At 57.6% G+C, this 56597-nt stretch carries 55 protein-coding genes and 7 tRNA genes (2 of these 62 cut by a window edge); 32 read left to right on the forward strand and 30 right to left on the reverse strand.

What is annotated here, in order from left to right:
* Together AUK77_RS08875 and AUK77_RS08880 are read left to right on the forward strand one after the other, a co-directional pair.
* A protein-coding gene (locus AUK77_RS08875) for a hypothetical protein (RefSeq protein WP_296128442.1) crosses the window boundary here: on the forward strand, positions 1-369 show its 3' portion. The gene continues 33 nt to the left of window position 1, outside the view; the window shows 369 of its 402 coding nt (coding positions 34-402); the start codon falls outside the window, past its left edge; it ends in the stop codon at positions 367-369.
* A 144-nt stretch (positions 370-513) separates the two neighbouring features.
* A complete protein-coding gene (locus AUK77_RS08880) occupies positions 514-834 on the forward strand; it encodes a hypothetical protein (protein WP_296128445.1) in 321 nt (106 codons plus the stop codon).
* Positions 835-975: 141 nt separating this feature from the next.
* On the opposite strand, the gene AUK77_RS08885 is transcribed toward AUK77_RS08880, so the two are convergent.
* The 3 genes from AUK77_RS08885 to AUK77_RS08895 form a co-directional block, all read right to left on the reverse strand.
* Positions 976-2895, reverse strand: coding sequence for a DEAD/DEAH box helicase (locus AUK77_RS08885; protein ID WP_296128448.1), 1920 nt, complete (start codon positions 2893-2895; stop codon positions 976-978).
* Between the two features lie 116 nt (positions 2896-3011).
* A complete protein-coding gene (locus AUK77_RS08890) occupies positions 3012-3614 on the reverse strand; it encodes a glutathione S-transferase family protein (protein ID WP_296128449.1) in 603 nt (200 codons plus the stop codon).
* Positions 3615-3647: 33 nt separating this feature from the next.
* Complete coding sequence (locus AUK77_RS08895) at positions 3648-4805, reverse strand: PLP-dependent aminotransferase family protein (protein ID WP_296128451.1); 1158 nt, start codon at positions 4803-4805, stop codon at positions 3648-3650.
* 111 nt (positions 4806-4916) lie between these two features.
* On the opposite strand from AUK77_RS08895, the gene AUK77_RS08900 reads away from it, so the two are divergent.
* The 3 genes from AUK77_RS08900 (at position 4917) to AUK77_RS08910 (ending at position 7347) form a co-directional block, all read left to right on the forward strand.
* Complete coding sequence (locus AUK77_RS08900) at positions 4917-5348, forward strand: MarR family transcriptional regulator (RefSeq protein ID WP_296128454.1); 432 nt, start codon at positions 4917-4919, stop codon at positions 5346-5348.
* Positions 5349-5539: 191 nt separating this feature from the next.
* Positions 5540-6151, forward strand: a complete 612-nt coding sequence (locus AUK77_RS08905; RefSeq protein WP_296128456.1) for a LysE family translocator — start codon at positions 5540-5542, stop codon at positions 6149-6151.
* Positions 6151-7347 carry a benzoate/H(+) symporter BenE family transporter gene (locus tag AUK77_RS08910; RefSeq protein WP_296128458.1) on the forward strand — a complete coding sequence of 399 codons (1197 nt, stop codon included), beginning with the start codon at positions 6151-6153 and terminating at the stop codon, positions 7345-7347. The genes AUK77_RS08905 and AUK77_RS08910 overlap by 1 nt, the downstream gene beginning before the upstream one ends.
* 114 nt (positions 7348-7461) lie before the next feature.
* On the opposite strand, the gene AUK77_RS08915 is transcribed toward AUK77_RS08910, so the two are convergent.
* Entirely contained in the window at positions 7462-8538 is a 1077-nt protein-coding gene (locus AUK77_RS08915; RefSeq protein WP_296128579.1) for a 3-deoxy-7-phosphoheptulonate synthase, read from the reverse strand.
* Between the two features lie 150 nt (positions 8539-8688).
* Positions 8689-9108: a PilZ domain-containing protein gene (locus tag AUK77_RS08920; RefSeq protein ID WP_296128460.1), complete on the reverse strand. Its 420-nt coding sequence runs from the start codon at positions 9106-9108 to the stop codon at positions 8689-8691.
* Between the two features lie 49 nt (positions 9109-9157).
* Between AUK77_RS08920 and AUK77_RS08925 the strand changes: the two genes are divergently transcribed.
* The 5 genes from AUK77_RS08925 (at position 9158) to cysB (ending at position 13060) form a co-directional block, all read left to right on the forward strand.
* Positions 9158-9493, forward strand: coding sequence for a thioredoxin (locus tag AUK77_RS08925; RefSeq protein ID WP_296128463.1), 336 nt, complete (start codon positions 9158-9160; stop codon positions 9491-9493).
* Positions 9493-10440 carry a putative 2-dehydropantoate 2-reductase gene (locus AUK77_RS08930; RefSeq protein ID WP_296128465.1) on the forward strand — a complete coding sequence of 316 codons (948 nt, stop codon included), beginning with the start codon at positions 9493-9495 and terminating at the stop codon, positions 10438-10440. The genes AUK77_RS08925 and AUK77_RS08930 overlap by 1 nt, the downstream gene beginning before the upstream one ends.
* 9 nt (positions 10441-10449) lie before the next feature.
* On the forward strand, positions 10450-11355 hold the full coding sequence (locus AUK77_RS08935) for a 5'-nucleotidase (RefSeq protein ID WP_296128468.1): 906 nt from the start codon (positions 10450-10452) through the stop codon (positions 11353-11355).
* A 119-nt stretch (positions 11356-11474) separates the two neighbouring features.
* Positions 11475-11975: a universal stress protein gene (locus AUK77_RS08940; protein WP_296128471.1), complete on the forward strand. Its 501-nt coding sequence runs from the start codon at positions 11475-11477 to the stop codon at positions 11973-11975.
* A gap of 110 nt (positions 11976-12085) precedes the next feature.
* The gene (gene cysB / locus AUK77_RS08945; RefSeq protein ID WP_296128474.1) at positions 12086-13060 is read left to right on the forward strand and encodes an HTH-type transcriptional regulator CysB; all 975 of its coding nucleotides are present in this window, start codon (positions 12086-12088) and stop codon (positions 13058-13060) included.
* 65 nt (positions 13061-13125) lie between these two features.
* On the opposite strand, the gene AUK77_RS08950 is transcribed toward cysB, so the two are convergent.
* Positions 13126-14010, reverse strand: coding sequence for a bile acid:sodium symporter family protein (locus tag AUK77_RS08950; RefSeq protein WP_296128478.1), 885 nt, complete (start codon positions 14008-14010; stop codon positions 13126-13128).
* A 184-nt stretch (positions 14011-14194) separates the two neighbouring features.
* Positions 14195-14956 (reverse strand): SDR family oxidoreductase, encoded by a 762-nt coding sequence (locus AUK77_RS08955; RefSeq protein WP_296128479.1) that lies wholly within the window; start codon positions 14954-14956, stop codon positions 14195-14197.
* 221 nt (positions 14957-15177) lie between these two features.
* Here AUK77_RS08955 and AUK77_RS08960 point away from each other — a divergent pair, with 221 nt between their 5' ends.
* A complete protein-coding gene (locus tag AUK77_RS08960) occupies positions 15178-16185 on the forward strand; it encodes an NADP-dependent oxidoreductase (RefSeq protein ID WP_296128481.1) in 1008 nt (335 codons plus the stop codon).
* Positions 16186-16261: 76 nt separating this feature from the next.
* On the opposite strand, the gene AUK77_RS08965 is transcribed toward AUK77_RS08960, so the two are convergent.
* Positions 16262-16948, reverse strand: a complete 687-nt coding sequence (locus tag AUK77_RS08965) for a hypothetical protein (RefSeq protein WP_296128483.1) — start codon at positions 16946-16948, stop codon at positions 16262-16264.
* Positions 16949-17091: 143 nt separating this feature from the next.
* On the opposite strand from AUK77_RS08965, the gene AUK77_RS08970 reads away from it, so the two are divergent.
* The 3 genes from AUK77_RS08970 to AUK77_RS08980 are packed head-to-tail and all read left to right on the forward strand — an operon-like array spanning position 17092 to position 20214.
* Positions 17092-18348 (forward strand): ATP-binding protein, encoded by a 1257-nt coding sequence (locus tag AUK77_RS08970; RefSeq protein ID WP_296128485.1) that lies wholly within the window; start codon positions 17092-17094, stop codon positions 18346-18348.
* On the forward strand, positions 18345-19682 hold the full coding sequence (locus AUK77_RS08975) for an HD domain-containing phosphohydrolase (protein WP_296128488.1): 1338 nt from the start codon (positions 18345-18347) through the stop codon (positions 19680-19682). The genes AUK77_RS08970 and AUK77_RS08975 overlap by 4 nt, the downstream gene beginning before the upstream one ends.
* 4 nt (positions 19683-19686) lie before the next feature.
* Positions 19687-20214 (forward strand): response regulator, encoded by a 528-nt coding sequence (locus tag AUK77_RS08980; protein ID WP_296128490.1) that lies wholly within the window; start codon positions 19687-19689, stop codon positions 20212-20214.
* 31 nt (positions 20215-20245) lie between these two features.
* Here the strand turns inward: AUK77_RS08980 and AUK77_RS08985 are convergent, their stop codons facing one another.
* The 5 genes from AUK77_RS08985 to AUK77_RS09005 form a co-directional block, all read right to left on the reverse strand.
* Positions 20246-23305 carry an efflux RND transporter permease subunit gene (locus AUK77_RS08985; protein ID WP_296128492.1) on the reverse strand — a complete coding sequence of 1020 codons (3060 nt, stop codon included), beginning with the start codon at positions 23303-23305 and terminating at the stop codon, positions 20246-20248.
* Positions 23302-24297 (reverse strand): efflux RND transporter periplasmic adaptor subunit, encoded by a 996-nt coding sequence (locus AUK77_RS08990; protein WP_296128493.1) that lies wholly within the window; start codon positions 24295-24297, stop codon positions 23302-23304. Before AUK77_RS08990 ends, AUK77_RS08985 begins: the two co-directional genes overlap by 4 nt.
* Positions 24298-24470: 173 nt before the next feature.
* The gene (locus tag AUK77_RS08995; RefSeq protein ID WP_296128581.1) at positions 24471-25250 is read right to left on the reverse strand and encodes an ABC transporter permease; all 780 of its coding nucleotides are present in this window, start codon (positions 25248-25250) and stop codon (positions 24471-24473) included.
* 11 nt (positions 25251-25261) lie between these two features.
* Positions 25262-26194: an ABC transporter ATP-binding protein gene (locus tag AUK77_RS09000; protein ID WP_296128495.1), complete on the reverse strand. Its 933-nt coding sequence runs from the start codon at positions 26192-26194 to the stop codon at positions 25262-25264.
* A 205-nt stretch (positions 26195-26399) separates the two neighbouring features.
* Positions 26400-27056: a transglutaminase family protein gene (locus AUK77_RS09005; protein WP_296128497.1), complete on the reverse strand. Its 657-nt coding sequence runs from the start codon at positions 27054-27056 to the stop codon at positions 26400-26402.
* Positions 27057-27208: 152 nt separating this feature from the next.
* Between AUK77_RS09005 and AUK77_RS09010 the strand changes: the two genes are divergently transcribed.
* Positions 27209-29656 carry an acyl-CoA dehydrogenase gene (locus AUK77_RS09010; protein ID WP_296128498.1) on the forward strand — a complete coding sequence of 816 codons (2448 nt, stop codon included), beginning with the start codon at positions 27209-27211 and terminating at the stop codon, positions 29654-29656.
* 115 nt (positions 29657-29771) lie between these two features.
* Positions 29772-30182: a PA2817 family protein gene (locus AUK77_RS09015; RefSeq protein WP_296128501.1), complete on the forward strand. Its 411-nt coding sequence runs from the start codon at positions 29772-29774 to the stop codon at positions 30180-30182.
* 125 nt (positions 30183-30307) lie between these two features.
* Here AUK77_RS09015 and AUK77_RS09020 read toward each other — a convergent pair.
* The 4 genes from AUK77_RS09020 to AUK77_RS09035 all read right to left on the reverse strand — a co-directional run bounded on the left by AUK77_RS09020 (position 30308) and on the right by AUK77_RS09035 (position 30703).
* Positions 30308-30383: transfer RNA gene (locus AUK77_RS09020), tRNA-Gly, on the reverse strand.
* Positions 30384-30403: 20 nt separating this feature from the next.
* Positions 30404-30479 (reverse strand) — tRNA-Glu (locus AUK77_RS09025).
* A 44-nt stretch (positions 30480-30523) separates the two neighbouring features.
* A tRNA-Gly gene (locus AUK77_RS09030) sits at positions 30524-30599 on the reverse strand.
* A gap of 28 nt (positions 30600-30627) precedes the next feature.
* A tRNA-Glu gene (locus AUK77_RS09035) sits at positions 30628-30703 on the reverse strand.
* 222 nt (positions 30704-30925) lie between these two features.
* Between AUK77_RS09035 and AUK77_RS09040 the strand changes: the two genes are divergently transcribed.
* The gene (locus tag AUK77_RS09040; protein WP_296128503.1) at positions 30926-31696 is read left to right on the forward strand and encodes a hypothetical protein; all 771 of its coding nucleotides are present in this window, start codon (positions 30926-30928) and stop codon (positions 31694-31696) included.
* 49 nt (positions 31697-31745) lie between these two features.
* On the forward strand, positions 31746-32408 hold the full coding sequence (locus tag AUK77_RS09045) for a glutathione S-transferase family protein (RefSeq protein WP_296128506.1): 663 nt from the start codon (positions 31746-31748) through the stop codon (positions 32406-32408).
* 40 nt (positions 32409-32448) lie between these two features.
* On the opposite strand, the gene AUK77_RS09050 is transcribed toward AUK77_RS09045, so the two are convergent.
* Complete coding sequence (locus AUK77_RS09050; protein ID WP_296128508.1) at positions 32449-32931, reverse strand: GAF domain-containing protein; 483 nt, start codon at positions 32929-32931, stop codon at positions 32449-32451.
* Positions 32924-33817 carry an ATP-binding protein gene (locus tag AUK77_RS09055; RefSeq protein WP_296128511.1) on the reverse strand — a complete coding sequence of 298 codons (894 nt, stop codon included), beginning with the start codon at positions 33815-33817 and terminating at the stop codon, positions 32924-32926. The genes AUK77_RS09050 and AUK77_RS09055 overlap by 8 nt, the downstream gene beginning before the upstream one ends.
* 99 nt (positions 33818-33916) lie before the next feature.
* Here AUK77_RS09055 and AUK77_RS09060 point away from each other — a divergent pair, with 99 nt between their 5' ends.
* A complete protein-coding gene (locus AUK77_RS09060) occupies positions 33917-36229 on the forward strand; it encodes a response regulator (protein WP_296128514.1) in 2313 nt (770 codons plus the stop codon).
* On the opposite strand, the gene AUK77_RS09065 is transcribed toward AUK77_RS09060, so the two are convergent.
* The 3 genes from AUK77_RS09065 to msrB all read right to left on the reverse strand — a co-directional run bounded on the left by AUK77_RS09065 (position 36205) and on the right by msrB (position 37670).
* Positions 36205-36681, reverse strand: coding sequence for a MarR family transcriptional regulator (locus AUK77_RS09065; protein ID WP_296128518.1), 477 nt, complete (start codon positions 36679-36681; stop codon positions 36205-36207). The genes AUK77_RS09060 and AUK77_RS09065 overlap by 25 nt on opposite strands.
* Entirely contained in the window at positions 36678-37163 is a 486-nt protein-coding gene (locus AUK77_RS09070; protein WP_296128521.1) for a glutathione peroxidase, read from the reverse strand. The genes AUK77_RS09065 and AUK77_RS09070 overlap by 4 nt, the downstream gene beginning before the upstream one ends.
* Before the next feature lie 111 nt (positions 37164-37274).
* Positions 37275-37670, reverse strand: coding sequence for a peptide-methionine (R)-S-oxide reductase MsrB (gene msrB / locus AUK77_RS09075; RefSeq protein WP_296128524.1), 396 nt, complete (start codon positions 37668-37670; stop codon positions 37275-37277).
* 168 nt (positions 37671-37838) lie between these two features.
* Between msrB and AUK77_RS09080 the strand changes: the two genes are divergently transcribed.
* The 4 genes from AUK77_RS09080 (at position 37839) to htpX (ending at position 41276) form a co-directional block, all read left to right on the forward strand.
* Entirely contained in the window at positions 37839-39050 is a 1212-nt protein-coding gene (locus tag AUK77_RS09080; RefSeq protein ID WP_296128525.1) for a pyridoxal phosphate-dependent aminotransferase, read from the forward strand.
* Between the two features lie 12 nt (positions 39051-39062).
* On the forward strand, positions 39063-39806 hold the full coding sequence (locus AUK77_RS09085; protein ID WP_296128528.1) for an SDR family NAD(P)-dependent oxidoreductase: 744 nt from the start codon (positions 39063-39065) through the stop codon (positions 39804-39806).
* Positions 39806-40258 (forward strand): hypothetical protein, encoded by a 453-nt coding sequence (locus AUK77_RS09090; protein WP_296128530.1) that lies wholly within the window; start codon positions 39806-39808, stop codon positions 40256-40258. Before AUK77_RS09085 ends, AUK77_RS09090 begins: the two co-directional genes overlap by 1 nt.
* A gap of 145 nt (positions 40259-40403) precedes the next feature.
* Positions 40404-41276: a protease HtpX gene (htpX, locus tag AUK77_RS09095; RefSeq protein WP_296128533.1), complete on the forward strand. Its 873-nt coding sequence runs from the start codon at positions 40404-40406 to the stop codon at positions 41274-41276.
* A 54-nt stretch (positions 41277-41330) separates the two neighbouring features.
* On the opposite strand, the gene AUK77_RS09100 is transcribed toward htpX, so the two are convergent.
* On the reverse strand, positions 41331-41987 hold the full coding sequence (locus AUK77_RS09100; RefSeq protein WP_296128536.1) for a thiopurine S-methyltransferase: 657 nt from the start codon (positions 41985-41987) through the stop codon (positions 41331-41333).
* Between the two features lie 169 nt (positions 41988-42156).
* On the opposite strand from AUK77_RS09100, the gene AUK77_RS09105 reads away from it, so the two are divergent.
* Positions 42157-42924 carry a class III extradiol ring-cleavage dioxygenase gene (locus AUK77_RS09105; protein ID WP_296128585.1) on the forward strand — a complete coding sequence of 256 codons (768 nt, stop codon included), beginning with the start codon at positions 42157-42159 and terminating at the stop codon, positions 42922-42924.
* Between the two features lie 148 nt (positions 42925-43072).
* Here AUK77_RS09105 and AUK77_RS09110 read toward each other — a convergent pair whose 3' ends face one another.
* The 4 genes from AUK77_RS09110 to AUK77_RS09125 all read right to left on the reverse strand — a co-directional run bounded on the left by AUK77_RS09110 (position 43073) and on the right by AUK77_RS09125 (position 47271).
* Positions 43073-43837 carry an amino acid ABC transporter ATP-binding protein gene (locus tag AUK77_RS09110; RefSeq protein ID WP_296128540.1) on the reverse strand — a complete coding sequence of 255 codons (765 nt, stop codon included), beginning with the start codon at positions 43835-43837 and terminating at the stop codon, positions 43073-43075.
* A gap of 12 nt (positions 43838-43849) precedes the next feature.
* A complete protein-coding gene (locus AUK77_RS09115; protein WP_296128542.1) occupies positions 43850-44947 on the reverse strand; it encodes an amino acid ABC transporter permease in 1098 nt (365 codons plus the stop codon).
* Between the two features lie 9 nt (positions 44948-44956).
* Entirely contained in the window at positions 44957-46141 is a 1185-nt protein-coding gene (locus AUK77_RS09120; protein WP_296128545.1) for an amino acid ABC transporter permease, read from the reverse strand.
* Positions 46142-46242: 101 nt separating this feature from the next.
* Positions 46243-47271, reverse strand: coding sequence for an amino acid ABC transporter substrate-binding protein (locus tag AUK77_RS09125; protein WP_296128547.1), 1029 nt, complete (start codon positions 47269-47271; stop codon positions 46243-46245).
* 474 nt (positions 47272-47745) lie between these two features.
* On the opposite strand from AUK77_RS09125, the gene AUK77_RS09130 reads away from it, so the two are divergent.
* The 3 genes from AUK77_RS09130 to rhlB all read left to right on the forward strand — a co-directional run bounded on the left by AUK77_RS09130 (position 47746) and on the right by rhlB (position 51411).
* Positions 47746-48402 carry an alpha/beta hydrolase gene (locus tag AUK77_RS09130; protein WP_296128551.1) on the forward strand — a complete coding sequence of 219 codons (657 nt, stop codon included), beginning with the start codon at positions 47746-47748 and terminating at the stop codon, positions 48400-48402.
* A gap of 510 nt (positions 48403-48912) precedes the next feature.
* Positions 48913-49851 carry a GGDEF domain-containing protein gene (locus AUK77_RS09135; RefSeq protein ID WP_296128554.1) on the forward strand — a complete coding sequence of 313 codons (939 nt, stop codon included), beginning with the start codon at positions 48913-48915 and terminating at the stop codon, positions 49849-49851.
* Between the two features lie 138 nt (positions 49852-49989).
* On the forward strand, positions 49990-51411 hold the full coding sequence (gene rhlB, locus AUK77_RS09140) for an ATP-dependent RNA helicase RhlB (protein ID WP_296128557.1): 1422 nt from the start codon (positions 49990-49992) through the stop codon (positions 51409-51411).
* A 74-nt stretch (positions 51412-51485) separates the two neighbouring features.
* Here rhlB and dinB read toward each other — a convergent pair whose 3' ends face one another.
* Both dinB and AUK77_RS09150 read right to left on the reverse strand, forming a co-directional pair.
* Positions 51486-52547, reverse strand: a complete 1062-nt coding sequence (dinB, locus tag AUK77_RS09145) for a DNA polymerase IV (protein WP_296128560.1) — start codon at positions 52545-52547, stop codon at positions 51486-51488.
* 23 nt (positions 52548-52570) lie between these two features.
* Complete coding sequence (locus AUK77_RS09150) at positions 52571-52786, reverse strand: zinc-ribbon domain-containing protein (protein WP_296128563.1); 216 nt, start codon at positions 52784-52786, stop codon at positions 52571-52573.
* 167 nt (positions 52787-52953) lie between these two features.
* Here AUK77_RS09150 and AUK77_RS09155 point away from each other — a divergent pair.
* From AUK77_RS09155 to rimO, 4 genes are all read left to right on the forward strand, one after another.
* Positions 52954-53030, forward strand: a tRNA-Met gene (locus AUK77_RS09155).
* Between the two features lie 80 nt (positions 53031-53110).
* Positions 53111-53187 (forward strand) — tRNA-Met (locus tag AUK77_RS09160).
* 124 nt (positions 53188-53311) lie between these two features.
* Positions 53312-53388, forward strand: a tRNA-Met gene (locus tag AUK77_RS09165).
* Positions 53389-53609: 221 nt separating this feature from the next.
* Positions 53610-54935, forward strand: a complete 1326-nt coding sequence (gene rimO, locus AUK77_RS09170) for a 30S ribosomal protein S12 methylthiotransferase RimO (protein WP_296128565.1) — start codon at positions 53610-53612, stop codon at positions 54933-54935.
* A gap of 83 nt (positions 54936-55018) precedes the next feature.
* Here the strand turns inward: rimO and AUK77_RS09175 are convergent, their stop codons facing one another.
* Positions 55019-55984 (reverse strand): integron integrase, encoded by a 966-nt coding sequence (locus AUK77_RS09175; protein ID WP_296128567.1) that lies wholly within the window; start codon positions 55982-55984, stop codon positions 55019-55021.
* A 157-nt stretch (positions 55985-56141) separates the two neighbouring features.
* Here AUK77_RS09175 and AUK77_RS09180 point away from each other — a divergent pair, with 157 nt between their 5' ends.
* Positions 56142-56597 carry the 5' portion of a DUF4145 domain-containing protein gene (locus AUK77_RS09180; protein WP_296128569.1) on the forward strand. The gene runs 303 nt beyond the window's last position, so the window shows 456 of its 759 coding nt (coding positions 1-456); the start codon lies at positions 56142-56144; its stop codon lies off the right edge, out of view.

Below are 56597 nucleotides of genomic sequence, written 5' to 3' on the forward strand. Positions count from 1 at the left end.
CCTCCTGGTGCCTGCGATTGCGGGCGTGAACAGTTGCTGGAACAAGCCGGTAGCGATGCGCGCATCCTGCTGCTGACGCGCAACGAGGAAAAACGCCTGCTCGAGCGCCTGGAAAATCTGCAAAGCCTGAGTGATCTGGAAAAACTCCAGCAACGCATCCATGCACAACTTGGTATTCGCGTTCATGTTGCGCCCGGCCATAACGAAGTGCGCAGCATGCGTGGCATCAAGATCGAGATCGATGAGCACCCAGGCCTGTGCCGCAAAACCCGCCAGGCCATCCCCAGCGCCATCCGCCGTGGCCTGGAGAACAACCCGCAGATCGCCTACGACCTGCTCAACGCCAACGACTTGTTCCGCGACCTCTGACCGCCAATCGGCAACCCCGCGCCGCACGCGCACAGACCATGCAGCCAAACACTGCGCCTGCCCTTGTCCTGATTTTCGCCAAGCCGCTTGCGACACGCTCACGGCTGTGTAGAATCCCGCGCCCCAAAATCAGGAGACAACACGTTGGCTATTCATTACTCCGCGACACACGAACAGATTGCTTGTGGGCGCACTGGCTCGAACCTGAGCAGCACCCAAGACCGGGCTCAGGTTTCATGCAAACTCTGCCAGCGCAGCTTGGAAAAGGGCGTTGCAGAACCCGTGCGTAAAACCCCCAGCCTCGCTGAGCTCCGGGCCGCCGCCAAAGCGGCCAAGGCAGCCTTGGTCGCGACTGAAACAGCCAAACCGACCCTCAGCCCACGTGCCGTATGGCAACAACACCTCGAGCAGCTGCCGGGTAAAAATCGCCTGCCGCGCGGCGTTGCACGGCAGGTGTTTATCTAAGCGTTGCTGACACTGACGGGCACACACGCGTGCCCGTTTCAGCTCGATGAGCAATGCTGTTTCAGCCACTGGGCAGACGCAGGCAAATCTTCGGCACGGCGCTATCAACTTGATAAGCAAGGGGTTAAGCCTTGCGTTCGCCTAACGCCCCCGCCTTGCCAACACCCGCGTTGCGCCTTGGGTTTTCTGGCAGTACCAAAACACCCGGCTAACGCCACGGGTCACCGCTACGTAAGCCAGGCGCAGGCTTTCGTCCTGCATGGCTTGGTCGTAGCTGCCGGCGAAGAAGCCCGAATAAGCATACAGCGCATTACGCAGCGGGTGCGGTTCCGGCGGTTGGCAGTCGTCGAGGATGATCGCCACTTCAGCCTGCAAACCTTTGGCGCGGTGGATGGTGCAGGCTTTGACCGGCAGCTTTTTATCCAACTGTGCAGTGATGGCCTGCAACGGTTCGTTGCGCCGACTGAGCAGCAGCACTGCGTTGCGCTCACGGCTGATGTGCTCGGCCGCGTAGGCGCACTGCTGGTTGATGTGCGCGAGCAACTCCGGCAAACGCGCTTTGCTGTCGAAGCGCTGAATCAAGCGCACGCCATGCTCGCCGGGTTGGGTGGTTTTGATCGCCTGGCTGGCTTTTGCTTGCTTGTGCTGCACGCCGCCCAACAACGCTTCGCCGTCGCGGATAATCGGCTCAATCGAGCGGTAGTTGTTGGCCAGAGTCAGAACGGCGCTACTCTTGGCCCGGCCTTTACCCGGAAAGTGCCGGTCGAAATCGATAAACAACTCAGGCGAGCTGCCACGCCAACCGTAGATCGATTGCCAGTCATCACCAATCGCCATCAGGCTGACGCTTGTACCCTGCCCGGCCAGACGACGCTGAACGGCCTGCAACCAGAGGACAATCTGCGGCGAGATGTCTTGAAACTCGTCGATCAACAGGTGACTAAAAGGTGCCAGCTGCTCAACGGGGAACGCCTCTTCGTGGTTGTTCAAACGCGCCGTCAGGTGGGCAAACGCGTCATTGAAGGTGAGCAGCCCCTGAGTTTGCAGATCACGCTCAAAATACGGCCAGAACAACGCCAGCGCCTGGGCAAATGCGCGCACCTGCGCCGACCCAGCCAACGCCTGAGCCTTTAAAGCCGCTGGCGCAATGCCGATGCTCTGGGCAAAACCGGCCTGGTTGTAAAACACCTCGTACAAGGGCGCAGCGTGAAACTCACCCGGCAACTTGTAGGGTTCCAGAGGGGCTTTGGGCACAGGCTTGTCGTCGTTGGGCAAGGGCAGTTGCAACAGCGTATGCACCGCCTGGCGAAAGCCCACTTGTTCGGCATAGCACTGCTGATACGCCTGTTTTAGACAGCGCTGCTGGGCCGGACGCAAACGCCCGCTGCCAAGCGGATTGTCCAGCTCACGCGCGGCCGCTTGTTTATCGCCCAGTTGCTCAAACCAGCCAGGATTGCCCAGCAGCGGCTTAGCCAAGGTGGCCATGGCCGAATGAAAGGTGCGCACACAGTCACGCGCTTGCTCGGCATCGAATGGGTAAGCAAACAGCGGCAAGACTGTGCATAGCTGTTCGCGCAGCTCGGCGCAGGAGGCGTTGGTGAAAGAAATCACCGTGAGCTGTTCTGGCTTGATGCCCAGGTGGCAAAACATAAACACCACCCGCAGCACCAGCGTGGTGGATTTGCCGGAACCGGCCCCGGCAAAAATCCGTGTGAGCGGATGTGGGCTGAGAATCATCGCCCACTGCTCATCTGAAGGGACGCTGAGTAAACCAGCCGTCACGCCCCGCGCCACCTGATCACGCATGGCCTGACAACGCGCGGCATCCACCGCCAGCAACGCCGGTCCGTAAATACCTGGAGTGAGGGCTTTAGCGCTTGTGCGGCGCGCTTTAGCCGCACCAGGCGACTTTTGCCGGGCGACTTTTTTAACTGCGAGCGCAGGCTTTTTCAGCGATGCAGCCGCTTCACGTTCGGCGCGCAGGTAGGCGGTGGTGTGCGGGAAATAACGCGCCAGGGCAGCGGAGATGAGCCGCTTATAGCGCTGAACAGCAGATGGCATCCGCGACCCAGTCAAATAGATAGATCGTTGAATGATAAGTGCTTTTTACAGGGAGCTGGAAACTGAGCGGCGAGAAAGCTCAGAGCCTCTCAACGCTCATTTCACCCGACCGGCTGTCAGTCGAGCATGCCCACATAACGCGGATGGCTGGCAACCCGCGCCAACCAAGCGCCAATGGCTGGGTATGGCGACAGGTCGAAACCACCTTCATCCGCCACATGGCTGTAGGCATACAGCGCGATATCGGCAATCGAAAGCTTGTCGCCCACCAGATAAGGCGTGCGCTGCAACTGCTGCTCCATCACCTTAAATGCCTTGTGCCCACGAACGTGACATTCCTTGTACTCGACAAGACGCTCCTCAGGCATGCCCTGATACAGCTGAATAAAGCGCGCGACCGCCACATAGGGCTCATGGCTGTATTGCTCAAAAAACTGCCATTGCAGCACCTGGGTGCGCAAACGCGGTTCACTCGGCAAATATTCCGTGCCATCGGCCAGGAAGTTAAGGATGGCATTGGACTCCCACAGGCAAGTGCCGTCTTCCAACTCCAGCACCGGGATCTTGCCGTTGGGGTTCTTGGCCAGAAAATCATCGCACTGGGTTTCGCCCTTTAGCACGTCAATCGCCACCCACTCATAAGGCAGCGCCAGCAGGTGCAGCATCAGCTTGACCTTAAAGCAGTTGCCGGAACGGCAGTCGCCGTAGACCTTAAGCATGTTGTCCTCCTCGCCAAACGTTGTGTGGCTGATCTAGTTCGCTTGCGCCTGACGGATCACCTCGGCCAAGCGTTTGAGCCCCTCACCCAGGCGCTCCGGTGCGACATGGCTGAAATTCAGGCGCAGGTGACCAGGATGAGCGTCCGGATCAATAAAGAACGGCTCACCCGGCATAAACGCCACGTTCTGCGCCAGGGCCGGAGCCAGCAGCGTACGGGTGTCCAAAGGCTGCTTGAGGGTCAGCCAGAAGAACAACCCACCCTGAGGAATTTGCCAGTCGGCCAAATCACTGAAGTGTTCTTCCAGCACGGCCTGCATGGCATCACGGCGCAGGCGATAGAAGTCACGCAACTCGGCCAAATGGCCACGGTATTTCTCGCTACCCAACCACTGCAACGCCTGCCATTGGCCAATGCGGTTGGTGTGCAGGTCGGCCGATTGCTTCAAACGCAGCAAGTGCGGGTACAGATCCGGGGTGGCGATCAGGTAGCCGACGCGCAGGCCCGGCAACAGGGTTTTCGACACGGTGCCGGTGTAGATCCAGCTGGCTTTCTGCAGGCGGCTGACAATCGGCGTGGCGCTGCCACCGTCAAACACCAGTTCGCGGTAAGGCTCGTCTTCGATCAGGGTCACGCCGAACTCATCGAGCAAGGCTGCGACGGCATCGCGCTTGGCTTCGCTGTAGCGCACCGCCGAAGGGTTCTGGAAGGTCGGAATCAAATAGGCGAAGGCCGGTTTATGGTTTTCCAGACGCTGACGCAGGGCATCGAGTTGCGGGCCATCGGCCTCCTGCGGCACGGCGATGCAATCGGCCCCAAAAAATTGAAACGCCTGCAGCGCGGCCAAATAGGTGGGCGCTTCGAGCAGCACCTCGGTGCCCGGATCAATGAACAACTTGCTGGTCAAATCGAGGGTTTGCTGCGAGCCGCTGACAATCATCACCTGACTCGCGTCGCAAGGCACGCCCACGGCGCGGGCTTCGGCGGCGATTGCTTCACGCAGGGCAGGCTCGCCTTCACTCATGCCGTATTGGCCCATGCTCGCCGGCATATCGGTCCAGTCGACCTTGGGCAGCATGGGCTCGGCAGGCAGCCCACCGGCAAACGACATGACTTCCGGACGCTGCGCCGCAGCCAGGATTTCACGGATAAGGGAGCTTTTAAGGCGGGCAACACGTGCAGAAAAGGCCATGGATCTCACCGGTAGCATGGGCAAATAAAAATAGGTCAAACTGTTTGACCGAAATGGGTATGTCCGGAAACTACGACGACCCACCCAGATACGTCAATAGGCTTGACCTTAATGTTGGATCTCAAGAGCACATCTTCACAACAGATTGCCATGGAAGCGTTCTTCTTTGGCTATCAGGCGTTCACCGCCAAAGCCGATGAAATCCTGGCGCGCCGGGGCCTGTCGCGGGTGCATCACCGCATTTTGTTTTTTATCGCCAAGTACCCGGGCCTTAGCATGAAAGAGTTGCTCGCTTACCTGGGCGTGAGCAAACAGGCGCTCAACACTCCGCTGCGCCAGTTGCAGGAAATGCACTTGGTGCAAAGCCTGACCGCCGAAGACGACAAACGTAAACGCCTGCTCGGCTTTACCGCCGAAGGGGCCAAGCTGGAACAAGCGCTGCGCCGCGAGCAGGCCAAACTGCTGCAACGCGCCTTCGCTGAAGTGGATGACGCTGCCGTGCAAGGCTGGCTAAAGGTCAACCAAGCGCTGGCGGGGCGCTAGCCCCGTGCCTAGGTAACCCGGATGCAATCCGGGAGCAAGGGGTCGGGTTACATCCGGGCTCCCCATTCAACTGTACCGGCCTTTTACCTAAACACTTTTTAACTGTTACGCCCAATGCCCGCCCTGCTGTACCGCGACGCACTGCCCTGTGCACCTTAGGCTGAACAGCACTGCCAATGAGTGCCGCTGCCATGACCGCCGACCTGTTGCTCGCCTTTATCGCTTTTGCCTTTGTCACCTCCGTGACGCCGGGGCCGAACAATATGATGTTGCTCGCCAGCGGGGTTAACTTCGGCCTGCGCCGCAGCCTGCCGCACATGTTTGGTATCAGCCTGGGCTTTATGCTGCTGGTGGCGTCGGTCGGCCTTGGCCTGGGCCAGATGTTTGAACAAGTGCCGATGCTCTACAACGTTTTGCGCTACGCAGGCGCGGCCTACCTGCTGTACCTGGCCTGGAAAATCGCCAACGCCGGCGCACCGGACAGCCAAGGCGATGCCAGCGCCAAACCGTTCAGTTTTCTCCAGGCGGCGGCCTTTCAGTGGGTCAATCCAAAGGCTTGGATCATGGCCATCGGTGCTATCACCACCTACACGCCGCAAGATAATTTTGTGGTCAATGTGCTGCTGATTGCCGCGCTGTTCGCCCTGGTCAACTGCCCCAGCGTCGGCCTCTGGACGGTAGCTGGCAGCTTGCTGCGCAACTGGTTGAGCAACGTGCGCGCCTTGCGCATTTTCAATATCGGCATGGCCCTGCTGCTGGTAGCCTCGCTGTACCCCATTTTCGCTGACAGCGGATTGCTCTGATGCACGACCTGCCACACACCCGCTTGCGGCCACTGGCTGACACTTCAACCTCGGCGGTGGTCGCCGGTTTTATCGCCATGCTGACCGGCTATACCAGCTCCTTGGTGCTGATGTTTCAGGCAGGCCAGGCGGCGGGCCTGACTAACGGACAGATTTCCTCGTGGATATGGGCGCTGTCGATTGGCATGGCGATTTGCTGCATCGGCCTGTCGCTGCGCTACCGCGCGCCGATCATGATTGCCTGGTCCACGCCCGGTGCGGCGCTGCTGATTACCAGCCTGCCCGGTGTGTCTTACAGCGAAGCGATTGGGGCTTACATCCTCGCCTCCGGGCTGATTGTGCTGATTGGCCTGACTGGCAGCTTTGACCGCCTGATGCGGCGCATCCCCGCCTCCATCGCCGCCGCCCTGCTCGCCGGCGTGCTATTCAAGATCGGCCTGGAGATTTGTGTGGCTGCCGAACAACAGCCGCTGCTGGTGGTGGTCATGCTGCTCGCTTACCTGCTTGGAAAACGTCTGCTGCCACGCTATGCGGTACTCGCTGCGCTGATCGTCGGCAGCGTACTGGCCGGAATGTTTGGCCTGCTCAACTTTGATCAGTTCGAGTTGCAGATGGCTGTGCCGGAATGGACGACGCCAAGCTTCTCCGTGGCAGCGGCCGTCAGTATTGGCATTCCGCTATTTATCGTCGCCATGGCCTCGCAGAACCTGCCCGGCATGGCTGTGCTGCGCGCCAACGGCTATGACGTGCCGGCCAGCCCCCTGCTGACCACCACCGGCATAACATCAATGCTGCTTGCACCCTTCGGCAGCCATGGCATCCATATGGCGGCCATCAGCGCGGCGATCTGCGCCGGCCCGGAAGCCCACGAAGACCCGAAAAAACGCTACACCGCCGCTATCTGGTGCGGTGTGTTCTACGGCATCGCCGGCATCTTCGGCGCGACCTTGGCCGCGCTGTTTGCCGCGTTGCCGAAAGCGCTGATCTTATCCATCGCGGCTCTCGCCCTATTCGCCTCGATCATCGGCGGCCTGACGCAAGCCATGAGCGAGCCGAAAGAACGCGAAGCGGCGCTGATCACCTTTCTCGTCACCGCTTCAGGCATGACCCTTTTCTCGGTGGGCTCGGCGTTCTGGGGAATTGTTGCGGGGCTGCTGACTCTGGCGATTCTTAATTGGGGCAAGCGGGAGGTTTGAGTGATGGACAGTGCTGTGTTTGAAGCCCCTCCCACACAGCGTCCCTTTCAATCGCTCAATAAAAAACGGGCTTATGCATCACGCATAAGCCCGTTCTTATTGCAGCCGCTGAACTTAGCCGCGCTGACGCTTAGGCAGCACATCCTTAAGCTTGGCGTGCATACCGCGCAGGGTTTTCTCGGTGGTGTCCCAATCGATGCAGGCATCGGTGATCGACACACCGTATTTGAGCTGCGCCAGGTCTTTAGGGATCGACTGGGCGCCCCAACCCAAATGACTTTCCACCATCAGACCGACGATGGACTGGTTGCCTTCGAGAATCTGGTTGGCGACGTTGTCCATCACCAGCGGCTGCAGGGCTGGATCCTTGTTGGAGTTGGCGTGGCTGCAGTCGACCATGATGTTCGGGCGAATGCCGGCCTTGGTCAGCTCCTGCTCGCACACAGCGACGCTGACCGAGTCGTAGTTCGGCTTGCCGTTACCACCGCGCAGCACCACGTGACCGTAGGCGTTGCCTTTGGTGGTGACGATGGACACACCACCTTCCTGGTTGATGCCGAGGAAACGGTGCGGGCTGGAGACCGATTGCAGGGCGTTGATCGCCACAGTCAGGCCGCCGTCGGTGCCATTCTTGAAACCAACAGACGAAGACAGACCCGAGGCCATTTCGCGGTGGGTTTGCGATTCGGTGGTGCGCGCGCCGATGGCCGACCAGCTGATCAAGTCCTGCAGGTACTGCGGGGAGATCGGGTCGAGGGCTTCGGTAGCAGTCGGCAGGCCAATTTCGGCCAAATCGCGCAGCAACTGACGACCGATATGCAGGCCATCCTGGATCTTGAACGAGTCGTCCATGAACGGGTCGTTGATCAAGCCCTTCCAGCCCACGGTGGTACGCGGCTTCTCGAAATACACCCGCATGACCAGATACAGGCTATCGGATAGCTCAGCAGCCAGCGCTTTGAGGCGCGCGGCATACTCATGAGCGGCCTTGATATCATGGATCGAGCACGGCCCGACCACCACGAAGAGGCGATGATCCTTGCCATCAAGGATATTGCGGATCACCTCACGACCACTGGCAACCGTACGCAGTGCAGCATCGGTCAGCGGAATTTCACGCTTGAGCTGTGCGGGGGTGATCAGGGTCTCGTTGGAGGCAACGTTCAGGTCATCAATCGGTAAATCAGCCATCGTGCTATTCATCAGTCAGAGTCATCAGGTCACGGGTGCCGGCCGCCAGCGATCCCCGTGTGGCGGAGCACAGCAATATGAGCACAGCGGGGAAGCTGAACCTTAGCGCGTAAAGGCCCGCCTCGACAATGGTTTAGCCACGAGGCGAGGCTAATTCAGGCTGGCGCGCGAGAACTCGGCAGCATGTTGGGTTATCCACTCTTGCGCCACGGTTTCGATGGGCAGGCTGCAGCCCAATACCCGTTCACGCTGCTGGCGGTAATGCTCGATCTGGCAGACCTGCTCGACCATGCGCGCGCGAAACAGGGTGTCTTCATCGACAAAGGCAATCCCTACCAGGTAATCGCCCTCCTGCTTGCGGCACCAAGCCACCAGGCCGGGATAGCGGGCTTGCTCGCCAAACAACGGAATGCGCAGTTCAACCGCCGTACCGCGCCTGAACGCGCGACTGGAGTTGCATGCAACACCACCGAGGCTGATATTGTTGAGCCGCTGCTTAGGCACGAATGCCTGTTTGCGCAACACCAATTCAACCGGCATATCACTGGGATGACGTAAAAAGTGACGCATCTATGACCACCTCGGATGCCATCAATTTGATACCACATGGGTCAGTATAGTGACCGAACTCGAACTGACCGATTTTGACGCAGATCGCCAACTACTGGACCTGCCGGGTACTTCACTGCTGGTTTTTACCAGCATAGGTTGTGCCAGTTGTCGCTGGGCACGCCGCGAGCTGCCTAAACTGCACCTTCCCGTTGAACGCCTGGTGTGGATTGATGCCGCCAATAACGCAGGTTTAGTGACGCGATACGAGGTATTCCATTTACCGGCGCTGTTTGTCGTCGCCGATGGTCAATTTTACGGCGCTGTGCAGAGCCGTCTGCGCAGCACTGAACTAATTCCGGCGCTGGACACCGCTCTGTCGCGCCCCGCAGAGGATTTACCCTGATGAACACAGCTCCCCGCATCGGCATTATCGGCTCCGGCGCAATTGGCGGCTTTTATGGCTTGATGCTCGCCCGCGCCGGTTTCGATGTGCACTTTCTGCTGCGCAGCGAATTTACGGCCGTGGCCAGCCAAGGCCTGCGGGTCAACAGTGCGGTGCACGGCGAACTGCACCTGCAACCGGTCCAGGCCTACCAATCGGTCACTGACATGCCGCTCTGCGACTGGCTGCTGGTGGGTGCAAAAACCACCAGTAACGCTGAACTCGCGCCACTGATCATTCAGGCGGCGGCACCCGGTGCCAAGGTGGTGCTGATGCAAAACGGGCTGGCGGTGGAAGACGAACTGCGTCCTTTATTGCCGGATTCGCTGCACCTGCTGGGCGGCCTTTGCTACATCTGCGCGCACCGCAGCGCGCCCGGCGTGGTTGAGCATCAGTCACTGGGCAACGTTAACCTGGGCTATCACTCAGGCCCGGCCGCTGATGCCGAGAGCCGCCAGCAACTCCTTGAGCAAGGCTGCGATCTGTTTAAAACCGCCGGGCTTGATTCCATCGCCATGGCCGAACTGAACCAAGCGCGCTGGCAGAAGCTGGTGTGGAACGTGCCGTATAACGGCCTGGCCGTGTTGCTCGGCAGCGCCACTACAGCGCTGATGGGCCACAGCGAAAGCCGCGCGTTGATTCAGGCCATCATGCAAGAAGTGGTAGAGGCCGCCCGCGCCTGTGGTTACCCGTTACCGGAAGGCTTTGCTGGGAAACTGCTGGCTGCGACCGACCGCATGCCCGATTACCTGCCGAGCATGTACCACGACTTTATGCTTAAGCGCCCGATGGAGTTGCACGCCATCTACGCCGCGCCGCTGGCCGCTGCGGCCAACGCCGGTTGCGCCATGCCACGCACGCAAATGCTCTATCAAACCCTATGTTTTCTTGAACAGCGCGCACGCTAGGACAGCACCATGAGCAAGGGATTAGGCGACAAACTGGTACTGGCGATTTCCTCAAGCGCGCTGTTTGACCTGCGCGACAGCCATCAAATCTACGAAACACAAGGAGTTGAGGCGTATCGTCAATACCAGATTGAGCATGAGGACGAGATCCTCGCCCCCGGTGACGCCTTTCCTCTGGTGGAAAAACTGCTGGCGTTGAACAGCACGCTGCAGCAACAACGCGTCGAAGTCATTCTGGTGTCGCGAAACAGTGCCGATACCGGCCTGCGTGCCTTCAACTCGATCCAGCATTACGGCTTAGGCATCTCCCGCGCCGCGTTTGTCGGCGGTCGCAGCCCTGATCCTTATTTGGCGGCCTTTGGTTGCCATCTGTTTCTTTCCACCCACGCTGAAGATGTGCGCAGCGCGCTGGCCGCCGGTTTTGGCGCCGCGACCATCTTGTCTGGTGGCGCACGCCGGGCAGCAAGCAACGAACTGCGCATCGCCTTCGACGGTGACGCCGTGCTGTTTTCCGATGAATCCGAACGGGTTTATCAGCAGGCAGGGCTGGAAGCCTTCCAAAGCCATGAGCGCCAGTCGGCCCGTGAACTGCTCGGTGGCGGGCCGTTCAAACCCTTCCTCGCCGCCCTGCACCGCCTGCAACAGGAGTTCCCCGAGGAGCAGTGCCCGATTCGCACCGCGCTGGTCACCGCCCGCTCGGCACCCGCCCATGAAAGAGTGATTCGCACACTGCGCAAGTGGAATATCCGCCTGGATGAATCGTTCTTCCTCGGTGGCCTGGAGAAAGCCGCGATTCTGGAAACCTTCGGTGCCGATGTGTTTTTCGACGATCAGGCCGGTCACTGCGAAAAGGCCCGCGAAGTGGTCGCCACCGGGCATGTGCCGCATGGCATCAGCAACGAATTAAAGCGCTGACAGTCGCCTCTATTCAGCCCACCTATGAGCCATGATCCTAAAAGAACGGCTTTTTTGCTTTATCGGTGACGCTGCTAAGCTGATATGAGGCCCGCCAGTCAGGCAGTCAAGGAGGCCTCATGATTCGCTCGATACTCTATGCCACTGATCTTGGCCTTTACGCCCCTTATATTCTGCAACACGCCCTCGCGCTGACCCGCTCGTTCAATGCAAACCTGTATGTGGTGCATGCCGTTGAACCCATGGGCCTGTTTGCCGAGTCGGTGTTGCAAACCTACCTGGATGAAGAACGACTCAAGGACCTGCGCAAAAACGGCCTGAGTACCGTCATGGCCAGTATCGAACAACGGGTTTTAGAAGGTTTTCGCGACGAGATTGGTGATGCTCAGCAGGATCTGGACCTGATCAAGGCCGTGCGCGTGGTTCAGGGCGACCCGCCCTTGGTGATTCTGGATGAAGCGCAGCAACTTGGTGTGGATCTGCTGGTCTTAGGCAGTCACAGCCATGGCACAGACATGGACATTCCGCTGGGGCGTACCGCCTCCCGCTTGGTGCAATTGTCCGAAGTACCGGTGTATTTGGTGCCGATGCTGCAACACCGCAGCCGTGGCGAGTTTTAAGACGAGGCTGCGTTTTTTAGTTTTTGGTCTAGATTTAATGCTTCAATCGTCAATATGGTTATATAAAACGCCGGTGACCTAAACGGCTGACTTTTGTTTGAGGGATTTTTATGAAGCTGCAACAACTGCGCTACATCTGGGAAGTCGCGCACCATGACCTCAACGTTTCGGCCACGGCGCAAAGCCTCTACACCTCACAGCCGGGCATCAGCAAACAAATTCGCCTGCTTGAAGATGAACTGGGGGTTGAAGTCTTCGCCCGCAGTGGCAAGCACCTGACCCGCATCACCCCAGCGGGTGAGCGCATCATCAACACCGCCGGTGAAATCCTGCGCAAGGTTGAAAGCATCAAACAGATTGCCCAAGAATTCTCCAACGAGAAGAAAGGCACCCTGACCATCGCCACCACCCACACCCAGGCACGTTATGCCCTGCCGCCGGTGATCAGCGCCTTTATCAAGCAATACCCCGATGTATCCCTGCACATGCACCAAGGCACGCCCATGCAGATCGCCGAGATGGCGGCCGATGGCACGGTGGATTTTGCCATCGCCACTGAGGGGCTTGAGCTGTTCAATGACCTGATCATGATGCCCTGCTACCGCTGGAACCGCTGCGTAGTCGTGCCCCAGGGTCATCCGCTGACCAAACTGCCCAAGCTCACCCTGGAGGCCTTGGCCGAATACTCCATCGTGACCTATGTATTCGGCTTTACCGGTCGCTCCAAACTGGACGAAGCCTTCAGCCATCGCGGCCTGACGCCCAAGGTGGTGTTCACCGCCGCCGACGCCGACGTGATCAAAACCTATGTGCGCTTGGGCTTGGGCGTGGGCATAGTGGCCAAAATGGCGGTGGACGCCAAACTCGACCCTGATCTGGTGGTGCTGGATGCCAGCGAGTTATTTGAGTCCAGCGTGACCAAAATCGGCTTTCGCCGTGGCACCTTCATGCGCGGCTTTATGTGCGACTTTATCGAGAAATTCGCCCCTCACCTGACTCGCGACATGATGGCCAAAGCCGTGCAATGCCACAGCAAAACCGAGCTGGAAGAGTTATTCGCCAACGTTGAACTGCCGGTGCACTGACGCATGGCGTAAGGCAAAAAGCCGGTCTTTTCAGACCGGTTTTTTATTGCTGCGAAAAACTAAAACTACTCTTCGCGCCGCAGTTCCTTGCCGTGGGCAAAGTTCACCCACCAGCCAAACGCCGCCGCAGTAAAGAACATGATGATGCTGTAAATCGCTGCCGGAATGGACATGGTGGCGTTGTTCAGCAGCATGGGGCTCAGTGCCAGGGCGATGGCCAGAGTACCGTTATGGATGCCGATCTCCATGCCGATGGCAATCGACTGGCGCAGGCTCAATTTGCACAAACGCGGTACCCAATAGCCCACTGCCAGGCTGATCAGGTTAAACGCCAGCGCAGCACCGCCGACCAACGGGGCGTAATCGACAAAGGTTTGCCAGTCTTTGACCACCGCCAGGATGATGATCACCAGCAAGAACAGCGCCGAGATGATCTTCACCGGCTTTTCCATACGCAGGGCAAAACCGGGGAAACGGCTGCGGATCCAAAGCCCAATGGCCACCGGGCCCAGGACGATGATGAACACCTGCACCACCTTGGTGAACTGCAGGGGCAGCGCTTGATCACCCTCCATGAAATAGGCCAGCGACAGGTTGACGATCAGCGGCATGGTCAGCACCGCAATCACCGAGTTCACCGCAGTCAGGGTGATGTTTAGCGCGACGTCGCCATGGGCTAGGTGGCTGTATAAGTTCGCCGTGGTGCCGCCCGGAGAAGCCGCCAGCAGCATCAACCCCACCGCCAATGCCGGGGCCAGGCCAAACGCTTTGGCCAGGAAGAAACACACCAGCGGTAACAGCAGCAACTGGCAGCCCAAGCCGATCAGCACCGGCTTGGGGAATTTAGCCACCCGGGTGAAATCCGCCAGAGTCAGTGATAAACCCAAGCCGAGCATGATGATGCCCAGTGCCATGGGCAGAAAAAGGGTCAGTAAAGGATCAGCAGTCATTGATTTACTCCGGGGTCGGGACGGCGCAGCAATTCTGGCGATAGCACATCGCCATTCGCAGTGACTTTAGCGGCCAATTACCCGACCCGGGAGCTTGATATGTAAAAAGGTGCCACAAGGGCACCTTTTATTTGGCGGGCCGCTCTGGCCGCCAGTCTGCGAACTGTCGCCCTGCGACGGCCAATCAGATCGCCGTAGCACCGCCATCAACAGCCAGGGAGTGCCCGGTGGTGAATCCTGCGTTGTCGCAGCACAGGTACAGAACCGCGCTGGCGACTTCTTCCACCTTGCCGATACGACCGACCGGGTGCATGGCGGCGGCGAATTCGCCCTTCTTCGGATCAGCTTCATACGCGCGGCGGAACATATCGGTGTCGATCACCGCCGGACACACCGCGTTCACCCGCACCTTCTTCCTCGCGTATTCAACCGCAGCGGACTTGGTCAGGCCGATTACCGCGTGTTTGGACGCGCTGTAAATACTCATTTTCGGCGCAGCGCCAAGGCCAGCTACCGAGGCGGTGTTGACGATGGCACCGCCGCCCTGCGCCAGCATCAGCGGAATCTGGTGCTTCATGCACAGCCACACGCCTTTGACGTTGACGCCCATGATGGCGTCGAACTCAGCCTCGCTGCCTTCCGCCAGCTTGTTCTTCTCGATTTCGATGCCGGCATTGTTGAAGGCGTAGTCCAGGCGACCAAAGGCGCTGAGGGTACGTTCCATCAACACCTTGACCTCGGCGTCACGAGTCACGTCGCAGCGTACAAACAAGGCTTCGCCACCGGCATCACGAATCATCGCGGCGGTGGCTTCACCCCCGGCTAGATCCACATCCGAGACGACCACCTGCAAGCCGGCATTGGCGAACGCCAGGGCCGTCGCACGACCAATGCCTGCAGCACCACCGGTAACCAAGGCAACTCGACCGGAAAAGCTAAAGCTCATCTGCGTACCCTCAACATAAATAAGATCAGCTGATTTTAGTCAGCCACTTGGCAAGGCGGCAGCACTATCAAACTCAGAGTGAAGTCTTCATCCATATCAGTGATTAAACCTAAAAGCTGCCATAAGCCTGATGGATTAGACTGCATTCGTATTGAGAGCAATTCTTGCCTGCTGCGCACGGGCAGGCTATCAACGATCTTTCACTAAAAAGAGTGCTCGCTATGACCGCCCTGCTCAACCGTCAATTTCTGCTGGCCCAGCGCCCCGTAGGCCTGCCCAGCCGCGATACTTTCAGTTTTGTTGAAACCCAAGTGGGCGAACCTGCCGCTGGCCAGATTCTGGTGAAAAACGCCTACCTGTCGCTGGACCCGGCCATGCGCGGCTGGATGAACGATGCCAAGTCCTACATCCCGCCAGTCGGTTTGGGTGAAGTGATGCGCGCGCTGGGTGTGGGTGAAGTCATCGCCTCGCAGCACCCGGATTTTGCCGTGGGAGACTTCGTCAACGGTGCGTTGGGCGTGCAGGACTACTTTCTCGGCGAGCCGCGCGGCTTCTACAAAGTCGATCCGAAACGCGCCCCGCTGCCGCTTTACCTCTCCGCGCTGGGCATGACCGGAATGACCGCCTACTTCGCCCTGCTCGATGTCGGCGCACCGAAAGCCGGCGAAACCGTGGTGATTTCCGGTGCAGCCGGCGCTGTGGGCAGCGTGGCCGGGCAGATTGCCAAGCTCAAGGGCTGCCGCGTGGTCGGCATTGCCGGTGGCGCAGACAAGTGCAAGTTCCTGATTGATGAGCTGGGCTTCGACGGTGCCATCGACTACAAGAACGAAGACGTGATCGCCGGCCTTAAACGTGAATGCCCGAAAGGTGTGGACGTGTATTTCGATAACGTTGGTGGTGACATCCTTGATGCCGTCCTCACCCGCCTGGCCTTTAAAGCGCGGGTGGTGATTTGCGGGGCGATCAGCCAGTACAACAACAAGCAGGCGATCAAGGGCCCGGCCAACTACCTCAACCTGCTGGTCAACAGCGCGCGCATGGAAGGCATGGTGGTCATGACTTACGCCCCGCGCTTCGCCGAAGCAGCAGCGGAGATGGGCGGCTGGCTGGCCAGCGGCCAGTTGAAGTCCAAGGAAGACATCGTCAGCGGCCTGACCACCTTCCCGGAAACCCTGCTGAAACTGTTCAGCGGTGAGAACTTCGGCAAGTTGGTGCTGAAAGTCGAGTAATGCCCTGTGCTGGCCATGCAGCCTGCCAACCGCAGTAGGCTGCATGGCACTTTAAGCAGGTGCGAAGGCCACCTGCTCACTCCAGATAGGCGTCGTAATACGGCAGAAAATTTTCTTCAAGTGCTGCAAACAAATCCTGCGTTTGCGCCGCCAGCATATCGAGCACGATCACCCCGTTCACGCCGTGATCACTGTCACTCAGTGAACGCAGGCGATTGGCCATGCCCAGATTCACCTGGCGCAAATGGCCATAGAGTTCGGGCAACTCGCTGAGCATAAAGTCCGTACTCAACCCACGGTTGGCCCGCAACACCTGCCCAATCAGATACGCCCCCACCAGACGAAACAGTGTTTCGTCGGCCTCACTAAACGGCTGATGCACAAACGCCAACGGCAAAAACGGTCGCGTGCGCGGACAGCCACAGGTGGCCCCGATAAAGCCGATCAACGACCCCAACACCCGCTGCAAGGTGCTGCGCTGTTCAATCACTCGACCACGCCAATGGATGGTCACCTTTAATTCGTCATACGAATGGTGCTGCGCCAGCGGGGCGAGAATGCGCGCCAGCTCACTGGCAAAGGGACACCAGGTCTCCTCACTGGGTTTAAGGGGGCAATTGCGGCACTGCTTGTAGTCCAAGCGCGCCCAGGCAGGCGGTTCCTCGGTCGTCGGTTGAGGGTCTAAGCTCAGCTCAAACAGGCAACTGGCGGGCTGTCCAGCATCGAACTGCAACAGGTAGCTGACTTGCAGGGGCTCGTGCATACACACCTCGACTACCGACACAGAGAATGCGACGACTGGATGGCGTCAAAATGCCATCATTTAATTTTTAGGGCTAAGATAACCATAGACACGAATCGCCAGATAGGCTGCTTACTCAGCCTTCGCCATGCGAGGTACCTGTCATGTATGACTCAACCTACACCCAAGCGGCCGTAGAACAGATCGCCGCCGGCTTCTTCGTACTTGATCAGGACACCCACATCCTGTCCTGCAACCGCTTTATCGTTGAGCACAGCGGTCGCAGCGAAGCCAGCCTGCTGGGCTTGACGCTGCACGAAGCCTTCCCCGAGATCGACAATCCCAATTGGCGCGCCATGCTGGAGAAAGTCTGGACCTCCGGCAATGCACTGCAGACCGTCTGGCAAGATCAGCCCTACCTGATCCTGCTCGACCGCAAGCGCGGCATTCCCATGCTGCAAGCTTCTCTGCTTTACCGCTTTGAGCATGAGGGCCAACACCTGTTCGGCCTGGCGATCTTCGATAACAGTCGGGCCGCGAAGAACAATCCGGTGCTGGAAGAAGCGCTACTTGCGCTAAAAAATAAACACATTGAGCTAAACGCCCTGAGCGAACAGCTAAAAATGGCCAACCGGCAATTGCTGCAGTCGGAAAAAATGGCCGCTATTGGTCAACTGGCCGCCGGTGTCGCGCATGAAATCAACAACCCGGTGGGTTTTGTCGCCTCCAATCTGAAGACCTTGGTCGGCTATGTGCGGCAATTGCTGGAGTTGGTTGACCAAATGAACGAATGGGGCGGCACCGAGTTGCAGCAGTTGAAACAACGCTACGACTACGACTTTATTCGCGAGGACATTAACGGCTTGCTGGCGGAGTCTGCCGAGGGGGTCGACCGGGTCAGGAAAATCATCGGTGCGCTGCGTGATTTCTCGCACACCAGCGACGAAACATTTGGCCAGGCCGACCTGCACGAGGGTATTGAAAGCACCCTGAAAGTGGTCAACAACGAAATCAAGTACAAAGCCGACGTGGTCCGCGAGTTTGGCCAATTACCGCTAGTCGAATGCATCGCTGCACAAATCAACCAGGTGGTGATGAACCTGCTGGTCAATGCCGCCCATGCCATTGAGGAATTTGGCCGCATCGTGATCCGCACGGGCGTGGAAGGCGACCAGGCCTTTATCGAGATCGAAGACAGCGGCTGCGGCATCCCCGCTGAGTTACAACAGCAGATCTTCGACCCCTTCTTCACCACCAAACCCGTGGGCAAAGGCACTGGGCTGGGTTTGGCACTATCATTCAACATAATCGAAAAACATAACGGACATATCAGCCTGCGCAGTGAACCCGGTAAGGGCAGTTGTTTTCGCATCAACCTGCCGTTACTCCAACCGCACGCCCGGACAAGGAGTTCGCCATGAGCACTGAAACGATTCCCGCGCCCTGCGTTCTGCTGGTGGATGACGAGGAAAGCATCCTCAACAGCCTGCGCCGCCTGCTGCGTGGCCAGCCCTACCAACTGCTCATCGCCACCAGCGGTGCTCAGGCCCTTGAACTCTTTGAGCAGCACAAAGTGGATCTGGTGCTGTCGGATGCACGCATGCCCGGCATGGACGGTGCCACGCTGCTGGCTGAGGTGCACAAGCGCGACCCGCAGTGCATGAACCTGCTGCTGACCGGTTATGCCGACATCGCCACCATCACCGCCGCAATCAACGAGGGGCGCATTTACCGCTACCTGAGCAAGCCCTGGGATGACGAAGAATTACTGCACGCCCTGCGCCAAGCCTTGACACATCAGCATACCGAGCGTGAACGTAAACGCTTGCTGCTGCTCAGCCGCAAGCAGAACGACGAACTGCGTCAGCTCAATGCCACCTTGGAGCAACGCGTGCAGTCACGCACCTCAGAGTTACAGCAAACCGCCGACATGCTTGACCTGGCCTACGACGAACTGCGCCGCAGCTATGTCACCAGTACCGAAGTATTTTCGCTGCTGGTCAACCAGCGGTTACCGCGTGATAAACAAACCAATCAACAGGTCATTGCGATCGTGCGTGCTCTGACCAAACATATCGGTCTCAGCGAAGGCGACAGCCACAATCTCAACATGGCTGCCGCGCTCTACAACATCGGCAAACTCAGCTGGCCGGATGCGCTGATTACAGCCCCTGCCGATTTGCTCTACAGCAAACACCGCGACACCTACCGCAGCTATCCAACGCAGAGTGAAACCCTGCTGATGTCGCTGGAACCCTTGCAGGACTGCGCTCGACTGATCCGCCATCACCAGGAGCGCTGGGATGGCGGCGGATTCCCTGATCGCCTCAAGGCAGATGCCATTCCATTCGGTGCCCGTTTACTTAAACTGGCGGTGGACTTTGTCGAGCTGCAATGCGGACTGGTTTTGGAACGGAAAATGAACCGTGACGAAGCGCTGCTGTATATCCAGAAATACGGCGACAAGCTGTATGACCCCGACCTGATCGAAGACTTCTGCCTGGTTTGCTCACAGCAGATGCCCGACATCACCGTTACTCAAACCGATGTTCGCGCTCTGGAAACCCGACGCTTGGAGCCGGGCATGGTCTTGGCTCGCAACCTACACGCCAATAACGGCATGTTGCTGCTCAATGAAGGCAAGGTTCTGACACGACCACTGATTGATAAGCTGGTCGCATTTGAGGCCATTGAAAGCGCTCATTACACCTTGATAGTTCGCTTGCCGGAAAAACAACCCGCGCTAACGGAGTAGGCCCATGATTCGTATACAAGTGGTCGACGACGAACCCGCCATCCTTAATGCGCTGCAGCGACTGTTGCGCAAAGAAGACTGGGAAATAGACACCTTCAGCGATCCGCAGGAGGCCCTGCAGGCTCTAACTGGAGCGCCCTATAACCTGATTCTGAGTGACCTGCATATGCCGCAATTGGACGGCGTCACTTACTTGCAGTTCGCCCGCCAGCGGCAACCGGATGCCATGCGCCTGCTGTTCAGCGGTCACGGCGATCGCGATAGCTTGGTGCAGGCTATCAACAATGCCCAGGTACAACGCTTTATCAGCAAGCCCTGGGACGATTACGAGTTAGTGGAAACACTGCGTAACGCACTGCACGTGCAACAACTGCAAGCCGAGCAACACCGTTTACTGGCGCAGATACAGCACCAGCAAAAGCAGATATCCAGCCATCGCCACACGTTGCAGGAAATGCAGCGCCTTCACCCGCAACTGCTGCAACTCAAGTTCGCTGAAGACGGCAGTGTTTTACTCGACGAGGAACCTTGAGCAGCAGTGGCAGCCACTGCTGCTCGACTCATCAGAGGGTGGCTGCCTCAGCCCGTACCGGCTGCCAACGGCGCAGCAGCATGTACAGGGTCGGGATAACGAACAGCGTGAAGAAGGTGCCCACCAACAGGCCACCGACAATCACCAGGCCAATCTGCTGACGGCTTTCAGCACCTGCGCCCGTAGCAATCGCCAGGGGCATTGAGCCCAATACCATCGCCCCGGTGGTCATCAAAATCGGGCGCAGGCGCTGCACCGACGCCTCAATCACCGCCGCGCGCACTTCAACACCTTGGCGCAGTAACACGTTGGCAAACTCAACAATGAGAATGCCGTGCTTGGTGATCAGACCAATCAGCGTGACCAGGCCAATCTGCGAATAGATATTCAGGGTGCCGCCAAACAGCGTCAGCGCCAGCAACGCGCCGGCCATCGACAGCGGCACACTGAGCAGAATGATCAGCGGGTCGGTAAAGCTCTCAAACTGCGCCGCCAGCACCAGGAAGATAAACGCCAGCGCCAAGGCAAAGATCAACGCAATGCCCGAGCTGGACTCTTTAAAGTCCCGCGAGGTGCCGGTGTAGTCGTACTGGGTTTCCGCTGGGAACACCGTGCGCGCCGTGTTTTCCAGGTGCGCCAGCGCCTCACCGAGGGTATACCCCGCGCCCACGTTGGCACTCACGGTCACCGCGCGCAGTTGGTTGAAGTGATTCAGCTCGCGCGGCGCTACGGTTTCTCGCACCTCGATCAGGTTGGATAACTGCACCATGCTGTCATCGCGGCCGCGCACATAGACCCGGTTCAGGTCCTGCGGGTTGCTGCGGTCCACGCCCTGCAACTGCACCAGCACATCATATTGCTCGCCGTTCTGTTTAAAGCGCGTGACCTGGCGACTGCCGAACAAGCTTTCCAGGCTGCGACCGATGGTGGCCACGTCGCTGCCCACCGCCACCGCCTGTTCACGATTGACCGCTACTTTAAGCTGCGGCGCATTGAGCTTGAGGTCGCTATCCAGGCTTTCCAAGCCCGGATAATCGCGCAGCTCGGTCAGCAGCTGATCCACATACACCTGCAACTCGCTGTACTCCATCGAGGAGCGAATAACGAAGTTGACCGGCTGGTTACGCGCGCTCTGTCCGAGCGGCGGACGGTTGACCGGGAAGGCACGCACGCCGGCAATGTCCTGCATTTTCGGCAGCAACTCATTGCGAATTTCAAACTGGCTGCGCGAGCGGTCCGCCCAGTCCTCAAGTTTCATAAACGAAATGCCTTGCGCCACCGTGGGGAAACCGGCAATCACCAGGTAACGGTTGGTTTCTTCGATGCTGGCATAAGCCGCCTCCAACTCTTGGGCATAACGCCCGGTGTAATTCAGCGTTGAGCCATCCGGGCCGCTGAACACACCAATGATCGTGCCGGTGTCTTCGGTGGGTGCCAGTTCGGATTTCAAACCCACAAACAGCACAGCGCACGCCACGATGGTCAGCACCAGCAGCCCCACCATCAGTACCCACATGCTGAGCGCCTTGGCCAGCAGGTGCTTGTAGCGGTAGGTCAAGCCGTTGAGAAATTTTTCAATCAGGTTATACAGCCAGTTATGCCGCTTACCGTCCTGATGCGGCTTGAGCAACAACGCGCACATCATCGGCGTCAACGTCAGGGCAACAAAACCCGACACCAGCACCGCGCCAGCCAGCGTCCAGGCAAATTCGGTAAACAGCTTCCCGGTGGTGCCCTGCATAAAGCCGATGGGTGCGAACACGGCGGCCAGTGTGAGGGTCATGGCGATCACCGCGAACGCAATCTCACGGCTGCCCTTGAAGGCGGCCTGCATGGGCGACATGCCGTCCTCGATATGCCGGTGAATGTTCTCCAGCATGACGATGGCATCGTCCACCACCAAGCCGATGGCCAACACCATCGCCAACAGCGTCAGGGTATTGATGGTAAAGCCCATCAACGCCATCAAAGCGAAGGCACCAATTAGCGAAACCGGGATGGTCACCAACGGAATCAGGGTGGCACGCAACGAACGCAGGAAGATAAAGATGATCAGGATGACCAGCGCTACTGCTTCCCAGATGGTGACAAACACGTTGTCGATCGACTCGCGGATAAACTGCGAGTTGTCATTGGCCACGGCTATTTCCATGCCGTCGGGCAACAGTGCGCGGATATCCGGCATGGCCGCTTCAAGTCCATCGGAGATGTCCAGCGGGTTGGCCGTGGCCTGCTTGATCATGCCCATTGAAACAGCAGGCTTGCCTTTGAAGCGCACGATACTGCGTTCATCGCGGGCGCCGATTTCGGCATACCCCACATCGGCCAAACGCAGCAGATAGCCGCGCGAATCATCCAGAATGAGCTGATTGAACTGCTCCGGAGTGTTCATATCGGTTTCGGATAGCACGGTAAATTCGCGCTGCTGCGATTCGATCCGCCCGGCCGGAATCTCAACATTTTGCCGGCGCAAGGCGTCTTCCACGTCCTGCACGGTGAGGTTGTGCGCGGCGAGTTTTTCCGGGTCCAGCCAGATGCGCATGGCAAAGGTGCGACCACCGCGTATCTGCACTTCAGAGACACCGGGAATGGTTTGCAGGCGATCTTTGATCACCCGCTCCAGCACGTCAGTGATCTCCATGGCGCTGTAGCGTTCGCTGTAGAACGCCAGCCAGATCACCGGCTGAGCATCGGCCTCGACTTTCTGCACAATCGGCTCGGAGATTTCATCCGGCAGCAAGCCACGCACCCGGCCCAGACGATCACGCACATCGTTGGCGGCCTCATCGGAATTGCTGCCCAGACGAAACTGCGCGGTGATCTGGGTGTTTTCTGAACGGCTGATGGAGGTGACGAAATCCAGCCCCTCAATGCCCGACAACACATCCTCAATCGGCTGGGCGACCTGCGACTCCATGATCTCCGGGCTGGCACCGGGATAGGTGACGTTCACCGTGACAATCGGCACATCGATATTCGGGTACTCGCGCACTGAAAGGCGGTCGTAAGCCATCAGCCCGAGCAGCACCACAATCAACGACAGTACCGTGGCAAATACCGGCCGGCGGATGCAGATGTCAGACAAGGTCATGGACGCGGCTCCACCACCTTGGTGCGCACAGGTGAACCGGCGCGGACTTTTTGCCAGCCGGCGCTGATCAGGGTTTCATCGCCTTGCAGCCCGTCAACCACTTCAACTTTGCCTGCCTCGCGCTTGCCCAGGCGCACCTCACGCAGTTCAACCTTGCCGTCTACCACCAGGTTGACCAACAAGCGATTGCCCACCGGCATCACCGCCTCTTCGGGAATTACCCAGGCGTTGGGGCGCTCAGCCAAAATCACCGAAACGCGGACAAACTGCCCAGGACTCAAGCGCCCTTCACGGTTGCTGATATGCGCACGAATCGCCTGACTGCGGCCGACTTCGTCCAAACGCGGATTGATGGCGAATACCTCGCCACTGAAACGCTCGCCGGGATAAGCATCCAGGCTGACTTCAATAAGTTGCTTGAGGCGAATCTGGCTGACGGCTTTTTGCGGAATACGGAAATCCACTTTCAGCGGATCAAGTACTTCGAGGTTGACGATGTCCTGCCCTTCGCTGAGGTATGCGCCGGGGCTGACCTGACGCAAACCCAGTACGCCGTCATAGGGTGCCACGATGCGGGTTTTGTCCAAGCGCGCCTGTGATAACGCCAGACTGGCGCGCGACGCTTGCTGCTGGGCGCTGGCTTCATCCAGCGCTTGGGCGTTGCTGGCACCACGCTTGAAGAGCATCTGCGCGCGCTCGAAATTCTTCTCCGCCAGGTTCAGGTTGGCCTGCGCCTGCGCCAACTCAGCACGGGCGATGGCATCGTCCAGGCTGACCAGCAAATCACCGGCTGCCACCCGTTGGCCCTCGCGAAAATGCAATTGCGCCACTCGGCCGGCAATTTCCGGGCGGATGATCACCGACTCATCTGGGGTCAGCGAACCGAACGTCACCAGTTCGTCACGCACGTGCTGTTGCACGGGTTTAACCACCTCGACCAATGGCCCAGGGTTGGCATGAACCAGCGCACTGGCACTTAAGGAGAACAGCATAACGGCGCTCAGCATCGCAGCAGTGCGAGCAGACATATACAACCTCTAATCTTTTGTAGAGGGTCAGTCTAACGGCGTGATGTGGGCGATCCGCCGTTAAACATGTTTCCCGATGTTAGGAAAGGCTGTCATTTAGCCCGTTCTATGGATCATCTGGCTGGGGAGAATCAACGTCACTGACGCATCCCCCGGCCGCTGATCAGCAGACGAATGCACACGCCGTAGAGTAGGGCTGTCGCCACCAACATAAACCCGATGGCCACGCCGATACGGATATCTGACACACCTAAAATGCCGTAACGAAAGGCGTTGACCATGTGCAGCACCGGATTAGCCATGGACAGGGTCTGCCAGAAAGGCGGCAGCAGGCTGATCGAATAAAACACCCCGCCCAAGTAGGTCAAAGGCGTCAGCACAAAGGTTGGAATGATCGAAATATCATCGAAGTTGCGCGCGAACACCGCGTTGATAAAACCGCCCAGGGAGAAGATGGTCGCGGTGAGTAGCACCACCAACACCGTCACACCCAAGTGGTGCACCTGCAAATGGGTGAAGAACAGCGACAACACGGTGACGATCAGCCCCACTGCCAAGCCGCGCAACACCCCGCCGGTGACGTAGCCAATCAGAATGATGTGTGGCGACACCGGTGAAACCATCAGTTCCTCAATCGAGCGCTGGAATTTGCTGCCAAAGAAACTCGACACCACGTTGCCGTAGGAGTTGGTGATCACCGACATCATGATCAGCCCCGGCACGATGTACTCCATGTAGCTGAAGCCACCCATGTCGCCAATCTGACTGCCAATCAGGTTACCGAAGATGACGAAGTAGAGAACCATGGTGATCGCTGGCGGCAGCAGGGTTTGCGGCCAGATGCGCGTGAAGCGCCGGATCTCGCGGTAAACGATGGTACGCAGCGCGACCATATTGGCAGTGAATTCGGAGTTCAAATACGCCGTGCTCATACCGCCACCTTCGTCAGATTTTTTTCCACCAGGGAGACAAACAGTTCCTCCAGGCGATTGGTCTTATTGCGCAAGCTGAGCACTTCAACCTTCTGCAGCGCGAGCTGGCGAAACAACTCGGTCACGCCCTGCGCCTTGTTCACCTGCACTTGCAGGGTATGCGCGTCGAGCAACTGCGCCGGATAACCCAGCAGTTGTGGTGCAATTAACTGGGCGTCTTTGAGGTCGAGCAGAAAAGTCTCCACCTGCAGCTTTTTCAGTAGGTCCTTCATGTTGGTGTTTTCGACAATCCGCCCGTGGTCGATGATGCCGATGTTGCGGCACAACTGTTCGGCTTCCTCTAGGTAATGGGTGGTCAGGATGATGGTGATGCCCTGCTGGTTCAGCTCGGTGAGAAAGCTCCACATCGAGCGCCGCAGTTCGATATCCACACCGGCCGTTGGCTCATCAAGAATCAACAGACGCGGCTGATGCACCAGCGCGCGGGCAATCATCAAACGGCGCTTCATACCGCCGGACAGCTCACGCGACGGCACGTTGTGCTTGCCCCATAAACCCAACTGAGTCAGGTACTGCTCGGCGCGCGCCTTGGCGATTTTTGCCGGGATGCCGTAGTAACCGGCTTGGGTCACGACGATGTCGAAGGCCTTCTCGAACTGGTTGAAGTTGAATTCCTGCGGCACGACGCCCAGGCAGCGCTTGAGCGCCGAAGGCTCTTTATCCAAGTCGTGACCGAACACATTGACCGAACCAGTGGTCTTGGTCACCAGGGTCGAGAGGATGCCGATGGTGGTGGATTTACCGGCACCGTTGGGGCCGAGCAGGGCAAAAAAATCGCCTTCAGCCACGTCCAGGTCGATGCCATGCAACGCCTGAAAGCCGTTGCCATAGGTCTTGGTCAACTGGCGAATGGACAGCGCAGTAGTCATAAAAGTAAGGGCACCTTGCAGAAGAGAAAAATTACAGCGGTAGCGTGTTTAACAACGAGCCGGGCCTGCCTGGCGATTGCACGACACGCCAACGGCCCACGATACAGGCACAGCCTAACAGTGCTCAGGGCAGATTAAACGTGACTGTTTACGATGGTGCCTATCAGCTACATCGATACGAGTAGCCTGCCTCTCTGCACAAACCTCAGCCCGCCGCCTCAGCAGCCAAGTCGCCCGTAAGCGTCAGCGACTGCTCAGTGAACAGGTGCGGGTAACACGTCGCCAAATGTTCAAACATTAGTGCGTGCGGCACATCCGCAAACTGCCCGTGGTCGCGCAGGTATTCCATATAAGGCTGGCCTTGCTGGTTGAAGGGGTGAAAAACGCTGTCGTTCAGCCCATCAAATGCCAAAGGCGCCACCTTGAACACCCGGCACAGGGCCAGGTTGAAGGCTGGCGTAGCCTTGACCCAACGATCAGCCAAGTACAGTTCGGTGTAACCGTGCATGGCGAACACATCACTGCGCAACAACGCCAACAACCGCGGCGTAGCCAAGTGGTTGCGCACATCGGCCAAGCCAATCCGTGCGGGGATGCCGCAATGCCGAGCGCAAGCCGCGAGCAACGCAGCCTTGGGCACACAATAACTCTCACCTGCGAGCACCGCATGACTGGCCTTGAGGGTGTCCGGCTCACGGCTGAACACATAGGGGTTGTAGCGAATCTCATCGCGCACCGCGTAATACAGGTTGATGGCCTGCTCACGTGGGTCGCGACTGGCACCGCGAAATTTTTCTGCGAACTCCACCAGCGCGGGGTGGTCACTATCGATGAAGCGGCCGGGTTCGAGGTATTCACGCATCAGGGTTGCTCCATGACTGAGAGACCAGTCTAGCGAGACGAGTCCAGCCAATGTCACGACGATTCGGCCAAGCCCACCGCTCTTGTCGCCATCAATGACGACTATGTTCGTGATGGTGCGGAAAAACGCACTGTCACCATGGAGAACTCTGCATGCTCGCTCTCTGGTTACTCGCCCTGCTGTTCGGCACGGCCTTTCTAGCCCACCGGCGCACGGCGCCTCTGTCCGCCCTGGCAATGGTGGCCGGTTTTCTGATTGTGATGGGCGCGCTCAGCCAAGCACCGGTCTGGCTGTTGGGCCTGCTCTGGCTGCTCCTGCTGGCAGTAGCCTTACCTCTGCTGCTGTCGCAACAACGCCGCAGCCTATTCACTGCGCCGCTGTTTGCCTGGTTCAAACGCGTACTGCCGCCAATGTCGGCCACCGAACGCGACGCCATCGAAGCCGGCACCGTGTGGTGGGATGGCGAGCTATTTAGCGGCCGCCCCAAGTGGGACACCCTGCTCGCCTACCCCAAAGCGCAGCTCACCGAAGAAGAGCAGGCCTTTATCGACGGCCCGACCGAAGCGCTCTGCGCCATGGTCAGTGACTGGCAGATCGGCCAGCAGATGGACCTGCCCGCCGAGGCCTGGGGGCATATCAAGCGACACGGCTTCTTCGCACTGATTATCCCCACGCAATATGGCGGCAAGGGCTTTTCGGCCTACGCCCACTCCCAGGTGGCAATGAAGTTGGCCACCCGCTCGGGTGATCTGGCCTCCACGGTGATGGTGCCCAACTCCCTCGGCCCAGCCGAGTTACTGATGCACTACGGCACCGAGGCACAACGTGATCATTACCTGCCGCGCCTGGCGCGTGGTGAGGACATCCCCTGTTTCGCCCTCACCGGCCCGCTAGCAGGCTCCGACGCTGGCGCCATGCCGGACACAGGAATCATCTGCAAAGGCCAGTGGCAAGGCGAGGAAGTGATCGGTCTGCGCCTGAACTGGGAAAAGCGCTATATCACCCTCGGCCCAGTTGCCACCCTGCTTGGCCTGGCCTTCAAGGCTTACGATCCCGAGCATCTGCTGGGCGAAGAAGAAGAGCTGGGCATCAGTCTGGCCCTAGTACCCACCGAAACGCCCGGCGTCGAGATCGGCCGTCGCCATCTACCGCTCGGCGCAGCCTTTATGAACGGTCCAAATTCCGGCAAGGATGTGTTTATTCCGCTGGAGTACCTGATCGGCGGCCAGGAGATGCTCGGCAAGGGCTGGATAATGCTGATGAACTGCCTGTCCGTAGGCCGCTCCATCTCCCTACCAGCTGTCGGCACCGGCGCGGCCAAATTCACCAGTTTGGTCACCGGTCAGTACAGCCAGGTCCGCGAGCAGTTCAATGTGCCGCTTTCAGCCTTTGAAGGCATCCAGCAAGCCCTTGCGCGGATTGGCGGCAACGCCTGGCTGATGGACAGCGCACGCATCCTCACTGCCAACGCGGTGGATCTGGGCGAGAAACCCTCAGTGCTCTCGGCCATCCTCAAGTACCACCTGACCGAACGTGGCCGCGAATGCATCAGCCACGCCATGGACGTTCACGGCGGCAAGGGCATTGTCATGGGTCCGAACAACTACCTGGCCCGCTCATGGCAGGGCGCGCCGATCTTTATCACCGTGGAGGGGGCCAATATCCTCTCGCGCAACCTGATGATCTTTGGTCAGGGCGCGATTCGCTGTCACCCCTATGTGCTCAAGGAAATGGCCTTGGCTGGTCGCGAAGATCAAGATCAGGCGCTAGAAGAGTTCGATTCGCTGCTGCTGCAACATATCGGTTTTGCCATCAGCAACGCCGCCAGCAGCCTGCTGCTCAGCCTCGGCCTTGGGGTTTTCAGCCAGGTTCCCGGCGACTCCATCAGCCGCCCTTATTTCCGCGCACTCAACCGCCTGGCCGCAGCCTTTGCCCTGCTCGCCGACACCAGCATGATGCTGCTGGGCGGTGAACTGAAACGCCGCGAACGCCTGTCCGCGCGCCTTGGTGATGTGCTTAGTCACTTATACCTGGCCTCGGCGGCGCTCAAACGCTACCACGACCTCGGCTACCCGGAACATTCACACCCCATGCTGCACTGGGCCGTGGAAGAAAGCCTGGGCAAAGCCGAACAGGCGCTGGACGAACTGCTCAGCAACTTCCCCAACAAACTGCTCGGCTGCGCCCTGCGCTTGTTGGTATTGCCGCTCGGTCGCCGGCACAAAGGCCCAAGCGATGAACTGGACGCTGAAGTGGCCGGCATTATCGGCCGCAACAGCGGTGATCCGGCACTGGAGGAGTTACTTGAAGGCTGCTATCGCCCGCTGGCCGAACAGGACCCCGTGGGTGCCCTGCAACACGCCATAAACCTGCTGCGCGAAACGCAACCCCTGCAGAAGAAGCTGCACAAGGCCGTCAAGGCAAACCAGGTGCACGCGCAGCCTGGGCAAAGTCTGATTGATGCAGGCCTGGCTGCTGGCGTCCTCAACCCTGAAGAAGCGCGCAATTTAAAGCAGGCCGAAGCGGCTCGGCGAGTGGTGATTGATGTCGACGACTTCGCCAAGGAGGAACTGACGCTGGGCACTGGCAAGGTGCGCTAGCAGCGCCGCACAGGGTCGCTTTACGACGGCCGACAATGTGCAGGCATCAAGCAACAGGACAGCGGGCGACGTGAGCTTTATACTTTCGCGCCCGTTTTACCTACAGGATCGCCCCATGGCCAACACCCACATCGACCATCACCTCGCGCTGCTGCAACAACTGCGCACCATTCTGGTAGCCCTCGGTGAGGCTGAGCAGATTCTCGATGACAGCCACGCCATGTACCTCGAGCGCTATGACGAACTGCTCAGCGACCTGCCCAACGACCCGGAAGCCAGCCTCTACCTGGGCCAGGACCTGATCAGCCAGATTTTCCAGCGTTACCCGCAAATCGCCCATCTGGTACCACGTGACCTGCTGTGGTTCTTTGGCGGTGACTGCCTGCACTTTATGCCCGACGAAGAAATCGAGATGTATCAGGCCCTCGAAGAACGCCGTTTTTACGCAAACGAAAACGATGAGCCCTTCGACTGGAACCAGGAAAAAAAGCTGCTGGCCCTGCCCGCCCACGGCGGTACGCACTAACAACGGCGCCAATAGACAAAAAGCCCGCACGGCATAACCGGCGGGCTTTTTTACAGGCTGCAAAAAATACACAAACAAAAACGCCGCTCAATGAGCGGCGTTTTTGTGACTTTCACTACTAAATATGGAGCGGGAAACGAGACTCGAACTCGCGACCCCGACCTTGGCAAGGTCGTGCTCTACCAACTGAGCTATTCCCGCAATGCAACTTGGTACAAAAATGGCGTCCCCTAGGGGACTCGAACCCCTGTTACCGCCGTGAAAGGGCGGTGTCCTAGGCCACTAGACGAAGGGGACCTTGGAACTTGTGAAACCTTGCAATTGCAAGACTTCTTAAAATCTGGAGCGGGAAACGAGACTCGAACTCGCGACCCCGACCTTGGCAAGGTCGTGCTCTACCAACTGAGCTATTCCCGCTTGTAACAAACGCACTTCATTAAAGAAGTGGCGTCCCCTAGGGGACTCGAACCCCTGTTACCGCCGTGAAAGGGCGGTGTCCTAGGCCACTAGACGAAGGGGACGCTGCCCGGAAGCAAAACTTCTTTCCGGCTTCGAGGCGTTTTACCGTGTGGCTTTGCGCTTCGAAGTGGCGCGCATTCTATGGAGCCTTTGAGGACTCGTCAACCTCTGTGTAAAAAATTTTATAAATCAATGACTTCAGCCCCGAATGTGATGCAGCTCTATCAGCCATCAGGCTAAGGCACTACACTCGGACGAAAAACCCGGTGACGAGAGGCTCCATCATGTCCCCACTCGTGATTACCGTATTGATTGTGACAGGCATCTTTGTATTGATTGCCATCGCCTACATCAATCATATGGTCGAGAAAAACAAACTGGAGAAATCCAGGCTAAAGGCTGACCTTGGCGATCGCCTGCGCCGCTGTGAAATTTTGTCCGAGACATTTCCCGGCCAACTCATGACACCGCCGCTCAAACAGTTGTTGAGCCGCCTGCAATTACTGTTCAGCGAACGCATACTGCCTCTCGACAAGGGCAACAGTTCCTTGCGCGCTCGGGTTGAGGAGTTACGCCTACTGCTCACTCAGGGCGACGCGATTGCTATCGAAAACCCACAGCAACCTATTCTTAATGAGGTTAAGGCTAAAGAAGTGCGCTTCCAACTGGAAAGCCTGCACAGCCAACTGACCCGCTGCGCCAAAGACGGCATCCTCAATACCAATGAAGCCAAGCATTGGCTCAAAGAAATTCGCACCATGCTGACCCAGGTGCACATCGAACTTTTCAGCAATATGGGGCAGCAAGCGCTGCAACAGAACCAGCCAGGCCAAGCCCGCCTAGCCTTTGAGCGCGGCGTGCAATACCTGCGTAAACAGCCGGACCCAACACAGTACAAAAACACCCTGAAGAAATTCGAAGAACAACTCGCCAGGGCAAACGCCCTTGTGCTGGAAACCAGCAAACCCAGCCTCAACGAACCCAGCGAACTGGATGCAGGCCTAGAGTCCCTGGGTGGTGACAGCGAATGGAAAAAGAAAAACATTTATGACTGACACGCAAGCACCTCGCTTGCGCACTGCAATTTAGCCTCGAGGAACATCCATGAGCCTGACTGTTTACGGTGCCCCACTGTCGCCCTTCGTTCGTAAAGTCCGCTTGTTTCTAGCCGAGAAGGCTCTCGACTATCAGCTGGAAATCATCCTGCCTTTTGCTCAGCCAGCGTGGTTTAAAGACATCAGCCCGCTAGGCCGTATACCCGCACTTAAAGATGGTGACACCGGCCTCGCGGATTCCAGCGTTATCTGCCGCTACCTCAACGACAAATACCCCGATGACGCGCAACTTCTGGGCCAGACCGCAGAGCAGCGCGCTCAGGTGAGCTGGCTGGAGAAATATGCCGATTACGAATTGGCGCCCCTGTGCACCTTCAGCGTATTTCGCAACCGCGCGCTGAAGCCCAGCATGGGCCAACCCTGCGATGAAGCCGCTGTGCAAAAGGCCCTGAACGAGCAGCTACCGCCCCACTTTGATTACCTGGAAAAAACCCTGGGTTCGACTCAATACCTAGTGGGTGAGCAACTGACCCTGGCCGATTTGGCCCTGGCCTGCCAACTGATCAATATGGAACACGGCGGTGAGCAACTCGATGCGCAACGCTGGCCGAGCCTGAGCGCGCACTATGCGCGAATCAAGGCGCGCGAATCCGTGCAAGGTGTTCTGCCGGGTGAGCAGAAGATGCTGGCCAAAATGTCTGGTAAAGCCTGATACAGCCGAATGAGCCTGGCAGCCCCAGGCTCATTCACACTCAGCAGTCGGTCGACTCAACAAACACCTGCACCAATTGCTCAATGCCGACTTGGTCTTCGGCGCTGAAGCGTCCACGCGTTGGGCTGTCGAGGTCCAACACACCGAACAACCGGTCGTCCTTGAACAGCGGAATAACCAATTCGCTGTTTGATGCGCTATCGCAGGCAATATGCCCAGCAAAGGCGTGCACATCCTCAACCCGTTGTACTTGCCCGCTGGCGGCTGCGGTGCCACACACACCACGCCCGAACGGAATCCGTACGCACGCCACCTGGCCTTGAAAAGGCCCCAGCACCAGTTCATCGCCACGCACCAGGTAAAACCCGGCCCAATTCAGATCATCCAATTGGTGAAACAGAAACGCTGAAAACTGTGCCGCATTCGCTACAAAGTCGCGTTCACCCGCCAGTAAGGCCTGCAACTGCGCCCGCAGTAACGGATAACCTTCAAGGCCCTGCCCGCTCCCATTCAGGTCAATCATGGGTCTGACTCAGCAGTTGCAGCCCGACCCAATCACGGGCGAACTGGTAGGCGCAACGGCCATTGCGATTGCCGCGCCCCAGCGCCCAGCGGATAGCCGCTTTTTCCAGCTCTTCGTGCCATTGCCAATCCAACCCGGACTGCGCGGCATGCACACCCACCCAATGTTTGACCACATCGAGAAAGTGCGCCTGAGTGAAGGGATAGAACGACAGCCACAGACCAAACCGGTCGGACAGCGCAATTTTGTCTTCTACCGCTTCGTTGGGATGCAACTCGCCGTCCACACGTTGCCAGTTTTCGTTATCGGTTTGCTTCTCCGGCAGCAGATGCCGGCGATTGGAGGTGGCATACAGCAGCACATTGTCTGGCGCACGCTCCAGCGAGCCATCAAGCACGGTCTTGAGCATGCGGTAATCGCCCTCACCCGCCTCAAATGAGAGGTCATCACAAAACAAGACGAAACGCTGTGGCCACTCGCTCAACAGTTCGACGATGCGTGGCAGATCCGCCAGATGATCACGTTCAATTTCGATCAAGCGCAGCCCTTGCGGCGCATGCTCAGCCAGCAGCGCCCGCACTAGCGATGACTTGCCCGTGCCGCGCGCACCCCAAAGCAAAGCATGATTAGCCGGCAAACCCTGCATAAATTGCTGCGTATTGCGCGCTAACTGAGCACGCTGGCGGTCGACACCAATCAGATCGCTCAATTGCATGTCCAAGCTAACCTTGAGCGGCAACAAATACCCACGATGCCCCTCACGGACCCAGCGCGCCGCCAGCGTCTGCTGCCAGTCAACCGGCACGCTAAGGGCGGGCAATAGAGGTTCAAGGCGGGTCAGTACAGCATCAGCACGCAATAAAAAATCACTTAAACGCGAATCCACAACACACTCCTAAGCTTTCTGGCAGCTTGAGTACTGCCGTGCAGTAAATCAGTTGGGCTATGCTTGGCAGGCAATTAAAACTGAGAACTGCCAGCCAATATGGATATAGCGCTAACCCAACGTCTGTCATTCAAACAGGCCGGTTTGACCGTTTTGGTTGCCTTCATCCTCGGCACGGTGCTCAGCTTGATTCAGGTGGGCATCGATTATGCCAGCGAAGATGAGGCCATCGATCGCGAGATCAACGCCTTGATGGAAATCAGCCATAACCCGGCTGCTCGCATCGCCTACAACATTGATGCCGAATTGGCGCAGGAATTGGTACTCGGCCTTTTGCGATCGCCGGCGGTGATCAGCGCGCAAATTGTCGACAATAACCAGATGACCTTGGCCAGCGTCAGCCGCCCGCCCTTGGAAAGTCGCTACCGAGTGCTGAGCGATTTTATGTTTGGCGAGCGCCGCTATTTCGTAACAGATCTGTTTGTCAGCCACTCACCCAAAGAAGCCCTTGGCAGGCTGAGCCTTGAAGTGGACACCTATGCCTTTGGCAGCCACTTTCTTAACCGTTCACTGCTCACCCTGGGAACCGGTTTTGCCCGGAGCCTGCTGCTGTCACTGATTTTGTTGGTCATGTTCTATTTCATGCTGACCAAGCCACTGACTGGGGTTATCCGCGCCCTCAGTGAGCGTGACCTGCGCAGCCCTGATAATACCAAGCTGCCCTACCCACCCAATCACGAGCGCGACGAAATCGGCGTATTGGTTGACGTGACCAATCGCCAATTGAGCAGCATTGCCAGCGAGATCCAGCAGCGTCAGCAAGCCGAAGAGCGCTTGACCCGCTATTTGGCAGAGCTGGAAAGCATGATTTCAGCGCGTACCGAACAGCTTGAAGCGGCTAATAGTCGCCTGCTCGACTCTAACCGCGAACTCGAACAGGCCAAGCGTACGGCGCTGGACATGGCTCAAGCACGCTCGGCTTTTCTCGCCAACATGAGCCACGAGATACGCACACCACTCAATGGCCTGCTAGGGATGCTCGCGCTGTCACTTGACGGCCCCCTGAATAACGAGCAACGCCAACAACTCTCCATTGCCCACGAATCCGGCAAGGTCTTGGTGGAACTGCTCAACGACATTCTTGACCTGTCTAAGTTTGAAGCCGGTCAACTGGAGCTTGAACTGATTCCCTTTGACCTCGGCAGCCTGGTTGAAGAAACGGCCAACCTGCTTTCGCAAAACGCTGCACCCGGCGTGGAGTTGACCTGCCTGATTGACCCGCAACTGCCCAGCCAATTTCTCGGCGACCCCACACGGGTACGGCAGATTGTCAGCAACCTGCTGTCCAACGCCTTGAAGTTCACCCGTTTTGGCCGCGTGGATGTCAGCGTTAAAACTCAAGCCAACGGCGTCAATATCGTGGTGCGTGACACCGGCATAGGCATTGCTCAAGAAGCCCAAACGCGTATTTTTCACCCTTTTGCTCAGGCCGGGGTGGGCATTACGCGCCAATTTGGCGGCACAGGTTTAGGCCTGGCGCTGACACGCCGCTTGTGTGAAGCCATGCACGGTAAACTCAGCCTGGAAACCCGCGAGGGTTTTGGCAGCACCTTCTTTGTCGAACTGCCCTTGGCGGCGCAAGCGGGCGCAGCTCAGACAACACGATTGCAAGGCCGAATCATCGGACTAAGCCCCGCCAGCTCAGGACTCAGCGCCCAATTGGCAAGTCTGCTGCCAAGCTGGGGCTTGGATTACCACCACCTCGACGCTGACAGTTCACTGAACGCGATCGACGCTGACCTGCTAATCACGGACTGCCCGCAACGCCTGAATGACGTGCGCCAAACTTCAAACATACCCATTCTGCTGATCAGCACCTACGGCAACTTCCTCAGCCATCAAGACGTAGAGCGCCTGGCACCTGCCGAACAGTTGGCACGGCCGCTGTCACGCCAAGCCTTGCTCAACGCGCTGCGTCACGTGCTGAATCACGAACAACCTGTTGCCCATGCCACAGAAAAAAACCCACCGCGCAGCCACCAGGCGCGGGTTTTATTGGTCGAGGACAACCCGGTTAATCAACTGGTGGCCAAAGGCATGTTGGGCAAGCTGGGATTTGATGTCTTGCTGGCCAATCACGGCGCAGAAGCCCTTACCCTGCTGGAAACCCAGCAGGTCGATCTGGTGCTGATGGACTGCAACATGCCCGTTATGAATGGCTATGAAACCACTCGGCGCATCCGGCAAAAAGAAGCCATCGCCAAGCTGCCGATCATCGCTCTTACCGCCAATGCATTGGCCGATGAGCGTGATCGGTGTCGAGCAGCGGGCATGGATGATTACCTAGCCAAACCGTTTCGCAAGGAAGAACTGGCCGCCCTGCTGGATCAGTGGTTGGGCAGCGTTAACTGATTGAGCAACCCACCGAGTTGGTTGCGCAGCGCGACCAGTTCATTCAAATCGACGCCATGCTGACACAGCAACGCGTGCTGCAACGCAGGCACCTGCTCACGCATGACCCAGCCTGTGTCGGTCAATGCCAAATGCACTTCACGCTCGTCACTGGCCGCACGCCTGCGCCGCACCAAACCCTGTGTTTCCAGGCGTTTGAGCAAGGGCGTCAACGTGCCGGAATCCAGCAGCAAACGCTCGCCGAGCGCCTTAACCGTCGGCAGTTCTGGTGGTTTTAGCTGCCACTCCCACAACACCAACATCACGAGGTATTGCGGATAGGTCAGGCCGAGCTGATCGAGCATAGGCTTGTAGCCGCGAATCACCGCCCGCGAGGCGGCATACAGCTTGAAACACAGCTGGTTATCCAGCTGCAGGGCGTCTTCCTCTGTCAGCGGCTTGCTTTGGCTCATTGCAGCAACGCTTCGATCTCGGCAGTTAAATCTTCAGGCTTGGTGGTTGGGGCAAAACGCTTGACCACCTGGCCATCGGCACTCAGCAAAAACTTGGTGAAGTTCCACTTAATGCCTTGGCTACCGAGCAGACCCGGCGCGCTCTTCTTCAGTGTGACAAACAGCGGGTGAGCATCGCTGCCATTCACATCGACCTTTTTGAACAGCGGAAAAGTCACCCCAAAGTTCAGCTCGCAAAACTCGCTGATGGCGCCTTCATCACCCGGCTCCTGCTTACCAAACTGGTTGCAGGGGAAGCCCAGCACCACCAAGCCTTGATCCTTGTAGGCCTGCCAGACGTTCTCCAACCCCTTGTACTGCGGAGTAAAGCCACACTTGCTCGCGGTATTTACCACCAACACAGCCTTGCCGCCAAAGTCGGCCAAGGTTTTCTGCTCACCGTTAATGGTCGTGACTGGGATGTCGAAAAGATCGTTACTCATGCGCCTGGCCTCACGTGAATGGAAGTGGCGACCACAATAACGAGCAATTAAATTGCATGCAATTTAATTGCTCGAAAATAAGGCTCGTGGATGACGAGCCTTAGTTAAATGTTATGCACGCGGCACAAGATTGAGTGACGCGGAGTTGATGCAATAACGCAGCCCGGTCGGCACAGGTCCATCCGGAAAGACATGCCCTAAATGCGCGTCGCATTTGGCGCACTTCACTTCAATGCGGTGCATGCCGTGACTGAAGTCGTCCACACTGGCAATCACCTCCCCGCTAACCGGCTGAAAGTAGCTGGGCCAACCGCTGCCGGAATCGTATTTGGCATCCGAATCGAACAGCGCCGTTTGGCAACACGCACAGTGGTAAATGCCTGGCACTTTACTGTCGTGATACTGGCCACTGAAGGCCCGCTCTGTGCCGCCCAGCCGACAAATATGAAACTGCTCATCGGAAAGCGTTTCACGCCAGGCTTCCAACGGTTTTTCCAACTTGTCCACAGCAGACCTCCCAAGGATAAAAAAGCCCGACCAGTACCTTTGCCAAGATCGGGCTGCCACGTATGATTCGACCCCAGTCTGTCACCGGCGTCCTCCCCTGCCAAGACTCAGCCTGTTCGCTCATTTTGCAGGGTCATTCAGCGACGTTCACCATTCGGGATCTTTTACATGCAGTTCAGCAAATCGAACAAGCTTGCCAACGTCTGCTATGACATCCGCGGGCCCGTGTTCAAGCACGCCAAGCGCCTGGAAGAGGAAGGCCACCGCATCCTCAAGCTGAACATTGGCAACCCGGCCCCGTTCGGTTTCGAAGCGCCTGAAGAAATTCTGCAGGACGTGATCCGTAATCTGCCGACCGCACAAGGTTACAGCGACTCCAAAGGCCTATTCAGCGCCCGTAAAGCCGTCATGCAGTACTACCAGCAGAAGCAGGTAGAAGGCGTCACCATTGAAGACATCTACTTGGGCAACGGTGTGTCCGAGCTGATTGTGATGGCCATGCAGGCGCTGCTTAACAACGGCGACGAAGTGCTGATCCCGGCTCCGGACTATCCACTGTGGACCGCCTCCGTCGCGCTGTCTGGCGGTAAACCGGTGCACTACCTGTGTGATGAGCAGGCTGGCTGGTTCCCTGATATCGCCGACATGCGCGCGAAAATCACGCCGAACACCAAAGCCTTGGTGCTGATTAACCCGAACAACCCGACCGGCGCGGTGTACTCCAAAGAAGTGCTGATGGACATCGTCGAACTGGCGCGTCAGCACAACCTGGTGCTGTTCTCCGACGAGATCTACGACAAGATCCTCTACGACGAAGCCCAACACATCTCCACCGCCTCACTGGCCCCAGACGTTTTGTGCCTGACCTTCAATGGCCTGTCGAAGTCTTATCGGGTCGCGGGCTTCCGCTCCGGCTGGGTGGCCATTTCCGGCCCTAAACACCGCGCGCAGAGCTACATCGAAGGCCTCGACATTCTGGCCAACATGCGCCTGTGCGCCAACGTGCCCAGCCAGCATGCCATTCAGACCGCGCTGGGCGGCTACCAAAGCATCAATGATCTGGTGTTGCCCAACGGCCGTCTGCTGGAGCAACGCAACCGTACGTGGGAGTTGCTCAACAACATCCCTGGCGTGAGCTGCGTCAAGCCGATGGGCGCCCTGTATGCCTTCCCCAAGATCGACCCGAAAGTCTGCCCGATCCATAACGATGAGAAATTCGTGCTGGACCTGCTCCTCTCGGAAAAACTGCTGATTGTGCAAGGCACAGCGTTTAACTGGCCGTGGCCGGATCACTTCCGCGTGGTCACGCTGCCGCGTGTGGATGAGCTGGAAATGGCCATCGGCCGCATCGGCAACTTCCTTAAAACCTATCAACAGTAAGCGGAGCGCAGCATGAGCCAGGGCAAACGCTACCTGCTAACCGGTGCCAGCTCTGGCATTGGTGCTGCTCTGGCCCGCGAACTGGCCAGCAAAGGCTATGACCTGGCGCTGGCCGCCCGCCGCGAAGACAGCCTGCACGTGCTGGCTGCCGAGTTGCAGGCGCGCTTCAAGTGCAAAGTGGTCGTACTCTCGCTGGATGTCACCGACTACGCCGCCTGCCAGGACGCCGTGAGCTTGGCGGCCAATGCCCTCGGTGGATTGGACGGCGTGATCGCCAACGCCGGTATCGCCCTGACCGGCAAAGCCGGCGGCGGGCACTTTGAGCGCGCACGCTTAACGCTGGAAACCAATCTGATCGGCGCTATTGCCTGCCTCGACGCCGCTTGTGCACTGTTTCGCCAGCAAGGCCACGGCCATCTGGTTGCAGTTGCCTCAGTGGCCGGTAAACGCGGCCTGCCGCATACCGCAGCTTACTCGGCCAGCAAGGCCGGCCTGATCAGCTACATGGAAGCCACCCGTGCCGAGTTGCTGGGTAAAAATATCGACACCACCCTGCTGCTGCCCGGTTTTATCGACACACCGCTGAACAGCGACATGCCCAGCCGGCCGTTTTTGATCAGCGTGGAACGCGGCGCGGCACTGATTGCCAAGCATATCGACCAACGATGCGTCAGTGCTTATGTGCCGGGCTGGCCTTGGGCATTGATCGGCCGCGTGCTGCCTTATCTGCCAACGTCTGTTATCGGTAAATTCTGATGGACCTGCAGATCGATGATTTTTACAAAGATGCAGCGGCTGGCATGCTCGCGCTGTATCAGGCGTTCCCGAGCAAGGCCGCCCTGTACGTTGAAGACCTGATTGGCCGCGAAGAACCCGACGAATTTGGCCTGCCCACACCGCGCCATCAAAGCTGTCTGGGGGCTTTGTTGTGGCTGGCCGATGAAGGCTATATCCGCTTCGACTCCACCATTGGTTATGACGCTCTGGATCAGGCCGTACTCTCGGAAAAAGGCTTTCTGCGCATGTCGCGCGGTGTGCCGCACGCGCTACCCGAGGGTAATGCCTTACCGCCTAGCGTGCGCCGTGTGCAGGCCACGCTGGCCTTTCAGCTTCGTGCTGCCTTGGCAGAACGCCATGGCGAACGCGTGGTTCGCCTGACCCGCTTACTGTTTGAGAGCAGCCTAAACGGCACAAGCGACATAGTTTGAAATAGTACCCCGGTTGAAGTACTGGTGGTGCCGCCCTTATATAGCCGTCATACGAACAGTAAACCGTTGAAAAGCCTGGTAAGAACGCTTGAATATGGCGATTGGCGGTCTGTTGGATCTATCTCGTGAGGAGTCTTAATACACCATGATGCGCATTATGCTGTTCTTGGCCACTAACATTGCGGTGTTGATCATCGCCAGCATCACCCTGAAATTGCTTGGGGTCGACCGCTTCACCGGCCAGAACTACGGTAGCTTGCTGGTTTTCTGCGCCGTGTTCGGTTTCGCCGGTTCGCTGGTTTCGCTGTTCCTGTCCAAATGGATGGCGAAGATGAGCACCAAAACCGAAATCATCACCCAGCCGCGCACCCGTCACGAACAGTGGCTGCTGCAAACCGTGGAAGAACTGTCTCGCGAAGCCGGTATCAAGATGCCGGAAGTGGGTATCTTCCCCGCTTACGAGTCAAACGCTTTCGCCACCGGCTGGAACAAGAACGACGCACTGGTCGCCGTCAGCCAAGGCCTGCTGGAGCGCTTCTCTCCGGATGAAGTGCGCGCGGTTCTGGCCCATGAAATTGGTCACGTCGCCAACGGTGACATGGTCACCCTGGCGCTGATCCAAGGCGTGGTGAACACCTTTGTGATGTTCTTTGCACGTATCTTCGGCAACTTTGTCGACAAGGTCATCCTCAAGAACGAAGACGGCCCTGGCATTGGCTACTTTGTGGCGACCATTTTTGCCGAGTTGGTGCTGGGCATTCTGGCCAGCATCATCGTCATGTGGTTCTCGCGTAAGCGTGAATTCAAGGCTGACGACGCAGGTGCCCGCTTGGCTGGTACTGGCGCAATGATTGCCGCCCTGCAGCGCCTGCGTGCAGAGCAGGAAGTGCCGGTCACCATGCCCAACAGCCTGACGGCCTTCGGCATCAACGGCGGCCTCAAGCACGGCCTGGCTGGCCTGCTGATGACTCACCCACCGCTGGAAGCTCGCATCGAAGCGCTGCGTCAGCGCGGTTAATCACAACAGATACTCATAAGGCGGCCTTCGGGCCGCCTTTTTAATGCGCGTCAGTTAATACTTACTCAAGCGATAAACGCGTTCATCCAGACGATCAAGCCCACGTTTGAGAAACCTCCAGTTCTCGCCCAACACATCCACGCACGCTAACGACTGCAATTGCCAGGCTGAGGAAAACCGCTGCTGCACTTCCTCATCTGTCACCGCAAAAGGTGGGCCGTCCATTTGTAGCGAGTCATAGTCCAAGGTCACCAATAAGCCCTTACAGCCCTTCGGCAGCACCTGTGTGAGGTGCGTGACATAGCGCTCACGCATACTGGCGGGCAGAGCAATCAGTGCGGCGCGGTCATATAAAGCGACGCAATCACCGATGTGCTGTTCACCCAGCGCAAAAAAATCTCCACAGTAAATCTCTACCAAGCCAGCCTGATACAAGGTCAAGTCACCCACCACGGTGACTTGCGGCTGCAGTTCATGCTCGGCAAAAAAATCCTCAACAGCACGTTGCGCCAACTCGACACCCGTGACGCGGAACCCCTGCCCCGCCAACCACGCCATGTCCTGACTTTTGCCACACAGAGGCACCAACACCCGATCACCTTGACGTAATTGCAGAGAGGGCCAGTAACGCTGCAAATAAGGATTAACCTCGGCCTGGTGAAAACCGATTTCGCTGCGCGTCCATCGCGCCTGCCAAAACTCCGCGTGCATACGCACTCCTTTTAACGTGGGTTAAGCAGCACTTGCATAGGCTGCAGAATACTCAAATGGACTCACACCCAACACATAAGATAAACCGATGATAAAGGCGCGATAATCGCGCTTAAAACAACAGCTTTTTTGATTAAAAATACACACACTTAATCAGGAGAGCGCCATGTTGCTGCCCAGTCTCTTTATCTCACACGGCTCGCCGATGCTGGCACTGCAGCCAGGTGCCAGTGGCCCGGCACTGGCACACCTGGCCAGCACACTGCGCAAACCCAAAGCCATTGTGCTGGTGTCGGCCCATTGGGAGACCCCTGACCTACGCGTCAGCAGCGCAGCACACCCGGCCACCTGGCATGATTTCGGCGGTTTCCCATCGCCACTCTATCAGTTGCAGTACCCCGCCCCGGGTGAGCCACAACTCGCGCGCACCCTAGTTGATCTGCTGGCACAGGCTGGCTTACAGGCTCAACTCAATGACAAGCGCCCGCTTGATCACGGCGCGTGGGTACCGCTGCGACTCATGTACCCGCAAGCCGATATTCCCGTGGTGCAGGTGTCACTTCCTAGCCAGCAGGGTCCGCTGCTGCAGAGGCGGATTGGCAAGGCACTGGCGAGTCTTCGTGCAGAGGGCATTCTGCTGATCGGTTCTGGCAGTATCACCCACAATCTAGGGGCGCTGGACCGCTCCGCCAGCCCAGAGCATATCGAACCCTGGGCCCAGGCATTTCGTGATTGGATGGTGGAAAAACTGGCTCAGCATGATCATGCCAGCCTGAATGATTACCGCAGGCAAGCGCCCTATGCAGTGCGCAGCCACCCCAGCGAAGAGCATCTATTGCCATTATTTTTTGCCGCTGCTGCCGGCGAGCAATTTGCCCTTGAGCACAGCGGCTTTACCTACGGCGCACTGGGCATGGATATCTACAGTTTTACCTAAGAGTTGCTCAGGGCTTCGCCTTGGACATCAGGCACGCTAGCGCCTGTGACAGCTTTAGGCGTCTACATGCAATGTGGGGCTTGGTGAGTGCAGCGAAGCCAAACGCAAAAGGGAGCCCGAAGGCTCCCTTTTTTATTGCGACTGAAACTCAGTGAATAATCTGGCTGAGGAACAGCTTGGTGCGTTCGTTCTGCGGGTTGGTGAAGAAGGCGTTGGGCTCGTTCTGTTCAACGATCTCGCCCTTGTCCATAAAGATCACCCGGTTCGCCACAGTACGGGCAAAGCCCATTTCGTGGGTTACGCAGAGCATGGTCATGCCGTCTTCAGCCAGGCCGATCATGGTGTCGAGCACCTCCTTAACCATTTCTGGGTCAAGGGCCGAGGTCGGCTCATCGAACAACATGATCTTGGGCTTCATGCACAGCGCGCGGGCAATCGCCACACGCTGTTGCTGGCCGCCGGAAAGCTGGCCAGGGTACTTGTTGGCTTGCTCGGGAATGCGCACGCGCTCAAGAAAATGCATGGCCACTTCTTCAGCCTGACGCTTGGGCATTTTGCGCACCCACATCGGTGCCAAGGTGCAGTTTTGCAACACGGTCAGGTGCGGAAACAGGTTGAAGTGCTGGAACACCATGCCCACTTCGCGACGCACGGCCTCGATTTGCTTGAGGTCGTGGGTCAGCTCAGTGCCATCCACAATAATCCGGCCTTGTTGATGCTCTTCAAGACGATTGATGCAGCGGATGGTGGTTGACTTGCCCGAGCCGGAAGGCCCGCACAATACAATTCGCTCACCCTGCTGCACATTCAGGTTGATGTCCTTGAGTACGTGGAACTGACCGTACCATTTGTGCACGCCCTGCAACTGGATCATGCCGTCAGCAGGCGCAGGCTGTTTGTTTGCTTCACTCATATCAGTTTGCTCCTAACGCTTGTGGCCGGTGTCCAGCTTGCGCTCCAGATGTTGGGAGTAGCGGGACATACCAAAACAGAAAATCCAGAAAATCAGCGCGGCGAACACATAGCCTTCAGTGGCCATGCCCAGCCAAGCCGGATCAGTGGTGGCTTGTTTGATGCTGTTGAGCAGGTCGAACAGGCCGATGATGATCACCAGGCTGGTGTCTTTGAACAACGCAATAAAGGTGTTCACGATACCGGGGATCACCAGCTTCAGAGCTTGCGGCAGGATAACCAGGCCCATCATGCGCCAATACCCCAACCCCATGGCGCCAGCGGCTTCGTACTGCCCTTTGGGAATCGCCTGCAGACCACCACGCACCACTTCAGCGATATAGGCCGACTGGAACAAAATCACGCCAATCAGCGCACGCATCAATTTGTCGAAGCTCATGCCTTCGGGCAGGAACAGCGGCAACATCACCGAGGACATAAACAGCACGGTGATCAACGGCACTCCGCGCCAGAACTCGATAAAGGTGACGCATATCACGCGGATCGCTGGCATATCTGAGCGACGCCCCAACGCCAGCAAAATACCCAGCGGCAAAGCGCCGGCAATACCTACGGTGGCAATCACCAGGGTCAGCATCAAGCCGCCCCACTGGCTGGTCGACACCGTGGACATGCCCATAAAGCCGCCGTGCAGCAACCAGAACGCCAGCACCGGGTAAACCAGCAAAAACGCCAAGCCATACAGCGCCTTACGCGGCATTTGCGGCACGAATAACGGTGCAACACCGATGATCGCCAGCCACAGCGTGGTGTCTACGCGCCAGCGCAACTCGCTAGGGTAAAAACCATACATAAACTGGCCAAAACGTTGCTGCACAAACACCCAACACGCCCCGCCGCTGGTGCAATCCGCACGGGTTGTGCCGGTCCAGTCGGCGTCGATAAAGGCCCACTGGATCAGTGGTGGCAGCATCAACCAAACGAGATAGGCGGCAAATAGGGTCAGCAGCGTGTTGAACCAACTGGAAAACAGGTTGGCACGCAGCCAGGCGACCACACCCACGCTCATCGCGGGAGGCGGTAAATCAGGTTTAAACGTATGAGTTTGCATGGCTGCCCCTTACCGCTCGATCAGCGCAATGCGCTTGTTGTACCAGTTCATCAGCATGGAAATGCTGATACTGATTGCCAGGTAAACACTCATGGTGATGGCAATCACCTCGATGGCCTGGCCTGTTTGATTGAGTACTGTGCCCGCGAACAGCGAGACCATATCCGGATAGCCGATACCGGCCGCCAAAGAGGAGTTCTTCGCCAGGTTCAGGTACTGACTGGTCAGCGGTGGAATGATCACACGCATAGCTTGCGGAATAATCACCAGACGCAGCGTCTTGCCCTGTGGCAGGCCCAATGAGCGCGCCGCTTCCGTTTGCCCGTGATTGACGGCCATGATCCCGGAGCGAACGTTTTCAGCAATAAACGCGGCGGTATAAATGGTCAGCGCCAGCGTCAAGGCCATCAACTCAGGGATCAGCACCAGGCCACCACGGAAGTTGAAACCACTCAACTCAGGCACACTCCACTGCAGCGGATTGCCGCCCAGCAAAATTGCCAACCCGGGTATACCGATCAGCAGCGGAATAGCGCCCCACAACACCGGAAACAGCTGACCTGTGGCCTCAAAACGTGCTTTGGACCAGCGCGACAACAACACCACGCCGATGATCGCCACAATCACCGCACCCGCAAACACGCTGAAGCTGTCGGTCGGGCTTGGCGATGGCATATACAAGCCACGGCTATTGAGGAAGAACGCCTCGCCCACACCCAGACTTTCCCGCGGCCCCGGCAAGGAGAGCATGACCGCGAAATACCAGAAGAAGATTTGCAGCAGAGGGGGAATATTGCGGAAGGTTTCGATGTAGACCCCCGCCAGCTTGCTCACCAACCAATTAGGAGACAGCCGCGCGACGCCCAGTAAGAAACCCAGCATGGTCGCCAGCACGATACCGATTGCGGAAACCAGAAGGGTATTGAGCAAACCGACCAGGAACACCCGCCCGTAAGTATCGCTTTCGGTGTAATCAATCAGGTGCTGGGCAATCCCGAAACCGGCACTGTTATTTAGAAAAGAGAAGCCAGACGTGATGCCACGCTTCTCCAAGTTGGTCATGGTGTTATCAAACAGAAACCAGCCCATCGCCACGACGGCGACAACGGCAAGAATTTGGAATAGCCACGCACGCGCTTTGGGGTCGGTCCAGACCGATCCGCCAGGGCGCGGGACATTTGCAGTGTTTTGCATAAGAGCCCTCTTGGAACCCTCATGCCCGCATAAGCGGGCATGAGGTTCACATCAATCAGAACAATGCCGATCACTCAGGACGAGTGACCGGCAGCGGACGGTCAGCGCACCGGCGGTGCGTACTGCAGACCACCGTTGTTCCACAGGGCGTTGAGGCCACGTTCGATCTTCAGCTCACTGCCGGCACCGACGTTGCGCTCGAAGCTTTCGCCGTAGTTACCGACTTGCTTAACGATCTGAACGGCCCAGTCTTTCGGCAGCTTCAGGTCTTTACCAAACTCACCTTCAGCACCGAGCAGACGTGCTACGTCGGGGTTTTTAGTGGACTTGGCGAGCTCATCAACGTTGGCAGAGGTCACACCCAGCTCTTCTGCGTTGACCATTGCATACAGCGACCAACGCACGATGTCGAACCACTCTTCGTCACCTTGGCGCACGACTGGGCCCAGTGGCTCTTTCGAGATCACTTCCGGCAGTACCACGTAGGTATCCGGGTCAGCCAGCTTGATGCGCTGTGCGTACAGCTGCGATTGGTCAGAGGTCAGTACGTCGCAACGGCCCGCTTCAACCGACTTGGCGCTCTCGTCTGAGGTGTCGTAAGTGATGGGGGTGTACTTCAGGCCATTGGCGCGGAAGTAGTCAGAGAGGTTCAGCTCGGTGGTGGTACCTGCCTGGATGCAGACAGTCGCGCCGTCGAGTTCTTTAGCGCTGGAAACGCCCAGCTTCTTGTTAACCAGGAAACCTTGACCGTCGTAATAGTTAACACCGGCAAAGTTCAGACCCAGGCCGGCATCGCGCGAGCTGGTCCAGGTGGTGTTACGCGAGAGAATATCGACTTCGCCAGATTGCAGCGCTGTGAAGCGCTCTTTGGCGGTCAACGGGCTGTATTTAACTTTGGTCGCGTCGCCAAACACTGCCGCCGCCACTGCACGGCAAACGTCAACGTCCAGGCCCATGTAGTTGCCTTTTTCATCAGCGTAGGAGAAGCCAGGCAGACCATCGCTGATACCGCACTGAACAAAACCTTTCTTCTGGATTGCATCCAGAGTTGCGCCGGCTTGAGCGAAGCTGCTGACACCCAGAACTGCGGCGGTGGTCAGTACTGCCAGTGTAGATTTAACCATCTTCATTAAAACCTCCAGTTGCTTTTGTTGTGTTTGGAGTCTCGGTTCTACCGCCGTACCCTTGTGGGGCGCGTTAGGCGTGTCGGCAGCAACACACCCAACCGGGGATCAAACCTTAGCGCGAGTCTAGTTGCCGATTGCTACAGCGGCCATAAACTCTCACACGCTCATTATTTGAATGAGCCAGAGACAGATAGCAAGTAACGTGTCGCGCGGCTAAACACCTAGCGAAACGATCGAAAGACCTGTGAAGGCTTTTCAGTCTGCTGCACGTGCCACGAGTTGCAGTGTTACCACTACCCGGCTGCGTCGTCAGTCCCGAGCTACACAGCAAGGCCCGTACCAGCGCGCCACTTTTTGCACCGTACGGAGAGGTCAAGAGCAAAACTTGCAGCCTGGCGACAAGTTCTTTCCAGATTCAACACCTGATCATTTTTCCTGCGCACTGATTCAGCGCGCGCGCACCACAGCGGAGCTTCCATGAGCGAACCTTTGATTCTTCAGCCCACACATGCAGCCGATGCGTGCGTCATTTGGTTGCACGGCCTGGGCGCCGACCGTTACGACTTTATGCCAGTGGCGGAGATGCTCCAGCAGCGCCTGCACAGCACCCGCTTCGTCCTGCCCCAAGCACCGACCCAACCCGTCACCATCAATGGCGGTTACGCCATGCCCAGTTGGTACGACATTCTGGCCATGAGTCCGGCCCGCGCGATCAACCGCGAACAATTGGAGGCTTCGGCGCAACAGGTGATCGCCCTAATTGAAGCGCAGCGCGACAGCGGCATTGATCCGGCACGCATTGTTCTGGCGGGCTTCTCGCAGGGCGGTGCGGTGGTGCTGCACACGGCCTTTCTGCGCTGGCAGTTTGCCCTTGGCGGAGTATTGGCTCTGTCGACCTATGCCCCGACATTTAGCGACGAGATCCAACTGGCAGAGACAAAAAGACAACTGCCCGTGCTGTGCCTGCATGGCACATACGACGACATCGTATTGCCGGCAATGGGCCGCGCAGCCCATGATTTCTTGAGTGCCGCAGGCGTCAACGTGCAATGGCGTGACTACCCCATGGGCCATGAGGTGATGAATGAAGAAATCCGCGACATTGCCGACTGGCTGGCGCAACGGCTGGGCTAAATCGACCTGCACATAAGCAAACAGTCGCGAACAAAAACCGCTGCAGCACCGATAAAGATCGCCTGATGTATCCAGGCCATTGCGCTGACTGCAGCGGCTAAAACGATCGAACGCACCTTGCACGTTGATGCCTTCCCGAGTGCCTTCACCCAGCCTCAGCGCAATCACCTCATTGTGTTCGCGCCTGTGATGAGTGAAGGCAAACACGGCCTGGCTGCTCAAATTGCCTCACAGCCTAACTAACACGCCTTGGCAGTCACGATCAGCCAGCACCAACATGGTTTGACTGCAACCATAAAACTGCACCGGCGCTAAAGGCTGAGCAACGCGCATAGCGTGCCGCGTAATGTGAACGCCCGTTCATCTTTAAAACCGCTGGTCGCCCAAACCTGTTTCAAGGATTGTCAGCCCTCAGGCAGCGGAATATGTTCAAGCTTGGTGTTCGCCCTTAAATGCAGGGAGCTAAGCGATGCCCGGTCAAGCAACAGAACGACCACGCCTGCCAGCGCGATGAAAAACGCCGATTGGCAGGCCGACCTGCAGCAACTTCGCCAACTGCGACTGTTCAACAACGTCGCCGCCAGCAGCATCAACCTGCTGCTCAAAGAGTTTCGTGCCTGCGATCTTGAAACCGGCGACATCCTGCTCTCCCCTTTTGATCGCAACCAATACCTCTATCTGCTCCTCAACGGTGAACTGGTCGTTCACCTCGGCTCACTCGACAGCCAGCCCGTCAGCACCTTGAAAGCAGGCGAATGTGCCGGCGAAATCAGCTTTATTGATAACGAGCGTCCATCGGCTTACGTGGTGGCCAGCCAGCCTTGCAGTGTGCTGCGCTTGCATCGCGAATCATTGTTCAAACTTTTCCAGCACTCACCCGAGATGATGCAAAACCTACTTGAGTTGCTTTGCGAGCGCGTGCGGCAAGGCAACCGGCTGATTCTCGACAGCGAACAAACCGCCAACATTGATGCCCTAACGGGTGCCTATAACCGCCGCTGGCTCGAGCAGGTGTTCGAGCGCGAGAGCACGCGCAGTGCGTTTAACGCCAAACCGCTGTGCATGCTGATGATCGATGTCGATCACTTCAAAAACTACAATGACCAGCACGGCCACTTGGCCGGTGACTACGCGCTGTGCCTGGTTACGCACACCCTACGCGCGCAGTTGCGTCCCAAAGACAGCCTTACTCGATTTGGCGGCGAAGAATTCATCATTTTGCTACCCGACATCGGCTTGGAAGAAGCGCGCCACATCGGTGAACGGCTGCGCCTGGCGCTGCATCAAGTCAGCGCTTTTCATTCGCCGGTTGGCGTGCTGCCCGGAGTCACGGTGTCCATCGGCTTGGCGCAAATGCAGCCTAAAGACAGCCTACAAGGGCTTATTGCCCGTGCCGACAGCGCGCTGTATCAAGCCAAACAACAAGGCCGCGACTGTCTCTGCGGCTGACTGTCACGTCCAAACACAACGCTTTGTAACCTGCGCTCACAGCACGGAACACAGACGATCCGGCGCGGCACTTCGCCGCGCCGGTTTCTTGCTTTACACTGGCGCCCGTTCACTCCTTAACCAATTGATGAGATGACCGTGCTCAAAGCACTCAAGAAAATATTCGGCAAAGCCGAGGGCGAGCCAGTCAGCCCAACCCGTCAGCCCGAAATACCGAGCGCACCCCGCGCCACACAGGACGACAGCGCAGACAAGCCGCGCACCGCCGAACAGGCCGCGTCACCGCAGCAACCTGCTGGCAAAACCGCTAAAGCGCGTCGCGAGCGGGCGGTAAAACCCGTCGATACCTGGACCCTGGAAGACTTCGCCGTCGAACCGGCCGAAGGTAAAACCCGCTTTCACGATTTCAAGCTCTCATCGGAGCTGATGCACGCCATTCACGATCTCGGCTTCCCTTACTGCACGCCAATCCAGGCGCAGGTGCTGGGCTATACCCTCAACGGTCGCGATGCCATTGGTCGTGCGCAAACGGGCACCGGTAAAACCGCCGCCTTCCTGATCTCGATCATCACCCAACTGCAGCAGACCACCGCGCCGAAAGAGCGCTACATGGGTGAACCGCGCGCACTGATCATCGCCCCCACCCGCGAACTGGTGGTGCAGATCGCCAAAGACGCCGCTGACCTGACCAAATACACCGGCCTCAACGTGATGAGTTTTGTCGGCGGCATGGACTTCGACAAACAGCTCAAACTGCTGGAATCGCGCTACTGCGACATTCTGGTGGCCACGCCGGGCCGTCTGCTGGACTTCAACCAACGCGGTGAAGTGCACTTGGACATGGTCGAAGTGATGGTGCTCGATGAAGCTGACCGCATGCTTGATATGGGCTTTATCCCCCAGGTGCGGCAGATTATTCGTCAGACTCCGATGAAGGGCGAACGGCAAACGCTGCTGTTCTCAGCCACCTTCACCGAAGATGTGATGAACCTCGCCAAACAGTGGACAACCAATCCAGCAATTGTCGAAATCGAACCAGAAAACGTCGCCAGCGATACCGTTGAACAGCACGTTTACGCGGTGGCCGAAAGCGACAAGTACAAGCTGCTGTACAACCTGATTACGCAAAACGACTGGATCCGCGTCATGGTCTTTGCCAACCGCAAAGATGAAGTACGACGCATCGAAGAGCGCCTGACCCGCGACGGCATCAGTGCCGTGCAAATGTCCGGCGATGTGCCGCAGCACAAACGCATCCGCGCCCTCGAAGGCTTCCGCGAAGGCAAGATCCGCGTGATGGTCGCCACCGATGTAGCCGGCCGTGGTATTCACGTGGATGCGATCAGTCACGTGATCAACTTCACCCTGCCGGAAACCCCTGACGACTATGTGCACCGCATCGGTCGTACCGGGCGTGCGGGCACCAGCGGCACCTCAATCAGCTTTGCCGGTGAAGACGACGCCTACGCACTGCCGGGCATCGAAGCATTGCTGGGGCGCAAAATCGCCTGCGAAATGCCGCCAGACGAGCTGCTCAAGCCGGTGCCGCGCAAGCACTAACGGCATTTACGAAAAAGGCGAAGCCCTCTGGCTTCGCCTTTTTTATGCGCAACAGCTAATCACCGCGCCCTGCATCAGGGTGCAAACAACTCAAGTTGCTCATGCCGACCACGCAAGTCATGCAGACGCACACCAACGCCCAGCAGACGCACAGCCTTGTTGCCGCGTGCAAAAGCGGCACTGATCAGCCGGGTGTAACTGTCTAAATCCCGGCGTGCGCCTGCCTGCTCCAGCGTGGTTTGCGAAAAATCATGGAACTTGATTTTGACGAAGGGTTTATCAGCCCGATAACTCGGATCAAGCCGCGCCATACGCCCCGCCAGCTCCTCGAGCAATCCAGGCAGCTGCTCAATACAGGCCGCCAGGTCTGGCAGATCCTTATCGAAGGTGTTTTCAACACTGACCGACTGGCGCCGGCTGTCATTGTGTACTGCGCGCTCATCCACCCCGCGCGCAAGGCCCCACAAGCGCTCGCCGAAACTGCCGAACTCCTTGACCAACGCCAACTTGTTCCATTCGCGTAAATCACTGCAGGTGCGAATGCCCATGCGCGCCAATTTATCGGCCGTGACCTTGCCTACGCCATGCAACTTGCTGACCGGCAAGGCCGCAACAAAATCCTCAACCTGATCAGGCGTGATCACGAACAAGCCATTGGGCTTCTTCCAGTCGCTGGCAATCTTAGCGAGAAACTTATTCGGCGCGACACCCGCCGACACGGTGATGTGCAGCGCCTGCGACACACGCGTACGAATATCTTGCGCAATGCGCGTGGCGCTGCCAGCGAAATGCGGGCTGTCGCTGACATCCAGATAAGCTTCATCCAGCGACAACGGCTCGATCAGCTCGGTGTAATCGCGAAAAATCGCCTGAATTTCCCGTGAAACCGCCTTATAAGCGTCCATGCGAGGTTTAACGATGACCAGCTCCGGGCATAGCTTCAACGCCTGCCCAGATGCCATCGCCGAGCGCACACCATAACTGCGCGCCTCGTAGTTACAGGTGGCAATCACACCGCGTCGATCAGCCGAGCCCCCCACAGCCAAGGGCTTACCGGCCAAGCTGGGGTCATCGCGCATCTCAATGGCCGCATAAAAACAATCGCAATCGACATGGATAATCTTGCGAACGCTCATCGCCGGCCTCAGCAAACAGGCTACTACTGCTCAGCCGCACTAACAGGTGCAGAAGGCGCAGCTTCAGTAGCGGCCTCCTCTTCTTTATTCATGTAGGACTGAATAACCAAAATCACAATCAACATAAACGCCGCCAACGGCAGCAACTTACCCTTTGCCGGCACCGCCGCACCGCAACCTGGACAGGTTTTGGCATCAACAGGCAGTTGAGCACCGCACGCCTTGCAATCACCACGCATAACATTCCCCTCATTCAGAACGGCACGGACTCTAGCCCAACCACACGGCTGCGGGCTACGTCGAAATCACTACACACCGCTTCAGTCGGCCAGCCAGTAACTGACAATAATCGATGCGCACCCAAACTTAAGGTTGACACTAAACTTTTCGCCGCTACAATTGGCGCCGCGGGATGGAGCAGTCTGGTAGCTCGTCGGGCTCATAACCCGAAGGTCGTCGGTTCAAATCCGGCTCCCGCAACCAGATACTCAAAAAGGATTTAAGTTATTGATTAAAAACCACTAATCGATTGACAAGGCAGCGTTCCTGTATAAAATAGCCGGCGCGGGATGGAGCAGTCTGGTAGCTCGTCGGGCTCATAACCCGAAGGTCGTCGGTTCAAATCCGGCTCCCGCAACCAGATACTCAAAAAAGGCCACTCAATCGAGTGGCCTTTTTTGTTTGGGTTGATTTTAATTTTGCTAAGCATTTGATTAAAAACAGATTTTTCGTTGACAGCCAATCGTTTCTGTATAGAATGGCCGGGCGGGATGGAGCAGTCTGGTAGCTCGTCGGGCTCATAACCCGAAGGTCGTCGGTTCAAATCCGGCTCCCGCAACCAGATACTCAAAAAGGCCACTCAATCGAGTGGCCTTTTTGGTAAGGCTTAAGCCTTGCCCACGTTATCGCGCGAATGAATGCATACAAAGCAAGCAGCCCCCTACCCCGTGAAGACAACGCTCAACGCTGGTCAATTGCCAGCTCCACCGCTAGAATTGCGCACTTTTTGATCAGAGGCGCACCGAGCGCCCAGCATCGCCGAACGCGCCTGAGGTTTACAGCATGTCCACGTCCGCCAGCCCTAAAGTAGGCTTTGTCTCACTCGGTTGCCCGAAAGCCCTGGTGGACTCCGAACGCATCCTCACGCAGTTGCGCATGGAAGGCTACGAAGTCGTCGCCACCTATCAAGATGCCGACGTGGTCGTGGTCAACACCTGCGGCTTTATCGACAGCGCCAAGGCAGAATCCCTTGAAGTGATCGGTGAAGCCATCAAGGAAAACGGCAAAGTCATCGTCACCGGCTGCATGGGCGTCGAAGAAGGCAACATCCGCGACGTCCACCCCAGCGTGCTATCAGTAACCGGCCCGCAGCAGTACGAACAAGTGGTTAACGCCGTGCACCAAGTCGTGCCGCCGCGTCAGGACCACAACCCACTGATCGACCTGGTGCCGCCGCAGGGCATCAAACTCACCCCGCGCCACTACGCCTACCTGAAGATTTCCGAAGGTTGTAACCACAGCTGCAGCTTCTGCATCATCCCCTCGATGCGCGGCAAGCTGGTCAGCCGCCCAGTGGGCGAAGTCCTCAATGAAGCCGAGCGCCTGGTTAAATCCGGCGTAAAAGAGCTGCTGGTGATCAGCCAGGACACCAGCGCCTACGGCGTGGACATGAAGTACAAAACCGACTTCTGGAACGGCCAGCCGGTGAAAACCCGCATGACCGAGCTCTGCCAGGCGCTCTCGACCCTGGGCGTATGGGTGCGCCTGCACTATGTCTACCCCTACCCGCACGTCGACGAACTGATCCCGCTGATGGCTGCCGGCAAAATCCTGCCGTACCTCGACATTCCCTTTCAGCACGCCAGCCCGAAAGTGCTCAAGGCCATGAAGCGCCCAGCGTTCGAAGACAAAACCCTGGCGCGGATCAAAAACTGGCGCGAAATCTGCCCCGAACTCACCATCCGCTCGACCTTTATCGTCGGCTTCCCTGGTGAAACCGAAGAAGACTTCCAATACCTGCTCAACTGGCTGACCGAAGCCCAACTGGACCGCGTCGGCTGCTTCCAATACAGCCCAGTCGAAGGCGCACCGGCCAACGACTTGGATCTGGACGTGGTCCCGGACGACGTCAAACAAGACCGCTGGGACCGCTTTATGGCCCACCAACAAGCCATCAGCACGGCGCGCCTGCAACTCAAAGTCGGCAAAGAAATGGACGTGCTGATCGACGAAGTCGACGACCAAGGCGCTGTCGCACGATGCTACGCCGACGCGCCAGAAATCGACGGCAGCGTGTTTATCGCCAGCACCGCCGTCAGCCCAGGCGACAAAGTGCGCGTACGCATTGTTGATGCCGACGAATACGACATGTGGGCCGAACTGGTTTAACCATCGGTAACCACCCACAAAAAATGCCGCTTACGCCAAACACGCAAGCGGCATTTTTTATAACGGCGCAAACACAAACCCCATTACATACGATCCAAGGGACTCAACACAGCCAACCCGCCGCGATTCAGTACATGGGTATAAATCATCGTGGTTTTCACATCCGAGTGACCCAGCAACTCCTGCACCGTGCGAATATCCTGACCGCTCTCCAACAGATGCGTAGCGAATGAATGGCGCAATGTATGCGGCGTGGCCAACTTCACAATGCCTGCACGCTTTATCGCCGCCTTAAAACCACGCTGCACACGCTTTTCATCAATATGGTGCCGCCGTGTTTTACCGCTACGTGGATCAACCGACAGCCCGGCAGCCGGAAATACGTATTGCCAACACCACTCCCACGGCCCCTTGGGATATTTGCGCTCCAGTGCAAACGGCATATACACATCACCACGCCCCGCCTCCAACTCCACCGCATGCCGTGCCCTGACAACCGCAAAATGCTGCTTAAGCGGCGCTACCAAAGAGCGCGGCAACACCGTTACACGGTCTTTCATGCCCTTACCATCACGCACCACAATCTCGCCCCGGTTAAAATCCACATCCTTAACCCGCAGACGCAACACCTCCATCAAACGCATACCCGAGCCATACAGCAAATTAGCCACCAGCCAAATATCGCCCTCCAACTGAGCCAAAATGCCCTGCACCTCAGCAATGGTCAGCACCACCGGCAAACGGCTCGGCTTTTTAGCCCGCACCACCTCACCCAGCCAAGGCAAATCCAGCTTCAGCACCTGCTTATAAAGAAACAAAAGCGCCGCCAGCGCCTGATTCTGCGTGGACGCCGAAACATTCTTGCGCACCGCCAAATCAGACAAGAAAGCCTCCACCTCAGCCGCCCCCATCTCCCCCGGATGCTGATAATGATGGAAACGAATAAAGCGCTTAACCCACTCGCAATAGACTTGCTCCGTGCGAATCGAGTAATGTTTCAAGCGAATTTGCTCACGAACCTGGTCGAGCAACCGAGGCTTTCCGTCCATGGTGTATAACTCCCTTATTTGCCGAATCACAGCCGCAGCCATGAGACTAGACGGCCCTCCACGGCTCGACAAGAAGGTTATCCACCACGCCCGAAAAAGCATTACGGCACCAAGTGGTGTCTATTTATAGTTATGTACCACAGCATGGAAATTACTCATGGACAGAAAACTTTTAAAGCTCCCGTTTAGTCCTGACAGTAGCCCTGACTGGATATGCCCGACATGCAGTAAAGGACTCCTTCGAATAAAGGAAAATTCGTTTATACACGAAGAAGCTCGCCACTCACGAGAGGCACATGATCACCCCGCATGGGAGCCCGAGTGGATTAGAAGCATCTACACGTGCTTATTGATTTGCTCTAATGAAAAATGCAGGGAAGTAGTCGCTAGCAGCGGAACAGGCTCAGTTGACTGGGACATAATTGAGGACGAATACGGCCAGCAAGACCAGGTGTATTCAGACTTCTTTATACCCAAGTTTTTCGAGCCTCATTTGAACATTTTCCCTATTCCCAAAGACTGCCCCGCATCGGTAGTGGCGCTGTTAAACGAATCATTCAAATTATTTTTCTCCAGCCCCAGCGCCGCAGCAAATAATGTAAGAGCTGCCATT

This window comes from Pseudomonas sp. Ga0074129 (assembly GCA_001465025.1).
GTDB lineage: Bacteria > Pseudomonadota > Gammaproteobacteria > Pseudomonadales > Pseudomonadaceae > Aquipseudomonas.

Bases quoted from the DNA above. Each gene is read 5' to 3' on its own strand.
- AUK77_RS09135 (WP_296128554.1), top strand. From the start codon at position 48,913: ATGAAAAACGCCGATTGGCAGGCCGACCTGCAGCAACTTCGCCAACTG.
- AUK77_RS09085 (WP_296128528.1), top strand. From the start codon at position 39,063: ATGAGCCAGGGCAAACGCTACCTGCTAACCGGTGCCAGCTCTGGCATT.
- AUK77_RS09040 (WP_296128503.1), top strand. From the start codon at position 30,926: ATGTCCCCACTCGTGATTACCGTATTGATTGTGACAGGCATCTTTGTA.
- AUK77_RS09110 (WP_296128540.1), bottom strand. From the start codon at position 43,837: ATGAGTGAAGCAAACAAACAGCCTGCGCCTGCTGACGGCATGATCCAG.
- AUK77_RS08975 (WP_296128488.1), top strand. From the start codon at position 18,345: ATGAGCACTGAAACGATTCCCGCGCCCTGCGTTCTGCTGGTGGATGAC.
- AUK77_RS08950 (WP_296128478.1), bottom strand. From the start codon at position 14,010: ATGACTGCTGATCCTTTACTGACCCTTTTTCTGCCCATGGCACTGGGC.
- AUK77_RS09130 (WP_296128551.1), top strand. From the start codon at position 47,746: ATGAGCGAACCTTTGATTCTTCAGCCCACACATGCAGCCGATGCGTGC.
- AUK77_RS08910 (WP_296128458.1), top strand. From the start codon at position 6,151: ATGCACGACCTGCCACACACCCGCTTGCGGCCACTGGCTGACACTTCA.
- AUK77_RS09175 (WP_296128567.1), bottom strand. From the start codon at position 55,984: ATGGACGGAAAGCCTCGGTTGCTCGACCAGGTTCGTGAGCAAATTCGC.
- AUK77_RS08915 (WP_296128579.1), bottom strand. From the start codon at position 8,538: ATGGCTGATTTACCGATTGATGACCTGAACGTTGCCTCCAACGAGACC.
- AUK77_RS09000 (WP_296128495.1), bottom strand. From the start codon at position 26,194: ATGACTACTGCGCTGTCCATTCGCCAGTTGACCAAGACCTATGGCAAC.
- AUK77_RS08980 (WP_296128490.1), top strand. From the start codon at position 19,687: ATGATTCGTATACAAGTGGTCGACGACGAACCCGCCATCCTTAATGCG.
- AUK77_RS08960 (WP_296128481.1), top strand. From the start codon at position 15,178: ATGACCGCCCTGCTCAACCGTCAATTTCTGCTGGCCCAGCGCCCCGTA.
- AUK77_RS09060 (WP_296128514.1), top strand. From the start codon at position 33,917: ATGGATATAGCGCTAACCCAACGTCTGTCATTCAAACAGGCCGGTTTG.
- AUK77_RS08885 (WP_296128448.1), bottom strand. From the start codon at position 2,895: ATGCCATCTGCTGTTCAGCGCTATAAGCGGCTCATCTCCGCTGCCCTG.
- AUK77_RS09120 (WP_296128545.1), bottom strand. From the start codon at position 46,141: ATGCAAAACACTGCAAATGTCCCGCGCCCTGGCGGATCGGTCTGGACC.
- AUK77_RS09100 (WP_296128536.1), bottom strand. From the start codon at position 41,987: ATGCACGCGGAGTTTTGGCAGGCGCGATGGACGCGCAGCGAAATCGGT.
- AUK77_RS09090 (WP_296128530.1), top strand. From the start codon at position 39,806: ATGGACCTGCAGATCGATGATTTTTACAAAGATGCAGCGGCTGGCATG.
- AUK77_RS08920 (WP_296128460.1), bottom strand. From the start codon at position 9,108: ATGCGTCACTTTTTACGTCATCCCAGTGATATGCCGGTTGAATTGGTG.
- rimO (WP_296128565.1), top strand. From the start codon at position 53,610: ATGTCCACGTCCGCCAGCCCTAAAGTAGGCTTTGTCTCACTCGGTTGC.
- AUK77_RS08965 (WP_296128483.1), bottom strand. From the start codon at position 16,948: ATGCACGAGCCCCTGCAAGTCAGCTACCTGTTGCAGTTCGATGCTGGA.
- AUK77_RS09125 (WP_296128547.1), bottom strand. From the start codon at position 47,271: ATGAAGATGGTTAAATCTACACTGGCAGTACTGACCACCGCCGCAGTT.
- AUK77_RS09015 (WP_296128501.1), top strand. From the start codon at position 29,772: ATGGCCAACACCCACATCGACCATCACCTCGCGCTGCTGCAACAACTG.
- cysB (WP_296128474.1), top strand. From the start codon at position 12,086: ATGAAGCTGCAACAACTGCGCTACATCTGGGAAGTCGCGCACCATGAC.
- AUK77_RS09080 (WP_296128525.1), top strand. From the start codon at position 37,839: ATGCAGTTCAGCAAATCGAACAAGCTTGCCAACGTCTGCTATGACATC.
- AUK77_RS09150 (WP_296128563.1), bottom strand. From the start codon at position 52,786: ATGCGTGGTGATTGCAAGGCGTGCGGTGCTCAACTGCCTGTTGATGCC.
- AUK77_RS09010 (WP_296128498.1), top strand. From the start codon at position 27,209: ATGCTCGCTCTCTGGTTACTCGCCCTGCTGTTCGGCACGGCCTTTCTA.
- AUK77_RS08895 (WP_296128451.1), bottom strand. From the start codon at position 4,805: ATGGCCTTTTCTGCACGTGTTGCCCGCCTTAAAAGCTCCCTTATCCGT.
- AUK77_RS08955 (WP_296128479.1), bottom strand. From the start codon at position 14,956: ATGAGCTTTAGCTTTTCCGGTCGAGTTGCCTTGGTTACCGGTGGTGCT.
- AUK77_RS09045 (WP_296128506.1), top strand. From the start codon at position 31,746: ATGAGCCTGACTGTTTACGGTGCCCCACTGTCGCCCTTCGTTCGTAAA.
- AUK77_RS09070 (WP_296128521.1), bottom strand. From the start codon at position 37,163: ATGAGTAACGATCTTTTCGACATCCCAGTCACGACCATTAACGGTGAG.
- AUK77_RS08970 (WP_296128485.1), top strand. From the start codon at position 17,092: ATGTATGACTCAACCTACACCCAAGCGGCCGTAGAACAGATCGCCGCC.
- AUK77_RS08900 (WP_296128454.1), top strand. From the start codon at position 4,917: ATGTTGGATCTCAAGAGCACATCTTCACAACAGATTGCCATGGAAGCG.
- AUK77_RS09115 (WP_296128542.1), bottom strand. From the start codon at position 44,947: ATGCAAACTCATACGTTTAAACCTGATTTACCGCCTCCCGCGATGAGC.
- AUK77_RS09005 (WP_296128497.1), bottom strand. From the start codon at position 27,056: ATGCGTGAATACCTCGAACCCGGCCGCTTCATCGATAGTGACCACCCC.
- AUK77_RS08930 (WP_296128465.1), top strand. From the start codon at position 9,493: ATGAACACAGCTCCCCGCATCGGCATTATCGGCTCCGGCGCAATTGGC.
- AUK77_RS08940 (WP_296128471.1), top strand. From the start codon at position 11,475: ATGATTCGCTCGATACTCTATGCCACTGATCTTGGCCTTTACGCCCCT.
- dinB (WP_296128560.1), bottom strand. From the start codon at position 52,547: ATGAGCGTTCGCAAGATTATCCATGTCGATTGCGATTGTTTTTATGCG.
- AUK77_RS08905 (WP_296128456.1), top strand. From the start codon at position 5,540: ATGACCGCCGACCTGTTGCTCGCCTTTATCGCTTTTGCCTTTGTCACC.
- AUK77_RS08985 (WP_296128492.1), bottom strand. From the start codon at position 23,305: ATGACCTTGTCTGACATCTGCATCCGCCGGCCGGTATTTGCCACGGTA.
- AUK77_RS08935 (WP_296128468.1), top strand. From the start codon at position 10,450: ATGAGCAAGGGATTAGGCGACAAACTGGTACTGGCGATTTCCTCAAGC.
- AUK77_RS09050 (WP_296128508.1), bottom strand. From the start codon at position 32,931: ATGATTGACCTGAATGGGAGCGGGCAGGGCCTTGAAGGTTATCCGTTA.
- AUK77_RS08990 (WP_296128493.1), bottom strand. From the start codon at position 24,297: ATGCTGTTCTCCTTAAGTGCCAGTGCGCTGGTTCATGCCAACCCTGGG.
- htpX (WP_296128533.1), top strand. From the start codon at position 40,404: ATGATGCGCATTATGCTGTTCTTGGCCACTAACATTGCGGTGTTGATC.
- AUK77_RS09065 (WP_296128518.1), bottom strand. From the start codon at position 36,681: ATGAGCCAAAGCAAGCCGCTGACAGAGGAAGACGCCCTGCAGCTGGAT.
- AUK77_RS08890 (WP_296128449.1), bottom strand. From the start codon at position 3,614: ATGCTTAAGGTCTACGGCGACTGCCGTTCCGGCAACTGCTTTAAGGTC.